This window comes from Mesorhizobium sp. WSM3224 (genome assembly GCF_000427725.1).
Lineage (GTDB): Bacteria > Pseudomonadota > Alphaproteobacteria > Rhizobiales > Rhizobiaceae > Mesorhizobium.
This window is the reverse complement of the sequence record NZ_KE386578.1, coordinates 22,672-75,815: the sequence shown is the minus strand read 5'-3', so window position 1 is coordinate 75,815 and position 53,144 is coordinate 22,672. Positions and strand designations below refer to the sequence as shown.

General features: G+C 60.0%; 62 protein-coding genes and 6 pseudogenes (1 of these 68 running past the window's edge). 28 read left to right on the top strand and 40 right to left on the bottom strand.

Annotated elements, in window-relative coordinates:
* Both YU3_RS38465 and YU3_RS0135455 read left to right on the top strand, forming a co-directional pair.
* On the top strand, positions 1–304 hold the final stretch of the coding sequence (locus YU3_RS38465) for a PAN domain-containing protein (protein ID WP_245273752.1). Its footprint begins 692 nt before the window's first position; 304 of the gene's 996 nt are visible here — the last part of the coding sequence; the start codon falls outside the window, past its left edge; it ends in the stop codon at positions 302–304.
* Between the two features lie 272 nt (positions 305–576).
* Entirely contained in the window at positions 577–1,446 is an 870-nt protein-coding gene (locus YU3_RS0135455; RefSeq protein WP_027170559.1) for a PAN domain-containing protein, read from the top strand.
* Positions 1,447–1,966: 520 nt separating this feature from the next.
* Here YU3_RS0135455 and YU3_RS0135445 read toward each other — a convergent pair.
* Positions 1,967–2,704, bottom strand: a complete 738-nt coding sequence (locus YU3_RS0135445; RefSeq protein WP_027170557.1) for a hypothetical protein — start codon at positions 2,702–2,704, stop codon at positions 1,967–1,969.
* Between the two features lie 1,039 nt (positions 2,705–3,743).
* Here YU3_RS0135445 and YU3_RS38455 point away from each other — a divergent pair.
* The 4 genes from YU3_RS38455 to YU3_RS0135410 all read left to right on the top strand — a co-directional run bounded on the left by YU3_RS38455 (position 3,744) and on the right by YU3_RS0135410 (position 8,250).
* Positions 3,744–5,705, top strand: coding sequence for a DUF262 domain-containing protein (locus YU3_RS38455; RefSeq protein ID WP_245273751.1), 1,962 nt, complete (start codon positions 3,744–3,746; stop codon positions 5,703–5,705).
* Between the two features lie 136 nt (positions 5,706–5,841).
* Positions 5,842–6,738, top strand: a complete 897-nt coding sequence (locus YU3_RS38965) for a restriction endonuclease (protein ID WP_198021780.1) — start codon at positions 5,842–5,844, stop codon at positions 6,736–6,738.
* A 284-nt stretch (positions 6,739–7,022) separates the two neighbouring features.
* A complete protein-coding gene (locus YU3_RS0135415) occupies positions 7,023–7,535 on the top strand; it encodes a hypothetical protein (RefSeq protein WP_027170555.1) in 513 nt (170 codons plus the stop codon).
* Between the two features lie 22 nt (positions 7,536–7,557).
* Positions 7,558–8,250 carry a hypothetical protein gene (locus tag YU3_RS0135410; RefSeq protein ID WP_027170554.1) on the top strand — a complete coding sequence of 231 codons (693 nt, stop codon included), beginning with the start codon at positions 7,558–7,560 and terminating at the stop codon, positions 8,248–8,250.
* Positions 8,251–8,530: 280 nt separating this feature from the next.
* Here the strand turns inward: YU3_RS0135410 and YU3_RS0135405 are convergent, their stop codons facing one another.
* The 4 genes from YU3_RS0135405 to YU3_RS0135390 form a co-directional block, all read right to left on the bottom strand.
* Entirely contained in the window at positions 8,531–9,538 is a 1,008-nt protein-coding gene (locus tag YU3_RS0135405) for an IS110 family transposase (protein WP_027170553.1), read from the bottom strand.
* 213 nt (positions 9,539–9,751) lie between these two features.
* Positions 9,752–11,020, bottom strand: a complete 1,269-nt coding sequence (locus tag YU3_RS0135400; RefSeq protein WP_156913717.1) for a hypothetical protein — start codon at positions 11,018–11,020, stop codon at positions 9,752–9,754.
* Positions 11,021–11,040: 20 nt separating this feature from the next.
* On the bottom strand, positions 11,041–11,949 hold the full coding sequence (locus tag YU3_RS0135395) for an ImmA/IrrE family metallo-endopeptidase (protein WP_027170551.1): 909 nt from the start codon (positions 11,947–11,949) through the stop codon (positions 11,041–11,043).
* On the bottom strand, positions 11,946–12,272 hold the full coding sequence (locus tag YU3_RS0135390; protein WP_036260455.1) for a helix-turn-helix transcriptional regulator: 327 nt from the start codon (positions 12,270–12,272) through the stop codon (positions 11,946–11,948). Before YU3_RS0135390 ends, YU3_RS0135395 begins: the two co-directional genes overlap by 4 nt.
* A gap of 154 nt (positions 12,273–12,426) precedes the next feature.
* On the opposite strand from YU3_RS0135390, the gene YU3_RS0135385 reads away from it, so the two are divergent.
* Genes YU3_RS0135385 through YU3_RS38445 form a run of 3 tightly spaced genes read left to right on the top strand, consistent with a single transcriptional unit; the run spans position 12,427 to position 14,087 of the window.
* On the top strand, positions 12,427–12,648 hold the full coding sequence (locus tag YU3_RS0135385; RefSeq protein ID WP_027170549.1) for a DUF2188 domain-containing protein: 222 nt from the start codon (positions 12,427–12,429) through the stop codon (positions 12,646–12,648).
* A gap of 16 nt (positions 12,649–12,664) precedes the next feature.
* On the top strand, positions 12,665–12,937 hold the full coding sequence (locus YU3_RS0135380) for a multiubiquitin domain-containing protein (RefSeq protein WP_027170548.1): 273 nt from the start codon (positions 12,665–12,667) through the stop codon (positions 12,935–12,937).
* A complete protein-coding gene (locus tag YU3_RS38445; protein WP_051334228.1) occupies positions 12,912–14,087 on the top strand; it encodes a ThiF family adenylyltransferase in 1,176 nt (391 codons plus the stop codon). The genes YU3_RS0135380 and YU3_RS38445 overlap by 26 nt, the downstream gene beginning before the upstream one ends.
* 534 nt (positions 14,088–14,621) lie before the next feature.
* Here the strand turns inward: YU3_RS38445 and YU3_RS38440 are convergent.
* From YU3_RS38440 to YU3_RS0135350, 3 genes are all read right to left on the bottom strand, one after another.
* Entirely contained in the window at positions 14,622–14,819 is a 198-nt protein-coding gene (locus YU3_RS38440) for a hypothetical protein (RefSeq protein WP_036260453.1), read from the bottom strand.
* Positions 14,820–15,143: 324 nt separating this feature from the next.
* A complete protein-coding gene (locus YU3_RS0135355; RefSeq protein ID WP_027170546.1) occupies positions 15,144–15,878 on the bottom strand; it encodes an SMC-Scp complex subunit ScpB in 735 nt (244 codons plus the stop codon).
* A 5-nt stretch (positions 15,879–15,883) separates the two neighbouring features.
* Positions 15,884–16,903 carry a DUF1403 family protein gene (locus YU3_RS0135350; protein ID WP_027170545.1) on the bottom strand — a complete coding sequence of 340 codons (1,020 nt, stop codon included), beginning with the start codon at positions 16,901–16,903 and terminating at the stop codon, positions 15,884–15,886.
* Positions 16,904–17,071: 168 nt separating this feature from the next.
* Here YU3_RS0135350 and YU3_RS0135345 point away from each other — a divergent pair, with 168 nt between their 5' ends.
* The 3 genes from YU3_RS0135345 to YU3_RS0135335 are packed head-to-tail and all read left to right on the top strand — an operon-like array spanning position 17,072 to position 18,821.
* Positions 17,072–17,329, top strand: coding sequence for a type II toxin-antitoxin system VapB family antitoxin (locus tag YU3_RS0135345; RefSeq protein ID WP_027170544.1), 258 nt, complete (start codon positions 17,072–17,074; stop codon positions 17,327–17,329).
* Entirely contained in the window at positions 17,329–17,715 is a 387-nt protein-coding gene (locus YU3_RS0135340) for a type II toxin-antitoxin system VapC family toxin (protein WP_027170543.1), read from the top strand. The genes YU3_RS0135345 and YU3_RS0135340 overlap by 1 nt, the downstream gene beginning before the upstream one ends.
* Complete coding sequence (locus YU3_RS0135335; protein WP_027170542.1) at positions 17,712–18,821, top strand: site-specific integrase; 1,110 nt, start codon at positions 17,712–17,714, stop codon at positions 18,819–18,821. The genes YU3_RS0135340 and YU3_RS0135335 overlap by 4 nt, the downstream gene beginning before the upstream one ends.
* 43 nt (positions 18,822–18,864) lie before the next feature.
* Here the strand turns inward: YU3_RS0135335 and YU3_RS0135330 are convergent, their stop codons facing one another.
* Positions 18,865–19,383 (bottom strand): RES family NAD+ phosphorylase, encoded by a 519-nt coding sequence (locus YU3_RS0135330; protein ID WP_027170541.1) that lies wholly within the window; start codon positions 19,381–19,383, stop codon positions 18,865–18,867.
* Positions 19,380–19,781 (bottom strand): antitoxin Xre/MbcA/ParS toxin-binding domain-containing protein, encoded by a 402-nt coding sequence (locus YU3_RS0135325; RefSeq protein ID WP_348631209.1) that lies wholly within the window; start codon positions 19,779–19,781, stop codon positions 19,380–19,382. Before YU3_RS0135325 ends, YU3_RS0135330 begins: the two co-directional genes overlap by 4 nt.
* A 113-nt stretch (positions 19,782–19,894) precedes the next feature.
* Here YU3_RS0135325 and YU3_RS40295 point away from each other — a divergent pair.
* Positions 19,895–20,533: pseudogene (locus YU3_RS40295) on the top strand (tyrosine-type recombinase/integrase); the annotation flags it as partial.
* A gap of 44 nt (positions 20,534–20,577) precedes the next feature.
* On the opposite strand, the gene YU3_RS0135315 reads toward YU3_RS40295, so the two are convergent.
* The 3 genes from YU3_RS0135315 to YU3_RS38430 form a co-directional block, all read right to left on the bottom strand.
* Positions 20,578–20,988 (bottom strand): type II toxin-antitoxin system VapC family toxin, encoded by a 411-nt coding sequence (locus YU3_RS0135315; RefSeq protein WP_027170538.1) that lies wholly within the window; start codon positions 20,986–20,988, stop codon positions 20,578–20,580.
* On the bottom strand, positions 20,985–21,218 hold the full coding sequence (locus tag YU3_RS0135310; protein WP_027170537.1) for an AbrB/MazE/SpoVT family DNA-binding domain-containing protein: 234 nt from the start codon (positions 21,216–21,218) through the stop codon (positions 20,985–20,987). Before YU3_RS0135310 ends, YU3_RS0135315 begins: the two co-directional genes overlap by 4 nt.
* Positions 21,219–21,427: 209 nt before the next feature.
* Positions 21,428–21,670, bottom strand: a complete 243-nt coding sequence (locus YU3_RS38430; RefSeq protein WP_051334227.1) for a transcriptional regulator — start codon at positions 21,668–21,670, stop codon at positions 21,428–21,430.
* A gap of 1,919 nt (positions 21,671–23,589) precedes the next feature.
* Between YU3_RS38430 and repA the strand changes: the two genes are divergently transcribed.
* The 4 genes from repA (at position 23,590) to YU3_RS42045 (ending at position 27,474) form a co-directional block, all read left to right on the top strand.
* Positions 23,590–24,792, top strand: a complete 1,203-nt coding sequence (repA, locus tag YU3_RS0135285; protein ID WP_027170534.1) for a plasmid partitioning protein RepA — start codon at positions 23,590–23,592, stop codon at positions 24,790–24,792.
* Positions 24,793–24,794: 2 nt separating this feature from the next.
* Positions 24,795–25,805 carry a plasmid partitioning protein RepB gene (gene repB / locus YU3_RS0135280; protein WP_027170533.1) on the top strand — a complete coding sequence of 337 codons (1,011 nt, stop codon included), beginning with the start codon at positions 24,795–24,797 and terminating at the stop codon, positions 25,803–25,805.
* Positions 25,806–25,968: 163 nt separating this feature from the next.
* Positions 25,969–27,174, top strand: a complete 1,206-nt coding sequence (gene repC / locus YU3_RS0135275) for a plasmid replication protein RepC (protein WP_027170532.1) — start codon at positions 25,969–25,971, stop codon at positions 27,172–27,174.
* A gap of 51 nt (positions 27,175–27,225) precedes the next feature.
* On the top strand, positions 27,226–27,474 hold the full coding sequence (locus tag YU3_RS42045; protein WP_027170531.1) for a hypothetical protein: 249 nt from the start codon (positions 27,226–27,228) through the stop codon (positions 27,472–27,474).
* Positions 27,475–27,646: 172 nt separating this feature from the next.
* Here YU3_RS42045 and YU3_RS0135265 read toward each other — a convergent pair whose 3' ends face one another.
* Positions 27,647–27,844 carry a DUF6494 family protein gene (locus YU3_RS0135265; RefSeq protein ID WP_027170530.1) on the bottom strand — a complete coding sequence of 66 codons (198 nt, stop codon included), beginning with the start codon at positions 27,842–27,844 and terminating at the stop codon, positions 27,647–27,649.
* Positions 27,845–28,145: 301 nt separating this feature from the next.
* On the opposite strand from YU3_RS0135265, the gene YU3_RS0135260 reads away from it, so the two are divergent.
* The 3 genes from YU3_RS0135260 (at position 28,146) to YU3_RS0135250 (ending at position 29,303) form a co-directional block, all read left to right on the top strand.
* Positions 28,146–28,439, top strand: coding sequence for a type II toxin-antitoxin system Phd/YefM family antitoxin (locus tag YU3_RS0135260; RefSeq protein ID WP_027170529.1), 294 nt, complete (start codon positions 28,146–28,148; stop codon positions 28,437–28,439).
* The gene (locus YU3_RS38420) at positions 28,426–28,935 is read left to right on the top strand and encodes a plasmid maintenance toxin (PemK-like) (RefSeq protein ID WP_245273750.1); all 510 of its coding nucleotides are present in this window, start codon (positions 28,426–28,428) and stop codon (positions 28,933–28,935) included. Before YU3_RS0135260 ends, YU3_RS38420 begins: the two co-directional genes overlap by 14 nt.
* Before the next feature lie 155 nt (positions 28,936–29,090).
* Positions 29,091–29,303 carry a cold-shock protein gene (locus YU3_RS0135250; RefSeq protein WP_006339568.1) on the top strand — a complete coding sequence of 71 codons (213 nt, stop codon included), beginning with the start codon at positions 29,091–29,093 and terminating at the stop codon, positions 29,301–29,303.
* A 132-nt stretch (positions 29,304–29,435) separates the two neighbouring features.
* Here the strand turns inward: YU3_RS0135250 and YU3_RS0135245 are convergent.
* Both YU3_RS0135245 and YU3_RS38415 read right to left on the bottom strand, forming a co-directional pair.
* Positions 29,436–29,901: pseudogene (locus tag YU3_RS0135245) on the bottom strand (MucR family transcriptional regulator).
* 270 nt (positions 29,902–30,171) lie between these two features.
* Positions 30,172–30,786 carry a DUF309 domain-containing protein gene (locus YU3_RS38415; RefSeq protein ID WP_245273749.1) on the bottom strand — a complete coding sequence of 205 codons (615 nt, stop codon included), beginning with the start codon at positions 30,784–30,786 and terminating at the stop codon, positions 30,172–30,174.
* 1,189 nt (positions 30,787–31,975) lie between these two features.
* Here YU3_RS38415 and YU3_RS0135235 point away from each other — a divergent pair.
* Complete coding sequence (locus YU3_RS0135235; protein WP_027170527.1) at positions 31,976–32,440, top strand: DUF2231 domain-containing protein; 465 nt, start codon at positions 31,976–31,978, stop codon at positions 32,438–32,440.
* Positions 32,441–32,452: 12 nt separating this feature from the next.
* Here the strand turns inward: YU3_RS0135235 and YU3_RS41145 are convergent.
* Together YU3_RS41145 and YU3_RS0135230 are read right to left on the bottom strand one after the other, a co-directional pair.
* A pseudogene (locus YU3_RS41145) lies at positions 32,453–32,545 on the bottom strand (transposase); the annotation flags it as partial.
* Between the two features lie 479 nt (positions 32,546–33,024).
* Positions 33,025–33,675, bottom strand: coding sequence for an outer membrane protein (locus YU3_RS0135230; protein WP_027170526.1), 651 nt, complete (start codon positions 33,673–33,675; stop codon positions 33,025–33,027).
* A 245-nt stretch (positions 33,676–33,920) separates the two neighbouring features.
* Between YU3_RS0135230 and YU3_RS42040 the strand changes: the two are divergent.
* Positions 33,921–34,097 (top strand): annotated as a pseudogene (locus tag YU3_RS42040) (ATP-dependent DNA ligase); the annotation flags it as partial.
* A gap of 124 nt (positions 34,098–34,221) precedes the next feature.
* Here YU3_RS42040 and YU3_RS38410 read toward each other — a convergent pair.
* From YU3_RS38410 to YU3_RS0135195, 6 genes are all read right to left on the bottom strand, one after another.
* On the bottom strand, positions 34,222–34,548 hold the full coding sequence (locus YU3_RS38410) for a hypothetical protein (protein WP_245273748.1): 327 nt from the start codon (positions 34,546–34,548) through the stop codon (positions 34,222–34,224).
* Positions 34,545–34,838 (bottom strand): hypothetical protein, encoded by a 294-nt coding sequence (locus tag YU3_RS0135215; RefSeq protein WP_027170524.1) that lies wholly within the window; start codon positions 34,836–34,838, stop codon positions 34,545–34,547. Before YU3_RS0135215 ends, YU3_RS38410 begins: the two co-directional genes overlap by 4 nt.
* 188 nt (positions 34,839–35,026) lie before the next feature.
* Positions 35,027–35,200 carry a hypothetical protein gene (locus YU3_RS41505; protein ID WP_198021779.1) on the bottom strand — a complete coding sequence of 58 codons (174 nt, stop codon included), beginning with the start codon at positions 35,198–35,200 and terminating at the stop codon, positions 35,027–35,029.
* 11 nt (positions 35,201–35,211) lie between these two features.
* Complete coding sequence (locus YU3_RS0135205; protein ID WP_027170523.1) at positions 35,212–35,913, bottom strand: SOS response-associated peptidase; 702 nt, start codon at positions 35,911–35,913, stop codon at positions 35,212–35,214.
* Between the two features lie 2 nt (positions 35,914–35,915).
* Complete coding sequence (locus tag YU3_RS0135200; protein WP_027170522.1) at positions 35,916–36,296, bottom strand: hypothetical protein; 381 nt, start codon at positions 36,294–36,296, stop codon at positions 35,916–35,918.
* A complete protein-coding gene (locus tag YU3_RS0135195) occupies positions 36,296–36,583 on the bottom strand; it encodes a hypothetical protein (protein ID WP_027170521.1) in 288 nt (95 codons plus the stop codon). Before YU3_RS0135195 ends, YU3_RS0135200 begins: the two co-directional genes overlap by 1 nt.
* 166 nt (positions 36,584–36,749) lie before the next feature.
* On the opposite strand from YU3_RS0135195, the gene YU3_RS0135190 reads away from it, so the two are divergent.
* Positions 36,750–36,995 carry a hypothetical protein gene (locus YU3_RS0135190; protein ID WP_156913716.1) on the top strand — a complete coding sequence of 82 codons (246 nt, stop codon included), beginning with the start codon at positions 36,750–36,752 and terminating at the stop codon, positions 36,993–36,995.
* A gap of 317 nt (positions 36,996–37,312) precedes the next feature.
* On the opposite strand, the gene YU3_RS0135185 is transcribed toward YU3_RS0135190, so the two are convergent.
* Positions 37,313–37,771, bottom strand: a complete 459-nt coding sequence (locus YU3_RS0135185) for a MucR family transcriptional regulator (protein ID WP_027170519.1) — start codon at positions 37,769–37,771, stop codon at positions 37,313–37,315.
* A gap of 85 nt (positions 37,772–37,856) precedes the next feature.
* Positions 37,857–38,203, bottom strand: a pseudogene (locus YU3_RS38405) (recombinase family protein); the annotation flags it as partial.
* A 720-nt stretch (positions 38,204–38,923) separates the two neighbouring features.
* On the opposite strand from YU3_RS38405, the pseudogene YU3_RS42035 reads away from it, so the two are divergent.
* Both YU3_RS42035 and YU3_RS0135170 read left to right on the top strand, forming a co-directional pair.
* Positions 38,924–39,265, top strand: a pseudogene (locus YU3_RS42035) (helix-turn-helix domain-containing protein); the annotation flags it as partial.
* A gap of 212 nt (positions 39,266–39,477) precedes the next feature.
* The gene (locus tag YU3_RS0135170; RefSeq protein WP_027170518.1) at positions 39,478–39,831 is read left to right on the top strand and encodes a DUF768 domain-containing protein; all 354 of its coding nucleotides are present in this window, start codon (positions 39,478–39,480) and stop codon (positions 39,829–39,831) included.
* Between the two features lie 117 nt (positions 39,832–39,948).
* Here the strand turns inward: YU3_RS0135170 and YU3_RS0135165 are convergent, their stop codons facing one another.
* Positions 39,949–40,158: a hypothetical protein gene (locus YU3_RS0135165; RefSeq protein ID WP_245273747.1), complete on the bottom strand. Its 210-nt coding sequence runs from the start codon at positions 40,156–40,158 to the stop codon at positions 39,949–39,951.
* A gap of 1,488 nt (positions 40,159–41,646) precedes the next feature.
* Positions 41,647–43,107 carry a winged helix-turn-helix domain-containing protein gene (locus tag YU3_RS0135155; protein ID WP_245273746.1) on the bottom strand — a complete coding sequence of 487 codons (1,461 nt, stop codon included), beginning with the start codon at positions 43,105–43,107 and terminating at the stop codon, positions 41,647–41,649.
* A gap of 168 nt (positions 43,108–43,275) precedes the next feature.
* Between YU3_RS0135155 and YU3_RS0135150 the strand changes: the two genes are divergently transcribed.
* Positions 43,276–43,494, top strand: a complete 219-nt coding sequence (locus YU3_RS0135150; RefSeq protein WP_027170514.1) for a hypothetical protein — start codon at positions 43,276–43,278, stop codon at positions 43,492–43,494.
* Between the two features lie 321 nt (positions 43,495–43,815).
* Here YU3_RS0135150 and YU3_RS0135145 read toward each other — a convergent pair whose 3' ends face one another.
* The 4 genes from YU3_RS0135145 to YU3_RS0135130 all read right to left on the bottom strand — a co-directional run bounded on the left by YU3_RS0135145 (position 43,816) and on the right by YU3_RS0135130 (position 45,806).
* Positions 43,816–44,325 carry an Hsp20/alpha crystallin family protein gene (locus YU3_RS0135145; protein ID WP_027170513.1) on the bottom strand — a complete coding sequence of 170 codons (510 nt, stop codon included), beginning with the start codon at positions 44,323–44,325 and terminating at the stop codon, positions 43,816–43,818.
* Positions 44,326–44,421: 96 nt separating this feature from the next.
* Positions 44,422–44,898: an Hsp20 family protein gene (locus YU3_RS0135140; protein WP_027170512.1), complete on the bottom strand. Its 477-nt coding sequence runs from the start codon at positions 44,896–44,898 to the stop codon at positions 44,422–44,424.
* 293 nt (positions 44,899–45,191) lie between these two features.
* Positions 45,192–45,476, bottom strand: a complete 285-nt coding sequence (locus YU3_RS0135135) for a DUF982 domain-containing protein (protein WP_027170511.1) — start codon at positions 45,474–45,476, stop codon at positions 45,192–45,194.
* A 21-nt stretch (positions 45,477–45,497) separates the two neighbouring features.
* Entirely contained in the window at positions 45,498–45,806 is a 309-nt protein-coding gene (locus YU3_RS0135130; protein ID WP_027170510.1) for a DUF982 domain-containing protein, read from the bottom strand.
* A 351-nt stretch (positions 45,807–46,157) separates the two neighbouring features.
* On the opposite strand from YU3_RS0135130, the gene YU3_RS41135 reads away from it, so the two are divergent.
* Complete coding sequence (locus YU3_RS41135; protein WP_156913715.1) at positions 46,158–46,661, top strand: hypothetical protein; 504 nt, start codon at positions 46,158–46,160, stop codon at positions 46,659–46,661.
* Here YU3_RS41135 and YU3_RS41500 read toward each other — a convergent pair.
* The 5 genes from YU3_RS41500 to YU3_RS0135095 all read right to left on the bottom strand — a co-directional run bounded on the left by YU3_RS41500 (position 46,616) and on the right by YU3_RS0135095 (position 50,208).
* Positions 46,616–47,044: a hypothetical protein gene (locus YU3_RS41500; protein WP_198021778.1), complete on the bottom strand. Its 429-nt coding sequence runs from the start codon at positions 47,042–47,044 to the stop codon at positions 46,616–46,618. The two genes, YU3_RS41135 and YU3_RS41500, sit on opposite strands and share 46 nt — an antisense overlap.
* A gap of 272 nt (positions 47,045–47,316) precedes the next feature.
* Entirely contained in the window at positions 47,317–48,666 is a 1,350-nt protein-coding gene (locus YU3_RS0135115) for an erythromycin esterase family protein (protein ID WP_027170508.1), read from the bottom strand.
* Between the two features lie 20 nt (positions 48,667–48,686).
* On the bottom strand, positions 48,687–49,124 hold the full coding sequence (locus YU3_RS0135110) for a DUF2267 domain-containing protein (protein WP_027170507.1): 438 nt from the start codon (positions 49,122–49,124) through the stop codon (positions 48,687–48,689).
* A gap of 404 nt (positions 49,125–49,528) precedes the next feature.
* Entirely contained in the window at positions 49,529–49,765 is a 237-nt protein-coding gene (locus YU3_RS0135100; protein WP_027170506.1) for a hypothetical protein, read from the bottom strand.
* On the bottom strand, positions 49,762–50,208 hold the full coding sequence (locus YU3_RS0135095; RefSeq protein WP_027170505.1) for a MucR family transcriptional regulator: 447 nt from the start codon (positions 50,206–50,208) through the stop codon (positions 49,762–49,764). The genes YU3_RS0135100 and YU3_RS0135095 overlap by 4 nt, the downstream gene beginning before the upstream one ends.
* Before the next feature lie 390 nt (positions 50,209–50,598).
* Here YU3_RS0135095 and YU3_RS0135090 point away from each other — a divergent pair, with 390 nt between their 5' ends.
* A complete protein-coding gene (locus YU3_RS0135090; RefSeq protein ID WP_036260477.1) occupies positions 50,599–51,867 on the top strand; it encodes a diguanylate cyclase in 1,269 nt (422 codons plus the stop codon).
* Positions 51,868–51,915: 48 nt separating this feature from the next.
* On the opposite strand, the gene YU3_RS0135085 is transcribed toward YU3_RS0135090, so the two are convergent.
* The 3 genes from YU3_RS0135085 to YU3_RS0135075 form a co-directional block, all read right to left on the bottom strand.
* Complete coding sequence (locus tag YU3_RS0135085; protein WP_027170503.1) at positions 51,916–52,308, bottom strand: response regulator; 393 nt, start codon at positions 52,306–52,308, stop codon at positions 51,916–51,918.
* A 68-nt stretch (positions 52,309–52,376) separates the two neighbouring features.
* Entirely contained in the window at positions 52,377–52,619 is a 243-nt protein-coding gene (locus YU3_RS0135080) for a DUF982 domain-containing protein (RefSeq protein ID WP_027170502.1), read from the bottom strand.
* Positions 52,619–52,846 (bottom strand): hypothetical protein, encoded by a 228-nt coding sequence (locus YU3_RS0135075; protein ID WP_027170501.1) that lies wholly within the window; start codon positions 52,844–52,846, stop codon positions 52,619–52,621. Before YU3_RS0135075 ends, YU3_RS0135080 begins: the two co-directional genes overlap by 1 nt.
* Positions 52,847–53,144: the final 298 nt, after the last annotated feature.

Below are 53,144 nucleotides of genomic sequence, written 5' to 3'. Positions count from 1 at the left end.
TGCGGCGTCCAACGCAGCTGCAGCACTGCGCCAACTCAATGCCGCGATTGTGGTCAGCGCGGCCGCGCCGCGGGAGTTGCGCGATCCGGCCCTAGTCTGCTGGATCACCGATCCAAGCGGAACTCCGCTCAACATCAGGAACAGACCCTTTGGAGATCTGACGGGAGAAGTCCTGCAGAATTCCCGGGCGGTCAACGTGACCCAGTTCTCTTGGGATTCGAAAGGGCATCCCTGGGCGGCCGTTCCAGGGGGCTGGTCTAGCGCGAAGTACATGACATGCCAGGCGCCCGACCCATACCAATGAAGGCCGTCGCAAACGGAGGGATCGTGAGCCGGAACGCATTCGAAGGTTTCCCGCCTGTCTTGTCTTGGCAGTCGCCCGCTCTTTTCTCCTTGGCGTCCTTTCCTTACCCCGGACGGTGGCGGGGTGGCTCGCCCTGGCCTGGACGACATAGCTATTTCCTCAGAGAGACAGAACCCGCCGGGATGAAGATGGGTATCAAGGCTTGCCTTCCAAGCGGGAGCGGCTGTTTTTCTGGCGCTTGGTCTGAGAACGCGCCGTTGAGGACAAGCTAGATGCCGTCGACTAACAACCGACACGCCAATCTACTTTCAGCAATCGGGTTCGCGGCCCTTATGCTTTGGACGGCAAATCTGCCGGCAGGCGCGCAATCGAGCGACACCCTATTCGACTATCCCGAGACTGTCCTGAACGGCCCGATCAGCGCCACCGTCAACATCCCGCTCCAGGAGTCCTGCAGACGGCTCTGTTCAACGCGTTCTGGCTGCATTGGCTTCGACTACGCGTCGGCAGGGGGTATCTGCAGGATGTTCTCAGCCGTGGTTGGGGCGGCAAACTCCAATGATCACACAGCCGGTACCCGCAGTCTGATCCAGAACTATCGTCAACCGGCCAACCCGCCCGCGCCGCCTCCCGCTCCCGCTCCCGCGCAAGAAGAGACCATCGTTCAGCCGCCCGCGGCCAGCTTCTCGCGGTTCGTTAACAGGGACCTCACCGGCGGCTCCATCGCGTCCACGGCAGCTGGCAGCATCGACCAGTGTGAGGCGATGTGCCAGAGCACCGGTCGTTCATGCCAAGCCTACACTTACGATGCATGGAACAGGAGATGCTTCCTCAAGAGCGAGACTGGCCAGCTGCTATTAAACGCACGCGCCATAAGCGGGGTCTTGACCGGTGTCGAGACGCCAGTCTTGTCAGGCGCGCCCGTGCATATGGAGTATTTCAACAACAAGGCCTTTTCCGGAGAAGGCTTCCGGGTACTGGCATCGCCGAGCCGGGAGGCCTGCGCCAATGAATGCTGGGGCGCGGGCCAATGCGTGGCCTTCGGCTTCACCGGTTCGCAAAGGCGCTGCGTTCTCTTCGACCAGCCAGGAGAGTATTTCAGCAGCCGAGGCACTGACAGTGGCGCGAAACGCCAGAACTAGACATAACCGTTAAGGATCGAGACTGGCTGTCGAGCCAGCTAGGAAAACAAGCCGCACGCGAGCTTGGCGGATTTCTTGGCCTGTCTCGAATGCATCCGCGATGACCTTTCAATGATCGAAGAATTTTTCGACCTCATTGCGTGCGCGTCGGACCCCAGCCGACTGGCGCCGCCATCCACGACGACTGGAGTCAGGTCGTGCGCGATCTCCAACAATTCCTCTGCGCTCCAGGATGCCAACTGCCCATTCTTCAAGCACTCGGAAGCAGATGCACCATTCCGGTGCCGCTCCAGTAGGTATGTAGATTTTCATGCCCATGGCGGCCGGTCCCCCCAATCGACACCTTCGGCGAGTTCGGTGACATGGCAAACTGTTACGACAGTGCGGGTTCCATGGGACGGTCCTCCTCGCTGTCAGGGGGACGCTAGACCACGGCGAAGGAAGCCACAACGTCCACGTCCGTGTGTCACCGCGGCGTTCGAGGAAGGCGCAGGCGAATGGCGTACGGAAAAATCGCCGCCTAGCAGCCGTCTAGCGCCCGGATAGATGATATCAGGTTCCTCCCGTCCCTTTTGACGGTTTGGACGACAGATCGCCCGTCGCACGAACGCGCGCCTCTCTTGAACGTATAGTGTGCAACAAAGCTGCTTTCGCCACGGGGCTCGATGCCGAGAAGGCGCAGGGGTTCGTCGAGTGAACCGTAGAAGGCCGTTGTGGCGCTGGCAGAAAGAGGGCCAGAACGACGCTTTTCCGGAACGACGTACTTGGAAGCCTCATCCCCGCTGCCTTGGCCGAGCGCATAGTAGAAAGCCCTGATCGTGGTGGCGGGGGTGCCGAATTCCCTTGCCGTATCGTGGTCTCTGTAGATCCTGACAACGGTGGCCAGGAGCGGCGCGTGATGGTGGCCGGTGACCCCCGCATATGGCTCACTGAGGTCCGCCTCGACCCGCTTTCCTACGAGCGCCCGCATCAACCCCCCAGTCCCCACAATCGGCAATAGCTGAACGGTCGAGAACGACCGGTCCGCGCTGGCGAGTTCGTCGCCCGTCAGGCAGATGGGTGAGTCCAGCTGCAGGATATAAGCGGGCTCAGGCGCGTCTCCCGTGGCAACGTCCTCGAAGTTTGGAGGCCCGGCGAATATCCGGTAGGTTAGCATGCCGCTTAGACGCTCAGGCTGCTTCTGGGAAAGATCGAAACACGCCTTCGCTTCGCTGTGAGCCGACAACAGCAGGAATATGAGGAAAGCTACCCGGATCATCCTTTAACCTCGGCACTATCGTTTCCGATGACTTGGCTGAAACCGGCCTTAGAAGAATGCAATAGCTGGCCTGGCGCCTGACGGCAACTTTGGCGAGACGCATTTCCCGCGGGCCGAAGCGGCTAGGGTCAAGAAAACTTGCCGTGAGCGGCTATTGCGCTGCCTCCTGTGCGACCCCTGCCCTGCCGAACCAATATATTGGCTCTAGCCGGCAAACCGAAGGGCCAGACTTCAGCCTTACCAGCGCAGCGTGGCACCCGGTAGCAGATCGAGCACTTTGGCTAGCTCTGACTTCATGACGTAGAACGGCATCCGCGCGGCCCCGTAATGCTGCGCCAGATGATAGCGGTGCATGCCGCCTCTGATGTAAATCCGCCCCTGTAGCCCATCGATTGGACATCGCCGCCTTTCGGTCGGCATACCGATCTATTCCGCCGATCCTGAAGTCCATGATTACGTGGTTCAATCCAAGGGCGCTTTTGATGAGACAATCCGCGGGATCATGAATCTGAAGGCTGTCGGGGCTGAGGTTGAGATACGAGTCGTCGTTCACAAACAGACTACGAGGGTCTCGCCGACCTGTCGGATTTCATCTTCAGAAATCTAACCTTCGTCGATCACGTGACGTTTTATGGGGCTTGAGATCACCGGCTTCACTAGGGCGAACATGGATAAGCTCTGGATGGACCCGTACGACTACCGGAGCGAGCTGGGCGAGGCAGTGCAATATTGGCTGCGGCTAGGATCAATGTTTCAGTCTACAACCATCAGCTCTGCCTGCTCGACGAATCAATTCGCAAGTATGCAAAACGATTGATCAGCGATTGGAAGAATGAATACGTAGGTGAGTGCAAAAACTGCTCCCTGCGCAACAAATGCGGAGGCTTTTTCTCGTCCAGCAATCTCGCGCGAAGCTCTCACGTTGCGGCATTCGAATGAGTTGAATGCGGGGCCGGAGCCGCCCGAAGCGGCTCATCGAGAGCCGCGGTGCAGGCGCGAGGTGGACGATGGGAAAGTTTTGGGAATCGGATAACGCGGTTTGAAAAGCGAGTTCCTTCGGGATACGTTCCGCTCAAACGCGGGGGGCGAATACATGGATGCGAATGCTGTTTCTCTACTGGCCATCTTCGAACGCAAGATGCGGCTCGAGATCCCTTTGTTTCAGCGGCAGTACGTCTGGAGCCAGGAGCAGCAGTGGGAACCGCTTTGGGAGGACATTTCCCGCAAATTCACGGAAAGCATCGAAGGCCGGCAGGACGCTCCGGTCCATTTCCTCGGCGCCATGGTCCTCGATCAGAAGCAGACGCCCGTTACCCACGTTGAGAAGCGCCAAGTGATTGACGGTCAGCAACGGTTGACGACGTTCCAACTCTTCCTGGCCGCCTTCCGAGATTTCTGTCGCGAGAACGAGTGCATCGAACTCGCGATGGAGTGTGAGGGCTTCACCGAAAACAAAGGAATGCTGGCGGATCCTGCGGTGGACAGGTTCAAGGTCTGGCCAACACTGGTGGACCGTGAGCAGTTCGCGAACGTGCTGTTGTCGGGTTCGCGGGCGGAGTTGGAGCGCCGACACCCTATCGTCTGGCGCAAGTATGCTCGAAAGCCCGAACCTCGACCTCGCATGGTCCAAGCCTACCTGTTCTTCCACGATCAGCTGCGCGAGTTTTTCATCGGCTCCGCCGAGGAGCCACCTATCGGCACGGACTTCCCGCTGTCAACTCGCCTTCTTGAGTGTTTCCAGGCGCTCAAAAACCTCCTTCGGGTTGTAACAATCGATCTGCAGCAAGGTGACGACGCGCAAGTCATCTTTGAAACACTGAACGCCCGCGGTGAGCCCCTTCTCCCGGCAGATCTGCTTCGAAACTACATCTTCCTGCGCGCCGCTCGCGCAGGCCACGATCAAGAGAACTTATATCATACATACTGGCAGCCTTTCGACGACGAGTTCTGGCGGGTTGAGGTCAAGCAGGGTCGTCTGATCCGTCCGCGAAGCGACCTCTTCATGCAGCATTTCCTTGCGAGTCAGCTCGAGGAGGACATTCCGGTCAAACACCTTTTCGTAGAGTACCGGAATTGGATCGAACGCCGCCGTCCCTTCCAGAATGTAGAAGAGGAACTACAGACCCTCGCGCGCCATGGCAGGAACTTCCGCCGCATTCTCGAACCGACGCCAGGCGATACCGTCTATCATCTCGCCGTATTCCTCGAAGCCTTCGATATCCGCACGGCCTACCCGCTTCTGTTGTTGATGATGGATAGCGACATTTCGCCGATGGAGTGGGGTGCGATTACGGAAGTTCTGGAGTCGTATCTCCTTCGACGCTCGGTTTGCGGATACAACACTAAGAACTACAATCGAGTTTTCCTGCAGCTGACGAAGAACCTGCGCCGGAACGGCGTTACCTCGGCAAGCCTCATCCAACAGCTGGCGCAACAGACGGGTGAATCTGCCGTTTGGCCTAGCGACGCCGCCTTCCGGGATGCTTGGATGCGTCATCCGGCTTACGACTTGGGCAATGCAAAGCTGGTCCACATCCTAGGACGGATCAATCTCTCTTTCGCGAACGGGTGGAATGAACCGCTGGTCTTTCAGCAGCAGCCCTCGATCGAGCACCTCATGCCGCAGAAATGGATAGACAACTGGCCGCTAGGGGATGGCTCTCAGGGAATGGAGTTCTTGGAAGCGCTACAAGCTCCCGATGGGGATACAAGGGCTGCCGCGACGGAACGGCGGAACCGTATGGTTCAGACCTTCGGAAATCTGACGATACTGATGCAGGGCCTCAACTCTTCCCAATCGAATCTCGGCTGGCTGGAGAAGCGTCCCGTTATGATGGCTAACTCGCTCCTGCCGATCAATCAGGGCTTGAACGCTGTTCAGGAATGGGACGAGGACGCCATCGAAACGAGAGGAGCGGACCTTTATGTGAGAGCGGCCCGGATATGGTCCGATCCCGCAACCTTTGCCGCTCGTCTGAGAGGCGCACAGGCTGCCGAGTGATCGGGAGATCGCCGAGATGGCCTATCAAAGGGGCGTCCGCTTGGCGTCGTAGTGGTGCGCCAGATGGGAGCAATGCATGCCGCCGACGATGACTATCTCTCCCTAGTGCTCGGCAATGACGGGCGGAGACACGCAGTTGCTTAACATCCTCGTTGCGCCCGCGATTATCGCGGGGATGATCTGGTGGTTTTTCGGAGGCGATTTCTGGTTTTGGTTCTGGACCGGGGTTCTGGCGCTGGTCGCCTGGGCAGTCCTCTACTTCGTATTCAAGATCGCGGAAGGCCGCGCGCAGTCCCACTCTGACGCGTTGCTGAGGCAGAAGATCGCAGATGACGCTGCTGCCGAGAAACAGCGACAGCACGACGACATCAAGCGGTGGCACGAGATCGCCCGCGGACACAAGGACGCGCTGACGCTGCGCTATCGGCAGCTTGTGACCAAGGACGTGTACGGGGCGGAACTCCTCGACGCCTGGAGGAAGGAACTGCCGAGGTTCCGCAAATCGGTGGGCATCGCCGGCCGCGAGGATACGGTCGCCAGCTTCGACAGCCAGATTACCCTTATCGTGCAGGCATGGGTCAAAGCCGCCACCTCGTCCCCAGCCTCGGCTTTCACCTCCGGCGATCCGGTCGAATACGAGCGCTGGTGCGCGGAAATCCTGCGGCAGAACGGATGGGACGCGTCCACGACGAAGGCATCCGGCGACCAGGGTGTGGATGTCATCGCCAAGAAGGGTGGGCGGACGGCCGCGATACAGTGCAAACTCTACACGAGCGGCCCCGTCGGCAACAAAGCCGTCCAGGAGGTCCACGCCGCGGCGGGATACGTCGACGCGGCGCATGCGGTCGTCGTGTCCAGCGGAGACTACACCCCTTCAGCCCGCCAGCTCGCCGCCAAGCTCGGAGTGCTGCTCCTGCACCATTCGCAGTTACCCAAGCTGGAAGCGCTGCTTCCGGGCAAGGAGAAGGCGGAGAGCCGCATCCTCCTGCCCAAGCATGGATCCGGCCTGATCATCCCGCCGTCGGAAAAATGAAAGAGACCCCAGAACGCATCAGGAGCCTCGCCGCCTGAGCGCGAACGCGATCGCCAAAGTCACCGTGACCTCCAGCCAGTCCATTCTGCGCGGGCGGCTGCGGCCCGCGTCCTCTATACGCATTTCCGATGCTCCCAAGAGCCGCAAAGATGCGGCGGCTGAAACCCGGAATAACTGGCGAGAATGTGGCGGGTTCGGCCCGTCTTGTTGGCATCACAAGGAACCCGGTTGACGGCATGCGCACAATAACCAATAGGCAACGCGGCAACACGGGTGCCGGGTGAATGAAAGAGACTGCACTTCTGGTCGCGATCTTCGCGGCAACCATCACGTCGGAGGCACAAAGCGCCAGCCGGATGTACGTCAACACAAACAAGTTCGAGGGAAGATACGTTTGCCATCCCATCGCCGCCGGAGGGATCGCTTGGAGCATCAAATCGAAGAAGTGGATCGGGACAGGATTCCAGCTCGACGGTAGTGAATCCCTGGTGCTGACGCTAAAGGCCCAAGGTGTGAAAACGCAAAAGAACGGAATGGGCGAGGACGAGGACGCGATGTCCTACAAAGTGGACGTCCTTGGCATGCCCGCCGGCATTCCGATCTCGTGCCTTGACGAGGATAATTACATCGGCGCAGTGGATGGCTTCCTCGGTTGTGACCTCATTCTCTACCAGCTGCGCATGAATATGGACGAGCTCCGCTATATGACGATCAGAGACGCTGGCTTCATCAACGGCCAGGATGCGACGGATGCTACGCCGTCGATCAACATCGGCACCTGCCGCAAGGTGGACTGACCTTAAAGAGCGAGCGTGGGGAATGAGAGGACTTACTGTCTATAAGGATCACGTTATCCATCACAACGGCCTCGAAGGAAACCAGCCGCCGATCGAAGGTCTCTCACTGACCACCTTTGCCAGCATTGCGCTTCGCTGGAACAAGTCCAAGGATTACTTGCTCCGCACCCACGCGATGACATTGCGAAAGACAACGGACTACGACGGGTTCCCGTTCGAGGATTTCTACGAAATCCGTTACGGGGTGAAGGATCACTATCATGCATCGGACGATCCTTCGATCAGGGTCACCTTCAATGACACCCGTGAGGCCGAGTACGACTACGTGGCGATGGCAAGCCGGGACACGACCACAGCTTACAAACGCGGACGGAGCGGAACGCCGCAGGAAACGAGGTTCAAAATTCACAGTGCCTCCATCGGCCGACAGGAGGGAGACGCAGACGTTTGGGCCAAAGGTGAAGCGGTTCGGCTGACCGCAATTCTGGACGGCTTGGACCAGGCAATGCACACTCTGCGCTCCTGGGCCGAAAGCGGCGTCAACATGAGGGTGCTTTGCCCCACGTGGGCCTGCCGATGGGATGCTAAGCAAGCAATCATATCGAGCGATCGACTCCTCGCCTACGCCGACAAGGGACTGTCTCTCGATGATTTCAAATTGAAGCTGAGGTGCAGAGTCTGTGGAGCGGCTTGCTCCGATATTCGGGCCGCATAGTCCGTCCTCCAGCAGCTAACCGAGACTAGGCTGAGATCTGTAATTTGCAGAGCTTGGCGGTGTATCCCTTGAGGGTTTCAAGGATCTGTCCGCACTGGCCGAGCCGGAGCTGGTCGTGCTGTATCGGGTCTCACAAGGACGGACGTTGCATTGACTCGAAGCGGGCTGTCAGGCCCATCTGACTACCTTCGCATATCGTCCGTCCCTGCGTTCCCTCGCGGGACACCGCCCTCGGATCAGCGCTGGCGCTTCACCGCTGGCAAACTGTTTCTACCTCATCTCAAGCCTCGAACAAAGTGCCGTCGCGCAGCATGGCATGCATGATGACAGCGAGACGCCGCGCGAGTGCCACTCGGGCTTTCTTCAGACCGCGGCGCTTCGAGATTTTCAGCGCCCAAGTCTTGAGCGCGAAGCTCTCCCGGCTCCGGGTCAGGATTGAGTTGGCTGCTTCATAGAGAAGCTTGCGGACCATGCTGTCACCTTGCTTGGTGATCCGGCCGGTCCAGTCGAGTTCGCCGGACTGATGACGCCTGGGCACCAGGCCAAAGTAGGCACCCGCGTTTCGCGATTGTTGGAACCGGCCGGCCTCGTCGATGGCCGCGGAGAAGGCGGCTGAAGTCTGGATGCCAACACCAGGTATACTCATGAGGATCTGGCAGGCCTGCGACTGAGTGGCGAACATACGCAGCTTGAGATCCAGTTCCTTGATCTGCTCGACCAGATGCACGCGCACCGTCAGCAACGAAGTGATCGCTTCGCCAAGACCAGGGATGTGGGATGCTTCCATGATGCGTTCGATGAAGGCCTTTCCCTGCCCGACGCCCGGCCTATAGCCGAAGGTGGCGCACAACCCACGGATCATGTTGTCGAGCCGGACACGGGTCTCCACCAGATGACCGCGAGCGGTGATCATGCTGCGTACACCGTGCGCGCCCGGCGATTTGACATGAACCTCCTTGTAGAAGCCCGTTCTTGCCAGTTGCGCGAGCCCTGCAGCATCATGGGGATCGGTTTTGTTCGCCTTCATCGCCTTGAGGCTCTGGTGCGCCTGGCGGGCATCGATACACACCACGTTGACGCCCAACTCCCGCAGGCCAAGGCAGATCGCAGGTGACATACGTCCGGTTTCGATCACCGCCCGCTCGATCGAGCCGTGTCGGCGCAATGCGTCGGCGATCGCATCCGGCGTGCTCTCAGCCTTCTCGGAACTCAGCTTGCGTCCATTTTCATCAATAATGCAGACCTGCGTGCTTTCCATCGACAGGTCCAGTCCGGCATAATGCTTCATGGCTGTTTCCTTCCTTCAGGATTCGACAACCAGAAGTGTGCGCCTCACCCGAGGCCCGAGGGAAGCAGCCACAAATTACACGATGACTCATATATAGAGTGCCTCGCTTTCGACCTGGGTGGTGCGTGACACCGCTATCTAGGGGCGAGGAGGTCGCAGGTTCAAGTCCTGCCGTCACGCCCATCGGTGTTCACCAGCACCTGGCCCCTTTGCCTATGCGACTGGAAAGGTCGCGAGATTGCCAGCGTGAGATCGCATCTCCAAACGTCGATCCTGGTATTTTCCGCGGTAGTTGAACAGCGCCAGAAGCTGCATTTCAAGAAGCCATTGTGAGGCGTCCCAAGCGTGGAAAATGTCCATGTCGTAATTGAAGGGCGACGAATGTGTGACGCCGTTGCGGAATTCGGTCAGCAACGAGAATCCGTCGCGAGCCGGCTGCCCCTTCTTAGCTTTCAAACATTTGCGAAGCAGGTCGGATTGATCGGCCGGATCCCCTTCGATTTTGAGCAGGCGGGTACAGGCTCTGATTTGTTCGGCAAGACTGACATTGCGCAACATCGAGACGCTCCACCCGCCCCGTGTCCCCAGAACATAGGCTGCGAGGGTTTCCAGGCCGGCTGCCGACATGATGACCGCCGTCTCCACCGAATCGTAGCGGGAGAGGTTCGCTATCCTATAATAGGCCAACGCCCGCCCGACGCCGCGCTTGGCCTCCGGGGTCTGAAGGACCGTCATGTAGCTGGCAAACAGCGCCGGCAAGCCGTCGGACAACGCCCAATGAAACCAGTTTCGCGGCGCCTCCAGCCTGTCGGCCCGGGTGAATCCCAAAGATCGGAACCCGTTGTGAGCAGCATTGCGGACCTCACCGTATCCAACCTTCGTCCCTTTTATGAATCCAAGGAAGGAGCATATTTGGCCGAGAAATTCATACAGCTTGGCGGCCTTCAGGGGTTTGCCATCCAAGGATCGAAGCAGCGCCCGATGTGAAATCGTGGGTATCAGCGGAAGCCGGACACCCCCGCCGCCCAAGGCCAGGAAGTGATCGAATGGCTGTACGGTCACCGCCAGATTGCCGAACTCCAGTGTGATCCCGACCTTCTTTGGATGGATTGCCGGACCGCACGAAATGACGGCTTCCGCCAATCCCTTGGATTTCCCGGCGAGATCCAAAGGCGAGAATCGCGACGTCGCCGAGAATTCTTCGTGCCCTACAAAGTGATATTTGTGGGAAAGCATCAGGAACTCGGCCGTCGTCCCACCCTCGAAGGTGACCTTGAGATCCTGATCAATCCTAACAACCCCCGGCCTGAGAGGTCCTGTCCATCTCAGCTGGAGGTCAAGGTGGTCATCCAGCCGCAGCGAAACATCCCTGAACTCACAAGGTTTGCCTTCAAGATGGATAGCAACAACCGTGTCGGCGAGCTCAATGGGGCCATGCGCCTTACCCTCAAAGAAAGAAACGACCGAATGCTCTGCGCTCAAACCAGCCCCCTGCCCCGTCCTCACCGGTCAGAAAACAGGCGGCGTTTGAGCCGTTCTGCCGACGTCATTTCGGCTTCCTCGTCAACATCATCCTCATCGGCGGCGACTGCGTCCCGCGACAACATGATGAGCGCGTAACCTTGCCGTTGCAGAAGGACCTGCTCATAGAGCGGCGCGGGTTGGCGACCCCTTTCGACAGGGAGCCAAACGCCGGCGTCAGTCTCGTCGATTTCACTGGGCACGCCCATCTCATGCTTCCGGCGATGCAGCAGCGAGTGTGCAGGAACCATGGCTCCGGTCGGGATCGCAAGTCGGGGAAACTTGAGCGTGTCGCGATAGTCGCGCAACACCTTGCCATTCTGTGTCACCACGATGGCGACAGGTTCCTCGCGAAATCTGACGTACGCGCGGCCGGCCGCCTCCTTGCTCACGTCGTACTTCTTGGCGATCGACGACACTTGGCGGATGTCAGGGTCTTTGCCGACCGCGACATCCATCCGGAACTTCGAGGGCGGCATCAGGAGCTGCGATGCAAAGCGATTGGCCTCGACCTCCATTTTCAGGCGCCGGTCCGACTCCCCGCCCTTCAGCTCGCGCATATCCTGCAACTTACACAGGAAGCGGCCTTCCGCCGAGGGTACGTGCGACGGGATGAGAAAATGCCCAAGCTCGTGGGCGATGGTGAAGCGCCGCCGCTCCGGTGGGCTCGCCTCGTTGAAAAGAATCGATCCGTTGAACTTGTCGGGCGTGGTGATGAGCCCGCCTTCATAGCCTTGCGTCGTGAGCGGCACGATTTCGTGGATGTCCAGTCTCAGGCACAATTCCTCGATCGGCACCGGAATCGGCAGCTGCGGCTCGAGCTTCAGGATCTCGAGAACGAGGCGCTCGGGGCTACCCGCGTCGGCAAGATCCATCCGCGTGATGTTCATGATTTTCGGCTCGCTTTCAGCCGCTCGGCAATGAGCGCTATGGTCTCGCGGTCCTCAGGTTTCAGTTCGCTGAGGTTGCGATAAAGGGCGATTAGTTCAGGCTCTTCCTCTGGAGCCGTCGGATCTTCACCCACCAATTCAGCCACGCCAATCTTGTAATAGTCGGCAAGTCCTTTCAGCAGTACCAGCGACGGGTTCTTGCTCGCGCCGCGCTCGAGGTCCCAGATATGCGCCTTGGAAGCCCCCACCGCATCAGCGACCTCCTGCAAGGATTTTGCGTTCCTCACGCGCAGCTGCTTCAGTTTGACGGCCAATTCTACCATTCGGTCCTTCTCCACGAGTCATAGCGGCGCGAACGCTTGCGCGGCGCGCCGTCTGATAAGGCATTACAACATCATACCGTGGGCATTGACGCAAGCCTTGCCGTAAGATATAGTTGTACGAGATTGTAGCAAACAGGCTTTAACGGAGACTTTCATGGGCAAAAATCAGCATGTGGTACCTCGTGATGGACAATGGGCGGTGCTCGGCGCCGGCAACAGCCGGGCAACTTCCCTTCACCCCTCCCAAGCCGACGCCATCTCTTCGGCCCGGGACATCGCGATCAATCAACACAGCGAAGTCGTGATCCACCGCCCCAATGGCCAGATCCGCGACTCCAACTCGTACGGCAACGACCCCTACCCTCCCAAGGGCTAACAAAAGGAAGCACGCAATGACTGACACCGCCGACAAGAAGGACGATCACGACAAGACCATCACCGTCGTGGTGAACGGCACCGCGCACCAGGTACCGAAGAACCACGACCTGACCTACGCGGAAGTAGTGACGTATTTCGACCCGACCTACCCGCAGCATCCGCAGACGGTCTACTCTGTGACCTACACCCGCGGCGAAAAGCCCAAGGAAGGCACCTTGGCGCCCGGCGGCTCGGTCAAGGCGAAGGACGAGATGGAGTTCCATGTTATTCCAACTAGCGAGTCATAATGCCGACATCCAAAAGCTGATCGACCGGGGCTACGCGCTCCGGCTCGACAGCGATTACCTTGTCGTCAGGGACATCCCGTACCTCGACGCCGAGGGAAATCTATGCTGGGGCGCGATTGTCAGCGTCATGAAGGACGTTGACGGCACGCGGGTTCGGCCCGAGGACCATCAGGTCTTCTTTGCCGGCGGCGTGCCGTATGGCCTGGACGGCAAACCGATACCTATGCTCGGCGGCGGTGCGGCCACCGTGACGCTGGCCAAGAACGACGTTGTGGTGCAGCGGTCGTTTTCCAACAAGCCACCGGGCGGGCTGCCCGACTTCTTCGTCAAGATCGAGCACTACCTGTCGATCCTCTCGGGGCCCGCCATTCACAAATACCCTGACGCCAACCCCTTCACGTTCAACGTCGACGAGGATGCCGGCCCCGAAAGTGTTTTCCTTTTCCGCGACACCCTGACCAGCCGCGCGCTGATCGGGGACCTTGCCGCCAAGTTCGCCAATGAAGTGGTCGCCGTCATCGGACTGGGCGGCACCGGCGCTTATGTGCTGGACTTCCTCGTGAAGACCAATGTGCTTGAAATCAGGGGCTTCGATCCAAAGCCTTTTCACGTTCACAATGCGTTCCGCTCGCCAGGGCGGCTGCTGCAGGATGAGCTCGACAAGCCGAAGGCCGAAGTCTACTGGCAGCGCTACGAGAACTTCCGCAAGGGGCTGCATTTCGAGGCCAAGGCCATCGACGGCGACTGCGAGGCGGACTTCGCAGGCGTAACCTTCGCGTTCGTCTGCGTCGACAAGGGCACCGCACGGGCGGAAATCTTCGACCTCCTCATGCGTCTGGGCATTCCCTTCATCGATGTCGGAATGGGACTGGTCCGCCAAAACGGCGCGCTCGCCGGCATGGTCCGCACGACCACGTTCCTGCCTGAAAACGCCGCCGAAGTCCGCGGCAAGGGGCTGGTGCCCCTCACCGACCCGCCGGGCGACGAGTATCGGCTCAACATCCAGATCGCCGAACTCAACGCGCTCAACGCCAGCATCGCCATGTTGCGCTACAAGCAGCACTGCGGGTTTTACGCGCACGGGGTGCCCGCCTATCATTTGCTGATGAACACCGTCGTGCCACACCTGTTTGCGGAGCCCGTCGAGTGACGGAACTCCGCCTCGAGAAGGTCCGCTACGTTCCCGCGGAGCCGGAGGCCGGTGTTTTGTACGTCTCTGACGAGTACAAGATCGCCGTGCACCTGTGCGCCTGCGGTTGCAGCAGCAAGGTCCCGATTTCCCTCGGGCCAGCCGGGTGGACTGTCAGCGAGCGCAATGGAAAGCCTACCGTCTGGCCGTCAATCGGTAACGGACAGCTGCCCTGCCGGTCTCACTACATCATCACCGACGGAAAGATCCATTGGGCGCCTTCCATGAGCGCTACCCAGGCCGTGACCGCCTTGCAACACGACCACCGTCGCCGCGAAGCCCACCATCGCAGGCCGAGGTGGTGGATTCGGGTATGGAAGACGGTTCTCGGATGGATTGGCCTCTGCTAGCCGTTTCCACAGCGTCAAGGATGGGCACAGGTTACCGTAGTATCACACTCAGCTGCGAGACGCTCATCGTATAGATGAAGTCAGCTTGAGGCTGACCGAGCCCGGCCCCGACCCATCTGGGCTCACAGCCATCGAAACCTTGCTGTCACTTCTTGAGCAGCTGGCTCAGTGAGCTCACGTTTTCGCGCTTCAGCAGGGTCGAAAGCTTGGCGTCACCACGGATGCCGGGGGCGAAGTCCTCGCCGTAGGTCTTGCGAAGGGTTTCGACCTTGGTATTCCCGTGCTTCTCGCTAATCCGTCCGTCCTGGTCACGATGGCGACCGTCCAATTCAGGTTCACGCATTGTAAAGCTCCATCTTGTCCCGAAGGAATCGGCTACCACCACTAATGGTAGCAAAACCTGAGCATTGGCACAACGCCGCGATCCGTAGGCGGGCCATGAACATGGCGACTATTCAAGCATCGCACCGGCAGGGCCGTCGCCCGGTGTGCGCTCCCAATAAGCCGCGCGGCATGTGGTGCGCCACAAGCCGGCCCAATCCCCGTCCGTTTTGCAACGTAAAGATTCACGCAGCCAGGGTTAGCCATGGCAAAAATGCCTTCTTCATTGGGACGAAGCCGACCGTTTGCAACAGAACCGCCCAGATCCCATCAAGCATCCCCTCTCTCAGGTACCAAACTCCTCGCTACTAGCGCTTGGATCTTCCTCTTCGCCGTCAACCTCTTCGCTGGCAAACCCGACTGGAATATCCCCCGCCAGCAGCTTATCCTTCGACAGCAATCCGGCGTCCTCGAGCGCTTCGAAGTCCGGCAGTTCGCACAGCGTGTCGAGCCCGAATTGCAACAGGAATTCTTTGGTCGTAACGTAGGTGTAGGGAGCGCCCGGCGTCGGACTGCGCGGGCCGGAGGCGATCAGCTTCTCGCCGCGCAAGTGGCCGATCAGGTCGCGGCTGATCTCCTTGCCAAAGATCGCCGACAGTTCAGCGCGGGTGATCGGCTGGAAGTAGGCGATGCACATCAGCAGCAGCACCTCCGACGGCGCCAGGCCGACAGCCTTCTCACTTCCGCCGACGGCCGCGTGAATAGCGTCGGCATAGGCGGGACGTGTCAGATGCTTCCACCCGCCGGCGACGGAGACGAGGTCGTAGGGGCGCCCGCGCAGCTCCTCGCGAACATCGTCGATGAGGAGATCAATGCTGCAGGTCTTGCCGACGATCCTGGCGAGCATCTCGCGACCAACAGGCTCGCTCGCCGCGAAGATGGTGGCCTCGACTCGGTTCATCCATTCGCGCCAGCGTGCTTCCGGCGGCAGATGATCGAGCTCACGGTCGAACAAATGGTCATGTGAACGACCGTCGGCTGGTCGCCTCTTGCCCCTCAGTGTGTGCCCAGTCTCCGTCATGATTTTCACAGCCCGTAGATGCGGAAGGTCGAGCGGCCGGACAGTTCGCGAACGGCGCCGAGCTCGACCAGCCGGTCGAACAGCCTTCGTAGACCCCTGTCGCTCATTCCAGCGATCCTTTCTGAGGCCACGATCGCGTCGTCGCACAACAGCCTTTCGACGACGGCGTCCGCCGCCTTGGCCCTGAGCTTTGGCGCCGCCGCAAGCAGCCGCTCGGCGCGCCGCTCAAGCTCGGCCGAACGATCGATGGCGCGCAACACGGCGTGCGCCTGAGCGGCAAGCAGGAGCGAAGCGCTGTCGGCTTCCTCGTCGAGGCTCGCCGCCATTCTGGCAGAGGTCGAGCGGCGAGAGCGGCCGAGACTTGATCCTGAGGCCATCTCTGCGCCCAGCAACGGAATCGCTTCAACCCAGCCCAGCCGCTGCGCCAATAGCGCGTCGGCGAGCCAGCATCCGAAGCTGCGTCCCAAGCCATGCCGTACGGCCGCGCTGAATGCGCCGCTGACCACGCCGGCCAACCCGGCTGTATCGGAAAGCTGCCGAAGCTCGTCGGCAAGATCGCCGGCCAATTCGTCATCCCGTCGGTGGCCAAACTCCTCCAGCACCGCGGCAAGGCCCTTTTCTGTCAGAAGATCCTCGACAGGCCGGGTTGCCAGCCGGCGCCAGGCCAACAGCATCCGGCCGGCAGGGCCGACGTCATCGCCCGGCCGTGTAAGCAGCGCCGCATCGCGCAATGCCGCCTCATCCTCCACGCGCCCCGCTCGCTTGGCCGTCATAGCGCCAGCCAAAAGCGCCTGGCGCTGCCGCCAGGCGCCAGACCATCGCTCCTGCCGGCGGATCACTGCATCGAGTATGCCGATCGCCGCCCCGGCCGTGATCGCGATGTCCTCAATGCCTTGCACAGCGAGGCTTTGCGCATCGGGGATCGCCTTGCGCAGCCAGGCCGGCACCGTTGCCATCGGCGCGGTCGAAGGGGCACCGGCAAGCGTGGCGTAGTGGCGCGGAGAGGGTTTGGGACGCAGAATCATTGAAAGCACGATGAATCATGGCGGCGCTTTTGGCAATCACTTCTGGACATAACCGCCGCGCCTGTCGGCGAACAACAACGAACGATAATGTTGCATTATCGTTCGTATTTGACAACGACCGGGAATCTGGGTAGAAATCGCCATAAAGGTAGATTTCTGGAGCCTCCCGTGTCCCTGAACATCAAGAATCCGGCCACCGTCGCGCTCGCCGACGAGCTCGCGCGCCGCCAAGGCATCAGCAAGACCGCCGCCATTCATCAAGCGCTCTCCGAGCGCTTGCATCGCTTAGGCTTCGGCGACACCGCTCAGGAACGATTGCTCGCGGAATTGCACGCCATCCGGGGAAGGGTGGCGCGATTGCCGGAACTGGATCATCGCAGTGACGAGGAGATCATCGGCTACGACGAGCACGGAATTCCGAACTGATGGTGATCGATACCTCGGCCATCGTGGCCATCCTCCGCAGTGAGCCCGAAGCTTCACGGCTTGAAAGAGCGCTGGTCGCCGATCCAGTCCGCCTGGTGCCGGCAACCTGCGTGCTCGAGGCGCGCATGGTGCTGGTCAGCAGGCGCGGCGAACACACATTGGCTGAGATCGATCTTTGGCTCCGCAAGATCGAAGCCGACATCATTTCTGTCGACCCCGAATTGGTCGATCTGGCGACTCAGGCCTGGCTGAGCTGGGGCAAGGGCCGCCATCCGGCGGCGCTGAACTTTGCCGATTGCCTTTCCTACGCCTTGGGAAAGCGTGCGGACGAGGCGCTGCTGTTCATCGGGAAGGATTTTTCGCAGACGGACATCGAGGCGGCATGAGGATGGTTGACGACGGTCCCGGATCACCGGCTCCCGGCGGCGACGACTTGCCCGACATTGTCGACGTCGTCATGGAGATGGGGCACTCCTTGACGGAAGTCCCCTCCCCTTCTCCCCTGCCGGCCCATCTTGAAAATCTTGCCGGCCGCGCGCGCGACTACGTCGAGGCCGCGAGTTCAGCCAACACCCGGCGCGCCTACGCTTCCGATTGGAGGCATTTTTCGAGTTGGTGCCGCAGGCAAGGGCTTGAAATGCTCGCGCCCGATCCGCAGGTGGTCGGCCTCTACATAGCCGCCTGCGCTTCCGGCGCCGTGACCGGGAACAAAAACGCAAATGCCGTGTCGACCATCGAGCGCCGGCTTTCCTCGCTGGCCTGGAACTATGCGCAGCGCGGTCAACCGCTCGACAGGAAGGACCGTCATATCGCTACCGTCATGGCTGGCATCCGCAACAAGCACGCTGCCCCGCTCCGCCAAAAGGAAGCGGTGCTGCTCGAGGATATCATTGCCATGTTGGAAACGCTGGACCGCGGCACGCTGCGCGGCTTGCGCGACCGCGCCATGCTGCTCCTCGGCTTTGCCGGCGGCCTGCGCCGCTCCGAGATCGTGGCTTTGGATGTCGGCCGCGATCAGACCGAGGACGGCCGCGGCTGGATCGAGATCCTCGACAAGGGCATGCTCGTTTCCCTTCGCGGCAAGACTGGCTGGCGGGAGGTCGAAGTCGGGCGCGGCTCGTCCGATGCCACCTGCCCGGTTGTCGCGGTGCAGACCTGGCTCAAGCTCGCCCGTATCGCACACGGTCCACTCTTTAGGCGCGTCACCGGCCAGGGCAAGGCAGTCGGCGCTGATCGGCTCAACGACCAGGAGGTCGCCCGCCTGGTCAAGCGCACTGCGCTGGCGGCCGGCGTACGTGGCGACCTGTCAGAAGGCGAACGAGCAAAGCTCTTTGCCGGCCATTCGCTGCGCGCCGGCCTCGCCTCCTCGGCCGAAGTCGATGAGCGCTATGTGCAAAAGCAGCTCGGCCATACCTCGGCTGAAATGACTCGCCGCTATCAGCGCAGACGCGATCGCTTCCGTGTCAATCTCACCAAGGCGAGCGGACTATAGGCCGGGCACGCCCCTCCCCTGTCCTTCGGATGCCGAGAGTGCGTTATCGCCAGGATAGCTGGTCCTTCGGCAGCCGGCCGCTCGGGTCGAATACAGCTACCTTGTGCGGCAGATCCGGACCCCAGTCCCAAAGGACCAGGTTGCGATCCTCCGTCTCAGCGCTCGGCGCGAAACTTGGGACCACAATACCGGCAATATTTCGAGGCCGCAGCCGGTCGTAGATGGACCAGGACGCTGGGCGCTCTCCGTCGCTGAGCGCCGTCGCCCAGGCGCAGGCCATCTCCTCGAGCGTCACAGAAAACTCTGCCCTCCCCTCTTCCGTTGTCAGATCCGAGATGTCTTCGCAGTCGATCTCATAGGAACACAGCACGCACGGATCGATCCGGTGCGCGAACCCCTGGTTGGCTTCCTTGACCGCTGTCATGATGGTCAGCGCCAAATAGAGCGCCGGCACGCCTTTGGGATTAAATCGCGCCCCTCTGATCGCCGCCCCTTCGCCGGAAGTCGGCTTGAATGCCCAACGTGGATCGTGTGCGCGATAGCAGGTTCCAACGAACCTCAAGCGAAACCACCAACGGCCATGTGATCGAGATAATCACGGACCGCAGCTGCCTTGCCATCCTTCACCAGCGCTTCAGCAGTGCGTCCGCCAAATGCTGGAAGCGGCTGAGCTCGATACCAAGCCATCGCCTGCTCCTTGCCGCCCGCCCAATCCGTCACGCGACTGATGATCTCGAGCATTTCCCGCAGACGCCCCTGTGTCTTAACCGTAGCGCTGCGCTCCGACCGATAAAGGGTCTCTCGCGCGAGACCGGCGGTCTGGGCCAACTGGCCCTTGGACATGCCAAACCCGGCCGCGACCTGCTCGATCGCAATCTTCCCGTTCCGGTCCATATAGGACAAGATGAGAGGTCCATTCTGCTCGGGGATCTTCAGTGCATGAGCCACAGAATTCATCATACCATATTGAGAGTCATGTTTCTTGTGCAAAAGATATGGCATCTATGGGCAGCTTTCAAGCTCGGCACCGAACCAATTCGAGGTGCTGCCTAGCACGCGCGGATTGAACCCACCGTGCGCGCGACGATGTCGAGGCAGCAAGTTCAGCAAACACCCGTCGCGCCTATGCCGCCGACTGGAAGGATTTTTGCGCCTGCTGCCGGCCTCAGTCGTTTGATCCGCTGCCGCCAGATCCACAAATCGGCGCCCCAGGCATCGGGATCTCGGCCTGGTGTTGCGTGTGATCAAACTGACGACGGTCGCGGCTGGATTGAATTCCAGACATGGCCATGCCGGTTACGTTGCGGGGGCAAGACCGGCTGGCGGGAGGTCGAAGTCGGGCGCGGCTCGTCCGATGCCACCTGCCCGGTTGTCGCGGTGCAGACCTGGCTCAAGCTCGCCCGTATCGCACACGGACCGCTGTTCCGGCGCGTCACCAGCCAGGGCAAGGCGGTCGGCGCCGAGCGGCTCAATGACCAGGAGGTCGCGCGTCTGGTCAAGCGGACCGCGCGGGCGGCCGGCTTGCGCGGCGATCTGTCAGAAGGCGAACGAGCAAAGCTCTTTGCCGGCCATTCGCTTCGCGCTGGCCTCGCCTCCTCGGCCGAGTCGATGAGCGCTGTGTGCAGAAGCAACTCGGCCATACCAGCGCAGAGATGACGAGCAAGTACCAGCCCCGCCGCGACCGTTTCGGTGTCAACCTCACAAAAGCCTCTTGTGCTTCAGGCGCTGGCAGAAGGCCCCTCCCCTGCGTTGCGGCTCACATATTAGGCTTAGGCGCAACCAGTTTCAGTGACGGAAAGTACGTCCGATACCGCCTCACGTCGCGCGTCAGCAGCGGCAGCTGGGCGACAGCTGCATGGGCACCAATGAAGAAGTCGGGCAGCACACCGGTCCTCGATCCACCGGCCCGCCGATATTGTGTAAAAACCTTGCCCGCCAGAAACAAGGCGGCACGCGGCATGGAAGTCATTTCAAGCCCCGCCCCGTCGACAAATGCCTCCAGGTGCTCGATGCGTTCATACCGAACAGCAAGCTCAGCGTAAACCGCGTCATTAATCAGCAGGGGCCCATCAAGGCTCGCTGCTTCAAGCTGAGAAAGTGACCAGTCCGCCCACTTGGGATCGTCGGTGACAAGATCGAGGAGGACGTTGGTGTCGACAAGCGTCACGATTCACCGCGCGTCAGCGCCATGATTGCGTCCGTATCTAGCCCCTTTCCGGCATGGCCGCGCAATTTGGCAAAGCGGCTTGCGGGCTGCTTCTTGTCGGCGCGCGCAAGCACCACGCTGCCATCGGCGGCGCGACGGAAATCAACCTTGCTCCCAGGAACAATGCCGAGAAGATCGCGAACCGGCTTCGGAATGGTCACCTGTCCCTTGGCTGTGACGGTGGTGGTCATGCTCGCTCCTTGGTAATACTGAATTCCAAACAGGTATTACACGGAAGGTCAATTTTCAACCCCGTAGGTCGAGTTGATCGACCCATGCGTGGGGCGTCGCCATCCGGTCGGATGTGGCGCCAACGCGCACATGTCAGCGTCGTCACGATCGTTCAGCGTCACCGGGGGCGTCCGGGGTTGTAGGAAAGGCGCCTCCCCTGCCGTGCTTCTCAGACGGCAGGGCTCGCAGCACGGCCGCACCTTTTCCCTGCTCCCGTTTCTTTGTAGCCGGATGGGCTGGTCCCGAGCACGTTTGCCAACTCATCCTGCGTCAGATCGAGCTTCTTGCGTACGGCTTTTGCGTCCACGATGCCAACCGCACCGTGCACCTGGATGCAGGCAACGTCCTTGCCTTGCGCATGAGCCAAAGCTTCCGACATCGCCTGGATCAGATCGGCGCCGAACTTCGTCATTTCGCCTATGTCCTGCTCCAGTTAGCTGCCTGATCGGCCTTGGCGAATGCCGCGACCGCCTTGGCTGCATCGGGCATAGTGGGGAATCATGCTGCTGCGAGACATAACGAATTCGTCTCGCTGCAGGAGAATGCCGGCTGACAACGGATGGACTTGGTTGTCGGGCAGGTCTTTCGGCTCGCCATGTGCCCGCCGAGCCCGCGTCTGTTTACGCCTTGTTAAGGTTAACGGCTGCATGGCTTCGCTCCAGGAACTGTGCAGGCTTCACTCGCGTTACGGCCCGCTGGATCGCGGGACTCTGGGGCTGCTGGACGGCACGCGGCGACATGGAATAGTCGCCGAGGCTTGTCAGGACGTTGCGGCTGCGCAAACTGTCGGGCCTTACGGAGTTGTCCACGTGCAACTGTGCGGCGCTTGCGAGGGGTTTGCCAGAAACTTGTCCGACGGCGGCTCAGCGGATGCGCCCCGGAAGCGTGGCCGGTGCACGATCTGGCAAATGGCCCGTTGCCGGGTCGCTATAGACGCCAATGCATGGGCCCGAGAGACATCCAGCAAGCGCCGAGAGCGAGTTGCACGTGTACAACTGCCGCGAAGCCTCAGGCGCGGTTGGAGGACAGCTTGACACAAAGTCCATTTCCCAGGTCGACCTCAAAGCCCTCGAGCTTGTCTCGCACGCAGCCAGCTGGGAGATCCAGGAATTGTTGCTGCCCGAGTGATACCGCGGCTTTCTTACCGATCCAGCTGGCTGATCTTGTGCTTGATGGAGTTGCACATGGACAACTGCTCAAGCGCGGCCTTGAGGTCGATCGCTTGGTGTAAGCTGTCATCAGGACTGGTGCGCAATTGGCTCCAGGGGCTTCGATTTGGCAAAGCAGCTGCTCGGGCTCAATCTCGCGCGAGATCCGCCGTCCGTCCCGACCAGGGTGCCGAGCCGCTTATAGCAATTCCGCCGCGACATCGGTGGCGGTCTAAGCAGACGCCCTGCGGAACTGCCGGTAATCGCCAAAAGCGATCGCGGCAAGGCGCACTGATCGGGAACCGGGCCGGAATTACCGCGGGGCGACTACGATGGGCAGCTCGCCGGCGACTCGCAGGTAAGAGCGCCTATTGAGTTGTACACGGACAACTGCCGACAGCAGTGCAGCTGTCGCATTGCGTCAAGAACAGTAAGCCGCATTCCATTCTGCTCAACGGCCGAGCTGCCCTTGCAGCCTTCCGCGGTTCACCGGCGCCGACAACGTCCCCCGCGGCTAATCGGCGGGCGCAGCTGTCACGGCCGCGCAAGTCGAGGTGCTGGAGTTGGCACCATCCAGATGTTGCACACATACAACTCTCGCTTTGAGTAGGGCAGGGCTTCTCGCGGGCCAGTCCCCCGGGTGTGATGGCACCACACAATGCTCAAAGTAACATCGTGCTTTGGGTCAAACCCATCGAACGCCGTCGCGCGAGTTCCCGCCCCGCGCCCCCCCGTGGATTAGTGCCGCCCAGGCGACGAGCCGACCCTGCCGCGGCGTGCGAATTGTCGGCAACCTTAACAGCCCCAGGCCGCGAGCAGAAAAAATTGTCGCTCACGCCAATGGGGTTCCAGCTCTGACTCCACAGGTTGCACATGTACAACCGAACAGACGCACCGCGCCCAACTTTCGCGCGGTCGTCGCCCGCTGCAGTGCGCGGCTACGCGCCGGCGCGAGGGTTGCCCGACGGATGCGTGAGAAAGCTCGCGCAGATGTCTTGCCGACACAGTATAGTCGCGAGTTGATTCTTTGGACTTTCCAAGTTCCGCAGACTCGTTCACCGATCAGCCGCATTAACCTTTCGTTAACCAAAAAGCGTTTGTCGGCTGTCCAGAATCAGTTCATCTTAATCAGCGCATTTACGTTTCTCATTCGCTAAAATGCGCAGATCAGGAGACGGTCGTGTTGGACAAGGTCAGCCATGACAGGCCGGCGGGTGAAAGCCTTCGCGAACTAATCGCCGCGGACGCCACCGAACTATCGAGGCAGCTGCAGGCGCACCAGGCGAGGACCTTCCCGCCGACCGCACAAAAGGGCATGCGCTTGTTCACGCCCGGCGAGGCTGCCGATTTCATTGGCATCCATGAAGGCTACCTGCGCCAGATCGTCTCCGAAGGCCACGGGCCGCAGCCGCAGGCGAACGGGAGACGGATGTATTCCGTGGAGGACATCGACCGGCTTCGCCAGGTGCTCGACGAGGCAAACTCAAAGGCGCCGGGAAAATACATACGTCACCGAAGGGGAGGGGAGAAACTCCAGATTCTCTCGGTGATGAATTTCAAGGGAGGCAGCGCCAAGACCACCACCGCGGCTCACCTTGCCCAATTCCTGTCCTTGCGCGGTTATAGGGTTCTTGCCATCGATCTTGATCCTCAGGCCAGCCTGTCGGCCATGTTTGGCCATCAGCCCGAACTGGACGTCGGGGCCAACGAGACCATTTACGGCGCGATCCGCTACGATTCGGAATGCAGAAGCATCCTGGATATCGTTCGCTCGACCTATACGCCCAACCTGCATCTGATCCCCGGCAACCTCGAGCTCATGGAATTTGAACACGAGACGCCGAAGGTGCTGGCCAACCGCCAGCCGGGCACCATGTTCTTTGCCAGGCTCGGCGAATGTCTGGCCGAAATCGAGGACGCATACGATGTCGTGGTCATCGATTGCCCGCCGCAACTGGGCTTCCTGACGCTGTCTGCCTTGTGCGCGGCCACGGCTGTCATCATCACCGTGCATCCGCAAATGCTCGATGTGATGTCGATGTCCCAGTTCCTGCTCATGACCTCAGACCTGCTAACCGTCGTCGAGAACGCCGGCGGCAACACAGACTATGACTGGATGCGCTATCTCGTCACCCGGTTCGAGCCGAACGACGGCCCGCAGAGCCAGATGGCCGGCTTCATGCGCTCGATCTTCGGCAACCGGGTTTTAGAAAATTCAATGCTCAAGTCGACCGCAATCTCCGATGCGGGACTGACCAAGCAGACGCTTTATGAGGTGGAACGCGGACAATTCACGCGCGGGACTTACGACCGGGCGCTTGAGAGCCTGACGCTTGTCAACGGCGAAATCGAGGAGCTGATCCGCAAAACCTGGGGGCGGAAATAGTCATGGCCCGCAAGAACCTTTTCGAACTTTCCGAGGCCGCCGGCGAGCAGGCCCCGCCTGACGCCTCCAGGACCTCGCTCGTACGCCCCCTCATGGGCCTTGATCGGCCATTGAAGCCGCGCGGGCCGGTGGGCGCCATCTCGCAATCGCTGGAGAACATAAACTCGCGTGCCCAGCGTGCCGACGAAATCGAGCGCAAATTGTCGGAAGGGCAGGCGGTTGTCGAACTCGACCCAAGCCTTATCGATCAGTCTATCGTGGTCGATCGCCTGGGCATCACCGACGAAAGACGAACGGCGCTCGTCGATCAGATACGCGAGCACGGACAGCAGGTGCCCATCCTGGTGCGGCCGCATCCAGACGACGGCGCACGCTACCAGGTCGCGTACGGTCATCGTCGATTGGCCGCGGTCCGGCAACTCGGCCGGATGGTGCGCGCGGTCGTCAAGGAATTGACCGACGAGCAGCTCGTCGTCAGCCAAGGGCAGGAAAACAACAGTCGCAGCGATCTTTCCTACATCGAACGGTGCTATTTCGCGGCAAAGTTGGAAGCCAGGGGTTTCTCGCGGGACACCATCATGGCCTCGCTGGGGGTCGACAAGGCAGCGCTGTCAAAGATGATTGCGCTGGTGGCGCGCCTGCCGGCGGAGATCATCGAGGCGATCGGCACCGCCGAATCGTTCGGTCGCCAAAGATGGGCCGAGCTCGCAGATCTGCTCGATGAGCGGGCCAGGCGCGCCAAGGCTCTGAAGGCGATCCAGGATCCCGAACTCGCCGCGCTCTCCAGCGATGAGCGCTTCCAGTCGGTTTACGACATAGTCAAGATTCCGGCAAAAAAGCCAGACCGAACGCTATGGACCGCACCCAACGGTTCTCGCCTGGTGACTATCAGCGATAGCAAATCTAAGACCACCTTCGCCTTCGATAAGCGCATCGAACCGAAATTCGCCAACTTCGTTCGGGATCGCTTGCAAGCGCTCTATGACGAGTTCAGCCAAAAGATAACAGACTAAGGAGCACTAACCCGCAAAAGAAAAAGGCCCCCAAGCGACTTTCGTCGTGGAAGCCCTTCTCCGTAGTAGCTGACTGAGAATCGCATCTTCACGAATCACTGTCAAGAGTCATGGCGTCGTTTTGGCGAGCAGATTTCTTTTGCCTAATCGAAGGTAAAGGAAAATGGAGACGGATATTGCAACGACGCCTTTTGGGCGGCGCCCGATGTCGCTTGCCATGCTGGCAGCGCAAAACGAGTCACGCGAGATCCCCAAGGGCAGGGTCGTCGACAAGTGGCAGATCTACCGCAACCTCTGCGAGGGCAAGAGCATCGTCGGCATCGGCGATCGTGCTCTGGCCGTCCTGAATGCGTTGCTATCTTTCTATCCTGACAGTGAGTTGAGTGAGGAAAACGACCTCATCGTCTTTCCATCAAACGCACAGCTGTCGCTCAGGGCGCACGGAATGCCCGATGCCACCCTCAGGCGGCACCTGGCGGCTCTTGTTGATGGCGGGCTGATCATCCGTCGGGATAGCCCGAACGGCAAACGTTACGCCCGCAAGGGCAGAGGAGGGGAGGTTGAGGAAGCCTTTGGCTTTTCCCTGGCGCCGCTGCTGGCCCGTGCTTACGAGTTCGAGGCGGCCGCCGAACGTGTTCGCGCCGACAACAGGGCGCTCAGGCTTATGCGCGAGCGGATCACCTTGCACCGCCGTGACATCCATAAGCTGATCGAGGCAGCCTTCGACGAATGCGTCCCGGGCGACTGGGGAGGTGTGTGGAAGCGTTTCCGGATCGTTGTGGAGGCAATTCCGCGCCGAGCTGGAATTGTCGAGCTCGAACAGGTCGTAGCCGATCTGGCCGCATTACATGACGAAGTGAACAAGCTGCTGGAAATTCATATGAATTTCACGAATCCAAGCGGCAATGAGTCCCAAACTGAGCGGCAGCAATCTGATTCAAACACCGACTCTACTTTTGAATTTGAACCTGCTTTAGAGAAAAGCGGGGCGAAGGCCGAGCCAAGCCGGGCAGCCGACGAGAAGCCGAAAGGCTATCCGATCGGACTTGTGCTGAAGGCCTGCCCCGAGATTGCCGACTATGCGGCCGACGGGATCGCAAACTGGCGCGACTTGATGATCACCGCGGCCCAGGTGCGAGGCTACCTTGGCGTGTCGCCCTCGGCCTATGAGGAGGCTTGCCATGTGATGGGCCAGGAGGTCGCCGCGATCGTGATTGCCTGCATCCTGCAAAGGGCGCAGCATATCAACTCGGCCGGCGGTTATCTGCGGGTGCTGACCGAAAAGGCGAGGGCAGGGCAGTTCTCCGTCGGGCCTATGCTGATGGCGGCGCTTAAAGCCAACGGCGCCACCGTGAGGATGACCGGATGAAGTTGCGAGCACATCGCTGGCCACCCGCCAGGCAAGCCATTCGAGACGATCATGGGCGATCTGCTCAATGTACTGACCGTAAAGCTGCGGATACATGGTCCTCAGCCAAAATCGATGCTGCGGACAAAGCGCCATTGCCGCAAACACCTTGTCGCGCCATGCGTTCCGGATCTCCGGCTCGAAAAGATCGAGCTGAACCCGCACGTGTCAGCGAGCCAGGTGCTGCGGGAGCTTGGCCGGCAGGAGGAGGCGACCGGAGAAGGCCCGGCGTGGCCGCTGGCCAATGTCGATGTCGAATGAGCGGCGCAGTCCGGAACAGGCCGAGGGCCTCGTTTTCGCTTGTATTCGAACTGCACCAGTCGGGCCGATAGCCAAGAGCGTGGTGAGCGGTACTGCGTGGATCCGACCAAAACCCCATTCCAACTGCTAATCCGTTTCGACGCTTTCGGTCGCGTCGGACGTTTCGCCTGGCTTATGGAAGTTCGATCTCGCCGTCCACCACGTGGTTGAGGCCGGTGCCTTCCGCCGTCAGCGTGATGCGGACGTTCAACTTCTTCTTCTCGCCATCGATTTGCCCTTCGCGCACCGTCTCCTCGATCTTGCGCTGGGAGGTGACGCCGACTTCCTTTAGGAACTTGCGGATCGACATGTTGAAGGCGTCTTCGCTCATGGCGGAACTCCTCTGTGTCCGGAAGAGATTGTAAGGGAAGGCAGGGGATCAAGGAAGCAGGACGGTGACGCTCGGTCCCATAGAAACAGATCCCGAGCCGAAGGAGGCGTCGGGTCCTTGGACTTGATCGGCCTTTGGAAGATGGAAGAGTGGGCACTTACTGCCAAGGCGCTACCGTGAATCGGTGTCGTAATAGTGCACAAGGGCCGTCTTTGTGCGGGCAGTAGTTTTTTCGCGGGCCTGTCGATACTTGTGGAAAGCCCGGAAATCCCGTATATTCCGGAAGAAAGGAGCTCTGCCCATGACCACTACCGTCACCGCCGCCGCCGTCTCGAAAAACTTCGGCGCCTACCAGGATGCCGCGGTTCGCGACCCGGTCATCATCACCAAGAACGGCCGGCCGCGCACCGTGCTGCTGGCTTACGAGGATTTCGTCCGGCTCTCCAAGCGGGACCGACGGGTCGAGCTGACGACAGAGCTCGGTGCTGACGAAATCGCCGCGGTCGAAGCCGCCGAAATGGAGCCGGGTCTTGACCATCTCAACGACGAACTTCTTCCGGCAAAAGGTCTGACGGCAAAAAATGCTGCCGGCTGAAATCAAGGTCGGCCACGTTTTTCGTTATTCATATCTCTGGCATTGGCAACATCGCGAAGGCCGCGAGGAAGGCGACAAGGACCGGCCCGGCCTAGTGTTAGCGCTGGTCGCCATGCAGGAGGACGGCTCGCCGGTTGTCCGAGTCCTGCCGATCACGCACACACCGCCCTCTGATCCCGCCAATGCCATCGAAATCCCGGCTGCGGTCAAGTTGCGCTTGCGGCTCGACGGCGAGCGGTCGTGGATCATTTTGACGGAAAGCAACCGGTTCGCCTGGCCGGGCCCCGATATCCGGCCGCTGGACACGGAGAGCGGCTATTACGGGCCGTTGCCGCCAGCGCTGTTTGCCGCGGTCAAGCGCCGGTTTGTCGCCATTGCGACAAGCCATGCGCACAGGAGCACGCCACGCTCCGCGCTGATCGGCGCCGATCAGCGCTCGATCGGTGAAGAAGCCTTGGACTTGCGCCGACAGTTGGGGCGCCGCGGTAGGCGGTAGAGAGCATACTCGTCATCTGCGACCCACACCACCGGCCGATCGAATGGGGTCTTGCAATCTTCGCTTCTGCTGCGTTTAACTCCCAGTCTCGAAATGAGCCGGACTGGCTTAGCGGCCAAGTCCACGTCGCAGTTGTCACAGAGGAATGTACAGATATGGCGACCGGAACCGTGAAGTGGTTCAACAGCACCAAGGGATTTGGATTTATCCAGCCCGACAATGGCGGGCAGGATGTTTTCGTCCACATTTCCGCTGTTGAACGCGCGGGCCTCTCGACGCTGAATGACGGCCAGAAGATCAACTATGAGATCGAACAGGACCGCCGCACCGGCAAGTCCTCTGCCGGCAGCCTCAGCAAAGCTGGCTGAGTTTTCGCCTGCGTCCCGGCAAGATCGAATGAACGCGAGGTAAGGCGGGGATTAGTCCCCGCCTTTTCCTATCCTGCGAAGATCATGCCGATAAGCAGCTGCGCGCTCCAGAGCGACCCTTGCGCGATAAAGTCAGGCTGCGACCTTCTTGCGGGTCCGCTTCGCCGCCGCCGGCGTTTCCGCCTCTTTCGGTTTGCGGCCGAGACCCATGGTCTCGGCCAACGCCGAGCGCGCCGCGGCGTAGTTCGGCGCGACCATCGGATAATCCGCCGCCAGGCCCAATTTGGCGCGATATTCGTCCGGGGTCAGCCCATAGTGGGTTGAAAGATGGCGCTTTAGCGATTTGAATTTCTTCCCGTCTTCAAGGCAGATGATGTAGTCCGCCATTACCGACTTCCTGATCGGGACCGCAGGCTTGAGAGCCTCCGGCTCTGCTACGGAGACGCCTCCGGCGGTGCTTTTCAAAGCCGAGTGTACTTGGCCGATCAGGGCGGGGAGATCGCCCACCGGGACTGGATTATTCGAGACATAGGCTGAGACGACATCGGCGGTAAGCTCGATGAGGCCTGTCGAGATTGTGATCGGCTTCTTCTGTCATGAAACTCTCCGGGTGGCTTGAAAGACAGGGGCGAAGTCCTGCTACATATTGATGGCGGTCGCTGAAAGCATAAATGCCTCGGCAGCCAAAGTATCGCCGTAAGCTAATTCTAATCGCGTCGACGTTGGGATTCATCGGCTGCCAGGCGCCGGGGCCGATGTCTAGCCGTGCCGAGCTTTTGTAGTCGGAAAACAACATGACAAAATTCCCGCGAACCGCCAAAACTCGGCCAGGTGAATGGAACCTGGCATTCGTTCGTCAGTGACGAGTCTATTCCTGGCGTCTTCTACGGACTCTTTCTTGCAAGCTGATCGGTCTTCCGCCGGAACTTGGTCCGAGAATGAACTCAAACACGGGTTGCGGCTGACCGAGCGCTGTCGCCTGCAAGGCCGCCGGGATCCTTGCCGCGGCTTCGGCGTGTTCGGCGAGCGCTGCGGGTGACATGCCAAGCGCACGCTCGAAGCTATGATCGGCCGTGTTCATCAGCCGATGAAGAAGCGCCCCGGCGCGTCCGGCATGACGCATCGCCGCCGCCTGCTTGCCCTCGCGGATCTTCACGCCGGCCGCCGATAACAGGATCAATCCCTTGAAGAGCGTCCGAAGCGGAGCGTTTCGGTCTGCAACTTGCCACAGACCTTCCCAAGCCTCATGGGCTTCCCAGTAATAGCCGTGGTTGAAGAGGTCGAGACCCCAGAGGAATGTGTCTGAATCGAGCGAGATCTCAGCCGTCGACAGCATGGCTTCGCTATTGTAGCTGTGCCCCGCGGGATCGCGCACCGGATGCGGTTGCCTGCCCGGCAAATACGCATAGGATGGAAAGCTCTTTTCCGGCAGCCAGCGCCGGCGCAACGTCGAACCAATGGCCATCAAAGCCGTATAGCACACCCCGTGACATCCTGATCGGATGATCACTCCGGAGCGCCCGCCGACAAAAAGAGGTTTTGGGCAACGCCCGGGCTCACAAGCTTAAGTGGCACCAAGATGATCTGGCCTCGTGGTCTACTGGCATATCGTTGAGATGTCGTCTTTGAAGACCTATATGCCATTGTGCGTCGGGCGTTCTCCTCCCAATGCGTCCAGCGTTCGCCTCTGGAGGTTTTGACTTTTTGCTTGGCCGGGTTCTGCAAGCCTAGCCTTTTTCTTGCGCGCTAAGAGCGATGAAATGGCTCATCAGCGGCTATGAATATGGCGTGACCCGCCCAACTTGCGAATTGGCAGGGATCGCCCGCACGTGCCGCACTGCGAGCCGCTCTGTGATCCAGGCGGACACATCATTTGCTAGGAAGATCCGCTCAGGCGAGCGAATTGGATGACACAAAAAGACTCGCCGGCGCGCGCTTCATGCAGCAATAGCGTCTTTCGACTTTCTATGCACTGAAAAGATTGAGCTTTTCCTGGACTTGTTACACAGTTTGTTACGCCCTTTACAAAGGTGATCTATGACGGGAATGCTTGGTCGCCAAATCTATAGGCCGATGGAATCAGCCCGCTGCTAACACCTTTACCTAAGTTGATCCGGGATTGGATCGGAGGGTTAGCGAACGTCGGAACGGCAGCTTTGCGCCCAATCTCGATCATTCCGAGCAGCTTGGCCGCCTGGGAAAGCGGACATTGCCGTACGATAGAGGTTTAGTTTCGATGGGAACAGGGCGCGCACGTTCCGCGCGTCACCTCGATGGGCGGTTTGTCTTTCGAGCTTGGCAGCGGCCCGCTTCGTGCGCGGCGACAACAGCGGGCGCCCCGAAGAATAGATCACCGTCTTTCACAGGAATCGAGGCTCCGGACACAATCATTCCAACAGGATGACCGTGAATCGCAGAATAGCCCTCGACCTCGGTGGTTCCGGTTGATGGTGTCGGTTGTCCGGAATTTCCAGCAAGCATTGATACTTGGCGCGCATGATCGCATGAGGCGGCCGCCGACAGCATCGCCTGGGCAAGGTATGGAACATTGTGCCATAGCCCAACGTTCTCTTTAGCTCGGGCTGTTACCCCGAGCTGGCATTGAGAAGTTTATGATCCTCTGAATGCCAGTCCAGAGTCGACGCAAGTGCGTCACCTGCTTTGGAGGCACGATGACCCACAACCCTCACAGCACTGCTAGCGTCGGCGGCCACCCAATTCATCCCATGTTGATCCCGTTCCCAATCGCCTTTTTCGTTGCCACATTCGTTTGCGACCTAATATTCTGGCGAACGGGCAATCCGGGATGGGTCACCGGTTCACTCTGGCTCCTCGGGGCGGGCCTAATAATGGGCGCCTTGGCCGCTCTTGCCGGCCTTACGGATGTTTTAGGCGATGTTCAAATTCGCAATCTCACCACGGCATGGCTTCATGCAGGGGGGAATGTACTCGTCGTCGTGATCGAACTTTACAACTGGTACTCCAGATATGCCCATGGGGAGGCTGCGGTGGTGCCCACCGGGCTGATCCTGTCGCTGATAGTGGTTCTGATCCTGCTGTTTACAGGGTGGAAGGGCTGGGAAATGGTCTATCGGCATCGCGTGGGTGTCGCTGACGGTTCGGATGAGCTGCGCTAAAATTCCGCCCCCGGCTTCCGGGATCACCTCGCCGATCGCCGCGACCAGGCCGGCATGATCGTCGGACACGACCAATTCGACGCCCTTGAGGCCGCGTGCCTTCACATGACACTGCGGCGAAAATGCGCTCTCTGTGTGGGAAAATATGTGGGACGGATTGATCGCAACGCCTGTTTGGTCGTTATCAGCAAAGAGTCACGCACGCTACGCCGTCGTTATCCCGATCCAGCTTGCCGCCCCACGAGCCCGGTCGCGCCGGAGCGGCCAGTCAGTCGGCTTTCAGCAATTTGAATCTGAAGTAATGGATGTGCGGGATGCAGACCGAACGAGCAAGTATAACCATGTTGACACCCGGATCTGATGGGGTCTCCGGCCCGGTAAAGGGCGTGCATTTGAGGACCCCCTTTTCCCACGGCCTACTCTGCCCCGACCCTTGAAAAGGTCAAGAGCCATCAGCTCCCGAACCCATCTGCAGGGACGGCGCACAATCTTTCGCGCGACGATCCCTAAGTGCTGAGCCCGGCAGCTCAACAAAAAAGCCCCGGACAAATTCGCCGGGGCTTCTTGGAGGTCCGCCGAAAAACCTAGAATTTGTAGTTCAGACCGACACGAACGGTGTGGAAGGGGACTTTGACGTCGACACCAACACCACCACCACCTGCGGGTGTGAACGTCGCCTTACCCAGGTCCGTGTAAAGATACTCAGACTTGAGCGACCAATTCGAGGTGATGGCGTATTCAGCGCCCGCACCAACGGTCCAGCCGACCTTGGTCTTGGACAAGTCGAGCCCAGGGGCAGTAATCTTTTCGTGACCGTAGGCCAAGCCGCCAGTGCCATAGACCAAGAAGCGGTCGACGGGCGTGTAACCAATGCGAGCACGCAGCGTGCCGAACCAGTCAACCTTCGTTTCGAGAGAGGGGCCGCCGAGCGTTATGTCGGCCTTGATGTCGGAACCCTGGAAGTCGGCTTCCACGCCGTAGACGAATTGGCCAACCTGCCAGTTGTAACCGGCCTGAACGCCGCCCAGGAAGCCACTCGCTCTGAGGTCGAAACCACCAGGGCCGCCGCCGGTAGGATCAAGCTTAAACGTGCCGAAACCGCCGCCGGCGTTCACGCCGATATATGCGCCGGTCCAGTCATAGGAAGCAGCAACCGGCGCCTCCTGCAAAACGTCGGCCGCGTAGGCGGTGCCGGTCGCGAGAACGAGAACGGTTGCAAGAAGAATTTGTTTCACGGGAATACCCTTTGTTGCCACGCTTATGCCGGATGAATGCCCCAACGTCACCACCCGAGCGACACAGCGATGTCGCGGAACGCCTTCCGTTGTCAATGCTGCCAATCCGAAGGCGGGTCTATTTCCTCGGGTGATGCATAGAAGCCACAGCTGTAGCGTGTGCCGCACAATCTTGCGCGCGAATGGGCACGGCTGCATGACGATACGGCCGTCGCCCCTACACGGTCGAGATGGTCGACCTCTTCGTCACCTTCAAAGCGGACAAGCGCTTGGCCCTATGGGACCGAGTGCAGTGCAAGGTCGGCGCGCCGCCGCCGAAGGGCTTGGCCCAAGAGAAGGCGGAGTGGCTTAAGCCCGGTCTGGTTGGCCGAGTCAAGTTCCTGAAAGGCGAGGAAAAACTGCGCCATGCATCGCTGAAGGACTCCGCGACGAACATTAAGTGCTGGCTCGCTAGGCGAACCAGGACAAGCGGCCCGGAGGCCTTGGTCAGTTTGAGCGATCAAAGGCCACCGGGCCTAACCGGCGGGATAGCTAAGGGGACTCGTGCTAAGGGCACCGGCTGTCGATAAATATACGCTCCTGCTGAAATAGCCGGGCGCATTCAAAAGGCGAAGTCTCCCACCTCTTTAGAGTGCCTTTCCCGAGCGAATCATCGCCCTCGCTATTGCCAAACTCGGCCTCGACCTTGGCGTTTTCCTTCTGCGTCACGTTGTCGGCCGCGATCAGACAGCGTAGGGAGCGCATGACTTCGCTGCGCTGCCAGCCGGCCTCCAGCATGCAATTGACGATGGCCTGAAATCCCGCCTCCATCGCTTCCTGGCAGTCGATCTCCCGATCGGCGTAATCGAGCTTCTGTTTTGGCTGGTTGATCATGCGTTGCCTTCCACGGTGCTCTCTTCATCCAACTGGCGCGGCACCGGCAGATAGGCGTTGGCCATCAGCCACTCGCCAACGATCGTTTCCACCAGATCCGGCTTGGCCTTGCCCATCTCGGCGGCCAAGTCGGTCAGTATCTCGTCGGTGCGCGTATCGAGACTGAGCCCGCCGACGTTTCGGAGCACTAACGAGGCCCGTCGTAGCAGCACCTGCAAATCGGCGCGTGAAGCGTCCGCGATGTGGTCGGCGGTGCTTTCCAGTTCATGCACGAATGGATGACGGGACATCGGCCATGCTCCTAAAGGAATTTCTCACCTTCGCCGCGGTGCGCGAAGCAGAACCAGTGCGACGGCTGCCTTGGTCCGGGCGAAACCCCAACCGGCATCCTTGCCGCATCTAGCGTGCTCGCAAATGTGCCCGAGCGGCCCGTGATATCGCGGCCGTTCGGGCGCTCCTGAGCGGGCCGGTTCGTCGCTCACTGGTGTTGCCGCCGTTTCAGCGCGTCGATCTGGTCCTGCAGACGACCATTCAGCACGATCATTTCCTTCAGCGCCTTCATGGCGTTGCCATGGTGCAGCGCGACGAATTTGTCGGCGACCTTCTGCAGTGCGGCCTCCTGGCGGCTGTCCAAGGTGATGATCTGGTCCATAACGGTTCTCCCTAGAACAAAGAACCCTCCGCCGGTGGCGCGGCGGGAATCTTGATCTGCGTCGCCGGCTTGTCGACGATCACCAGCGCGTCGTCCGGCGCCGGCCGCTGCAGCGTTTTCGCCTCCGACCATGGCGCTGTGAGCCACATTTCAGTTTCCTCCGGCGTGGTCAGGATCACCGGCATCGCCTTCTCATGGATCGGCGCGATAAGGGCGTTGGGCTCTGTTGTCAGAAATCCGTAGACCTCATGGTCAGCTGGATCATCCTTCGCCTTGCGCATCCCGTGCCACCGTGTCCAGAGACCGGCAAAAAAGAACAACGGGCGGTCCTCGTTCAACGCAAACCAATAGTTCTTCTTGATGCCTGTCTCGGGGTCTTTCACATCGACCGGGCTGGGCTCCGCGAAGCTCGTCACTGGCACCACGCAACGGTGTTCGACTCCAAGATACGGCTGCCAATGGAAGTAGTTCGTCTTGCGAACGTTCGTGGTGCCATAGTCCGCCTTGCCCTTCACCCGCTCGGGCGGTGACGGCATTCCCCATAGCAGCCGGGCAAGCTCGCGTTGGCCGTCGAGGCCATTGCGCACCACGGGGCCGGGGGTGTTGGGATAGATATCTAGAGAGGGTTCAAGATTGCCGGAAATGTCGCGCATGGCGCGCGTCCACTGGCGGATAGCTTCTTGACTGGTCGTGATGTTGTAGAGGTTGCACATATCTAGCTCCGCAGGGCTTTGGGTACGCTCAGCGGCCCCAATTCCAGAATTCGCTCGTAGGCGCCCTGGCGCCGCCAGACGCCGAGCGCGCGACCGTCCTCGCGGTCCCTCGCCGGGTCGAACACTATGCCGCCGAAGTGGGCGCGGAAAGCCTCCGCCGCGGCGGGATCGCGAAAGCAATGCAGTCGCCATTCCTCATAGCGGCCGTCTGGCCAGATCGCTTGCACCTTGCGTATCCAATGATCGAAGCCATGATCATCGCAGAACTGGCGGATCAGCGTGTAGTTGCGTGCCGTGCAGAGGTCGTCGGGCAGAGCGATTTGATGAGGCCATTCACGATCGACGATAGTCGGCGCCGGCCGGCCTCTGCTCCGCCTGACCATCAGTGCTGCTTTTGCCGACCGCGCACCCTCCACGCTTCTTGTAAGTGAATGTCAGTCTGATCGCGCATCGCATCAGAAAGTGAAATCGCCAAATCCAGATCGTCCGGGTAGATCGCCATAATCCAGGCCGCTGTCAGTTCCGTAATAGCTTGCTTCTGACTGACGTCGGACAAACCGCGCAGTGGCTTGACCATCTTTGCAACAGCGCGGCGGATGTCGGGCATCTCGCGCTTCACTGTGGCGAATATCTCGGGCTGTTCGGCTTCAGTTGCACGCATCGGTTTCATGGGAATGTCTCCGTTTTGCCTGTAGTGAACAAAATAGGAACATCAGAGTCAAGAGCCCCTTGACGTCACAGGAATATGTTCCTCATTTCAGGAGATGCCCGAGCAATCTGAGAAGTGGCCGAGAGGTGCCCCCTGGACTTTGACGCATGCCCATGATGCGGGGCAGGTGGCCGGCATCCGTTGCGCGCGCTGCAATGTCACGCGCTACTACAAGCCGCTCGAGTTGCGGGAGGTGATCGGCAACGTCACGATTGACGAGGTCCGGCAGAAAGTCCGCTGCCAGAGGTGTGGTGGCCGCGAGTGGATGGGTGCGCAGCTATTCCACGCTACTGGTGAACAGGCCCACACGATCCGCTTCCGACGCCTTGTCGAAATCCGGTGGGAGAAGCGGGTGATCTGGCGCGATGAATAACCAACGCCATGTTCACCATAAAATGCCGATGTAAGGGCGCGCGCCGGGAGGAAGTTGACCGCCTCCAAAAAATGAGATCAGGGTCCCGGACCCAATATCGGGTAAAGGGGGTTCCTATGAAGAGTCTTTTGGCGCTTGCAATTTTGCTTGGATCTCTTTCGGTCTCAGCATCCTCGTTTGCTGGCAACTGCCAACACGACTACGACACGGCCTCTGACGGCTCGCGTTGCGGAGACCGCTCTGCAGACAGCCGTGACGGCGGCAACTAAGCCCTAGCGTTGGCACGGGCGCTGAGATCATCAGCGCCCGTCATTTAGTCAGCCGCGGGCCGCTGATCGCTTTGCCGGAGCTTTTTTCGCTGGCTTCGCCGGTGCCTTCCGCCCGAGCCCGCTCGCCTTCGCCAACTCCGATCGCTGCGCAGCGTAGTTGGGAGCCACCATCGGATAGTCGCGCGCCAGGCCCCACTTCTCACGATATTCCTCTGGTGTGAGATTGTAGTGGGTCATCAGGTGCCGCTTCAGGGACTTGAACTTTTTTCCATCCTCGAGGCTGATGATGTAGTCGGGGAACACCGACCGCTTCGGGTTCACCGCTGGAGTCTGCGCCTGCCTCTCAGGCTCAGTTGGCTGCCTGATCTTTGATAGTGATGAATTTACACTGGCAATCAGGTCCGAGAGCGACGCAACCGGCACAGGGTTGTTGCTGACGTAGGCCGATACGATGTCCGCGGTTAGCCCGATCAAAAGGGTTTGGCCGTCCTCAATCTCTTCCGACATGAAATAACTCCCGATGGATAATGCCTGAACCTACCCTTTACCGGCTTTGCTGAGAAAGGGATATCGTGATCTTTTGTTGGCGTTGTTATAGCCTGGCTTGAATGATTCGGTAGACTTGCATCCTTGAGCAGCCGACTGCCTTCGCTATTCCGGCTGGACCAAGCCCATCAGCATGTAGGGCCATCACACGGCTACGATCAAGGCGCTGCTTTCCGCCCTTGTAGACGCCGTCACGTTTAGCTTGCTCGATCCGTCCCGCTGGCGTTCTTTGATGAATCGTCGTTCCATTTGCGCGACCATTCCGAGTACTGTCAGCACGATGTGCCCCATTTCGCCTCGCGTTGAGACATAAGGATCAAGCACCGTGACGAAAGCGTCCTTCTGCTCGCATTCGTAGATCAGGTTGAGCACGTCACGGGTATCACGCCCGAGCGAGGCTCTTAAAAGCCACTTGCGCGACAAGATACGACCGGCACGGTCGAATTTGGCCGAAACCCGATGCTGTCGTTGCGCCACAAACTGCCGCCGACAACCTGCCCTGGCCGTCCCTCGGCATCCATCGATGACCGATAAGATCCGATCAGAAATGTGGGTAAAATGAGGGGTCTTTCTAAGGCTACCAACAAATTATCAGCTATTTCAATAAGCTAGTAGTCAAAGTGGCGCAGAGAGCGGCGGCCCTGAGTTATCGCAAGGTGGCGCGTGAAGGCGGGGATCCCTTTGCGACTAGGCGCGAGGCCCGCAAGGTTGTCCCAACTTTTCAGGCCGCGGCTGAGACCGTCCATTCCGAGCATGAGGTAAGTTGGAAGAACCCCAAGCACGCGAAGCAGTGGATCAACACCCTCACTCAGTATGCGTCCGATTATCGGCGATTATCGGGTAGATGCGATCGGAACCCCCGACGTGCTCAGAGTGCTCTCGCCCATCTGGTTGACCAAGCCTGAAACAGCAAGGCGAGTTCGCCAGCGGATCGCGACCGTCCTGGATTGGGCAAAGGCAGCCGGTTACCGCTTGGGAGACAATCCTGTCGAAGGGGTGAGCAGGGGACCGCTGGGCGCCTCAGCCAACGCCCGAAAGCTCGCCAGCGTGGCGACGCGCCCTGAAATTGGCCCTACGGGCTCGCCAGCGCGTTTTGGGCCGCCGCCGGTAGCGCTACGCGCTTTCCTGCTGCTTTATGTCCATTACCTTCACATCCAGACCAGATCGACGGCCTTGAGCAACGTCCGGGGCAAGCTTGAGGACCGGCTCGCCAGATGGCTGCTGATGTGCGACGACCGGACTGTCGGGAGCGACATCACGGTGACGCATTTCCTGGCCGTCATGCTCGGCGTCAGGCGCCCCGGCGTCACCATCGCCCTGCAAATTCTGGAAGGACGCGGCCTCATCTGGTCCCGGCGCGGCGAGGTTGCCATTCGCGACCGGGATGATCTGGTCGGTATTGCCGACGGCTACTATGGGCAGGCGGAAGCCGAATACGCGCTTCTGCTCGGCTGACCAACAGCCCACCATTTACCGCCAACGCGATAACGGCGGCCACAAGGAACAGGGTGCGACACCCCCCTCGCTCCCACGGGCAAAGCCTATCGATGCTCAAACCGGCGCCGCTGTCCTATAACAGTGTCGCATAAGGTAGCGGTAGCGTCTGTCGGTAATCAAGCGGAACCTAATATGCCTCGCATGCGTAGAGCTTGATGAGCACTCGCGGCATGAAGTTCCTTCACCAGTGGATGGCTGAGCATCTGCCGAACGTGATCACCGATGATCCGGCGGCCATCAGCGATCTCGTCAATGAGATGATGGAAGCGGCCAGTCGCGCAGGCATCAGCGCGGACGAAATCAACGAGGAAGTCGACAGCGTCTTCGACCTGATATCTGAAGCGATGCAACATAGAGGAAGTGGCTTGGTTGAGGCCGACCAAGCGGGCCTCAAAGTGTTAGCGGGTCGCTTGGCGAGAGAGGCGGGCATAACCGAGACAGAAGCTCGAGACCTTATCGAGCGCGTAGGGACCGATTGGGCCTCGCTGCTGCGTGAGGCCCATTTCCTGCGTGAACAGCACTAGGGGCGGCAAACACTGGCAGAATTCCATGGCGGAAAGACGGCTGTCAGCCCTGGAGGCAAGGCAGCCTAGGTTTCAGCAGCGCCAGCAGACAAACAGCCGAAAATGATTAGCCCTCATCTACGCCGAGCACTGAAGGTCTTCCGGGTCCATCGGCGTCACAAACGACAGAGCGATCAGGTCATCAACATCAATGCTGCCATGACCATTGTCCAAAACATCGGCGACCCTTTGAAAGGCCTGCATGTCGTCGATGCTTATGTTAGCCGCCTGCATTCTCTCTTGCAGATGCGTCACCTTGGTTTCCAAGGTTCTGGACGTTTCGATCATGATTGCCTCCATTAACAGCCAACGTTGTGTGCCAAACGCAAAGCATGAGCACCGCAGACATGACTGGGCCAATAAAGATGCTGATTGTCATGCCCACGAGCATGGCGATGCCCAATCTCTCGTCACGCCCGGCAACCGGCACAAAATCATCATTGGTGGAAATGAGCTCGATGGCGACGGAGGCGCCGCGATGCCGGTCCACATTGTCATTTGCCGAAGTAGCGGCGGTCCCGAGGTGTTGCCCTGTTCGGCGACACGTCCATGACTCAGGACAGGAATCGCATGCGCTCAAACGCACGGTCGAACTCCTGACGGGGCGGACTGTCGATGACTTTGGAAAAGGGCCAGCTTGGTCGAGTAGCCGAGCCGAACTTGGGTCCCGCAGGCCTCGCACCTGAAGGTGCTTACCGACTTGAACCACGAACCGGTTTTGACGATGGGGCGACGGCAGTTAGGGCAGTCATACTGAATGCTCACGTCCCGCAACTCGTCCGATATCGACATTGTTGTCTCCAGCTCGCGCCTTGGAGGAATGCCCGCCAGAGTGAGCGAGATGCGGACATCCAATCAGCTGACGAGGGATCTTTGTCCGCCAGTTCGCCTTAATGCTGCGGCGGCCGGTTTGTTTCCTGGCCGGGACCAAAGACGCGCGCGCTAAGACCACAGTCCCTGGAGAACTAGGCGGCCTCTCTCGTGTCGCGGTCGTTGACAGGAATGTGCTGGAACGACAGGTGAGGCCGTCGAGCCCAGTTCCTCTCAGCCTCGAGCAGTTCAGTCTCCCCAGTCAAGCCGTTCATGAACAGTCTTAGGACGTGCGCAGCTATACGCTCTCCGTCGTGGGAAGCAGGGAGTACGCCGCGCTCTTTGCAAACGGCTTGACAAACTTGGGCAAGCATCACGATATCGCTCGGCCCTAAAAATCGACCCGGGTACAACATACCGCTCTCTGTTGAAAAGCTGCTGATGGCCATCGATTACGCTAGGTCACCGACGGCCACAATTAACTATGATAGTCTTGCACCCGGCTCTGCAAAAAAATCGAGCGCGCTCCAAAGCCGCTTCGAACGGGCTGCCGTAATCCAACGTAGCCACAAGCGTTTGCGATGCCAGCATGCCCAGACGCACGAGCGGCTACGGTCGAAGGAGAGCGCCGCCAATTGCGCCCACACCGTTCGCACTCTCTCGCCCTTAGGCTGGGCGTACCCGGCTCGCCATAGAAGACCATAGCCCCGCGGACATCGTATCCAAGCACCGAGGCGTTGGCCACGAACTGGATGGCCATTTCCCAAGCTGGTCACATCGATCTTGGCCTCAGCTTTGTTGGTGAGATCGACGCTCCAGCCGCGGATCGGCCGCGACCAGCACCGTCACATTGGAGAGGTCCCGGCTATGGCGATCTCCCTAGCGGTGCGCAAATTCCCCGCCGAGGAGATCAAGACGCTGGACGCGAGGCCGTGAACTCATGGAGCGCTCCGGCCTGGGAGCAGCTTATTCTTGATCGTCAATGCGCTCCAGGATCGCGCGGTAGCGAACGCATACGGTAGCGTCCTGGTAGAAGTCCACTTCCGTATCGATGATCTGGTCGAGGCTTAGCCCGCGATAGTGTGCCTTGACCTTTGCTAGGACGTCTTGCGCTTGCTTGATTTCGCCGAGTTCGGAATGGCAGACGACAAGGCGAATGAGCGACCAAGGTGTCACTGTCACGACTTTCGCATAACAGTCAGCCGCCTCGCGATATCGCCCGGCCGTCGTCAGCAAGACGCCACGAAAGTCGTCATACCATCCCACGGCGTACGGGTCGCGACGCTGGGCTTCGGTGATTTCATCAAGCCCTTGCTCCGGCCTGTCCGTGTGATTGAGGAAAATAGCGCGGATGCTGAGAATGAACGGATCGTTCGGATTGAGCGCAACCGCCCGGTCAAGGCTGATTTCAGCTTGCCTGAATTGGCGTAAGTACAAGTGAGCGAAGCCGGTGGCGAGATGCCCATAGGCTTCGTCAGGATCAAGGCCCAATGCGGTTCTTGCGATCTCCAGTCCGGAATGCAAATGACCGGGATTGTTGTAGTCCCAATAGTACTTGATAGACTCCACAAAGCTGAGCATGGCGTAGGCGGCAGCAAACCGCGGATCGAGCTTTACCGCTTGGCGCAGAAACGGTTCCGCTTCGAGCACCGTGTCATAAACGGCTGCAAGTTGCAGCGCCCGCAAGTAAAACTCATAGGCCGACATGTTGTCGGTAGGCCGGGACCTGGCGCGCGACGCAATCGCGGTTCTGGTCTGTCGGGCCAGACGGGCCGCAATCATCTGGGTGATTTCGTCCTGTATGGCGAAAATGTCGTCGAGTTCCCGGTCGTAGCGTTCGCCCCAGATATGAGCCATCGAGGATGCATCGGTTAGCTGCACGGTGATCCGCACGCGGTTATCGATCTTCCGCACACTACCGTCGACGACGTACTGCACGCCAAGTTTCTTTGCCACCTCGGCCACGTCTTTGCCCTTGCCTCTGAACTGGAAAGAGGAGTTCCGTGCAATGACCAGAAACTCCTTGAACTTGCCAAGCTCAGCGATGATGTCTTCAGTAATTCCGTCGCTAAAATAGTCCTGCTCCGGGTCACCGCTCATGTTGTCGAAGGGAAGTATGGCGATGGACGGTCTGGACGACGCCGTCGCATCTGCCGTAGCCGCGAAGGGCTTGGGACCGGCATATTTATAGCCGCGACCATGCACCGTTGCGATCATTTCGGCAGACAGCAGCTTTCGCAGCGCTGAAATGTGGACCTGCAGCGTGTTCTCCTCCACCACCACGCCGGGCCAGACGGCATCGAAAAGCTCGGTCTTGCCGATCACCTCATTCGGCCTGTCGAGCAACATGGCGAGGATGTCAAAGGAACGAGCCGACAGCTCCACCGGACCTTGCGGCCCCAGCAACTGCCGTTCGGCGCGTTTCAAACGATAGTTCCCAAACTCCAAGTCCATCGGCCAAGAACCCGTCCCTCGCAGCCAAGGTAATCCAAGATGACCCTGAAGGCGAACTTCAGGCCTGTTCAGGACTTTTCAGGTTCGAGCCAAGGACCTGAGTGGGAAGCGGTGTCATTCTCACCGTCACAGGAGGACATCATGACTGACATCCCCACCACAGCCCCGACTGCCCGCCGACGCCTCATCCTGGCGCGGCTAGGCTTTCCGAGGCTTGCAATCGGCGCATCGCTCAACGCCATATCCGGTTTGTGGGGCGATGCGCTCAGGTCGGTCTATCTGGCCCCCTACGCCAGTATTCATCGCCAGCCGCAGGCCGCCCCGGACGATGACCTCGAAGGCCGAGATCCCAGTTGGTGAGCCACCAAGGCAAGCCGGGCACCCCGGGTTTGATCTTGGAGTCGGCGCACCCAGAGCGGCCGCCGCCGTTGTGCTTCGAGCTTTTTCGATTGTCGCTGCCGTTCTTGCTGTGCAAGGCGAGCGGAGCTATCGCGAAGATTGGCAACGAGCGCCGGTTTGCCGTCCCAGGTCACCTCGACGACGCGCATCTCCACCTCGGCCGGCCCGCTGCTTCGGGGCCGAGTTCCGGCTGCCATTTAAGGGCAACGCCCACGACCCGTGGCCCATTTTTGGCGAAAGACGATGTCGGCGGCGGCTTGGGTCGCCGTCGACACCACTGCCTCAGTGCTTGATTTCGATACGCTTGGCCTGCGACTGCGCTTTCGCGGTCTTCGGCAGTGTTACCGTCAGCACACCGTTCTTGAAGCGCGCGTCGATCTTGTCCTGCTCGATCTCGTAACCGAGGGGGATACGGCGCTCGAAGCGGCCGTAGTAGCGCTCTGAGAACTGCCTGTCCTTGTCCTCCGACTCGGAACGCTTCTCGCCCTTCAGCGTCAGCACGCCTTCGTCGAGCAGGACCTCGATGTCCTTCTCCTCCAGGCCGGGTACCTCGGCGGTCACCTTGACCGCCTTCTCGCCATCGGAAATCTCGACGCTCGGCCAGCCGCCGCCGAAGGAAGAAGCTCTGCCAAAGGCCGGCAGGCTAGAATCGAAGCCGCGGAACACGTCGTCGAACAGTCGGTTCACCTCACGATGCAGTGACAGGAACGGGTCACGATCACTGTCCCGAAAGACGCTGGGAAGCTGGTCGCCGTTGCCACGGTTCCAGGGAATAAGATCACGGACACTCATAGTTCGTCTCCTTATGTTCGTTCATGGATTACAATACTTTCCGGTGCGCCGGACACATCGTCCGGCGCCTTGATCCTGACGGGTCAGCAGATAGGCTCAGGCTGCCTGCTTGTCGGCCTCGATCTGCTTCGCCTCGGCTTTCGGCTTTGCCTTAACGCTGCCGATCTCTATCCGGCGCGGCTTCATCTCTTCGGGAATCTCGCGCTTGAGATCGATCGTCAGCAGACCGTTGACGAGGCTGGCATTCACGACCTTGACATGGTCGGCCAGTTCGAAGCGCCTACGGAAGGCCCTCTCGGCAATGCCGTGATGCAGGTATTCGGCACTGTCCTCGCCTGCCTTCTGGCCGGACACCATGAGCATGTTCTGCTCCTGGGTGATGTCCAACTCGTCCTGCGAGAAGCCGGCTACCGCCATGGTGATGCGGTAGTCGTCCTCGCCTTTTTTGGCGATATCGTAGGGAGGCCAGTTGTCGACGGTCTCCACGCGGCTGGCGGCTTCGAGCGCGTTCAACATTCGGTCGAAGCCAATGCCCGACCGGAACAGGGGGGTGAAGTCGAAAGTGTTTCTCATAGCCACATCCTCCTTTGAGCAACATGGGTACAAGGTGGTCGTCGGACGCTTTTTTGCATCCGCCCGACGTGCCGGTCCCCAATGGGCCTCGGCATTTTACGATTTAGTTAGGCGATTTAGCCGTTCAAGGTTTGAAAATGCAGTCTGCTTAGTCCGCCCGTAAATGTCCTGGCTGGAATGCCAGGCGGATAGGTATCGATCTTCAAGATTGTGCTGCGCCACGGAATTGCGGCGCGCTTCGGATGCGATGCGGGGCGGCGGCCGATGGCTATCGCCCCGCAGTCGACTGCTGATCAGGCGTGCAACGCATTCTCTATGGTTTCGACTGGCGGCGTCGTTCCGTCTTCCACCAGAATGTCCTTCTTTCTGGCGAACTGCACGAGAATGCCGCGCGCGGTCTCTGCGTCGATGTCGCCGACGAGCGCAGCTTTGCAGGCGCGGATCGCCGCCTTTTGCTCCGGACTATTGCCACACCAGTCCGTGACGAACTGGTATGCATCGGCAACGGAGTTCAACTGCCGCGGAAAACCAAGCCCGACCCAAACGCGAACGGGCTTTTCGAAAGGTTGGGAAAGCATCGTTTCCTCCCTCCGAAATGGTCAGGCGGCGGCAACGCCGCCGGGCTGGCCCGTCTTCCCGCCGGCCATCCAAGGCATCGCAGTGGCGACATCCTCCAAGATTTTCACCGAACGGGCAAAGCCGGCGAACGCGTCGCGAGCGACTTTCAACGGCACACTGCCGTCGAAGGCCCGGCAGCATGCCCGCTTTGCGGTCTCGTAGATCACGCCGCGCCGGTGCGACGGCCATTCATCGAGAAAGTCGAAGGCATCCTCGAGGCAGGCTATTTCCTGGATGAGACCTTCCGCGGCTCTCACGAAAACGGGGCTCTCGAATGTTCTCTCGCTCATAGAAACCTCCAATTGTTGAACGATTTCAGAGTTTGGCGATGGTCGCCCCACCGAGCGGCGGCGACCTGCGAAAAATATGTGAAGGCCGATTTCCAGCGTCAAGACCGGATGGTGGCAGTCCCAAAATTGCTGGAAATCTCAACCTCGATAATGACGGCAAGCGGGTCGGATTAAAGGAACGGATGCCATCGCCATTCGTTTTCCTTGGCCTCGCCCTTCAGGGCGGAAGGCGCTCAGGCGACAAGGCCCCGCCCGGCCCAGCCGGGCGGGTTCCCCGACACACAGAGAGGAAGCCTTGAAAGGCCTTTTCGTTCCGCAAGCGGCACGCTGACCGCCAAGGAATGCTCGGGTGTGCCGAGGCAGATCACCTGGTCCGCGTCGTCGCTGATGATGTCCAGTGTATCGCGAGGAGCGACCGGAACCGCAGCACGATGTGCGAAGCCGGACCGTCGCTACGGTGACGATGCCATTGTCAACCAGGACGACCGTTCGGCCACTGACGTGAACGGGCCGTCGGTTTCCGAGATAGAGCCTTCTCCGGCGCTCGATCTCGGCAAGCTGGCGGTGCTTTTCGGCGTCGATGTAGCCGGAGTCGGGTCGGACTATCGCCGTGACCTCTTCGTTGGGCACGAGTTGCGGATTCGCCTCGTCGACGACCGCGCCGATGCCGCATTCCGAGTGACCCAGTGCGCCGATCTTGGGCACCAGCAGAAAGTCGAGCGGCGCATGGAGCGCATTCGCGACCTAAGGCGACTGGAACGTCACCGCGCGGAAGCGCAAGGACGAGCGGGTCGGACCCGGCAAGTCCGTCAGGCGCCTCCGCCAGCTTGCGTCCCGCTGCTCTCCGATCTTTGAGTCTTGATCCGGTCCGGGCCGTTGCACAGGAACCAGTTCGTGGCGTGCTTCACCACTTCGCCGAGCGTGCCCGGTTCTTCGGAGAGATGTCCTGCGCGCCTTCGATGACCTCGAACTGCTTTACGATACGCAGCGCCAAGCGCGCACTGGTTCAATTCGATTACCGCACTGTCCAAGCTGCCGACCGGAAGCAGGGTCGGCGCGCACAGCAGGCAAACCGTCCATCGCCAGATCGGGCCGACCGCCGCGGACACGATGGCAGCGACTTGCGCATCCCGATGCGAGGCCGCCGTCAGCGCTGCGGTGGCGCCCGTGCTGGCGCCAAAATAAATCGGAACGAGATTTTCGGTGCTCTCATCCGAGGCAGCCCAATGTGTCGCCATCGTCAGCCGCGACGCAAGCAGGCCGATGTCGAAGACGGTTGCGCCTATCCTGTTCTTGCGACGGCGTCAGGAGATCAAGGAGAAGAGTTGCCAGCCCGACGCTGCGAAGAGCCGTTGCCGCATGGTTGTTCCGCGGGCTGAGCCGATCGCTGCCACTGCCATGGGCGAAGATGACGATGCCGCGTCCGGCCTCGAGCACGCCGAACAAGCTGGCGAGGCCATCGGTCCGATTGTGGCTTCTTCGATATCGTATGCGACCGGGGCGACCATCGCTACACTCCGAACGGATAGGTTTCCGGCATGCCCTGCCGTGCAGCGGTCGGCAATGGCGTCACCGCGCCGGTCTCTTCAAACCAGACAAAGGCGTCGAACTGCTCGGGCAGCACCGCCTCGAAGTAGTGGCTGTAGAGCTCGGTTTCGGGGCGGTAGATCACGCCGATCGCACGCTCCAGCCGTGGGCGAGAGAGCGCCTGGCGCAGGTCCTGTCTGTGCGGATCGGCAAGATACGTCAGCAAGCGGGCGATGCCCGTTTGCCGGAAGACCCGCTCATAGGAATCGCTGCGCGCCGGGACGACTTTCTTGACCCACATCTCACCGTCCCAGTCGTCGGCCGCAGCGACGGTACCGCGATCCGTACCGAAGCCTATTGAGACGGCCTCGTCGTCGTAAGCCGTCTTGCAGAGTTCGCCGATGTTGAATTCGCCCTGCCAGCCCATCGCGGTCGCCGCGGCGTTGCCGACATGGGAGTTGTGCGCCCACACCACCGCCTTTGCGCCAGGCCCGCGCGCTCTCAGGAGATGCCGAAGCGTGTCGAACATGTGCCGGTCGCGCAGGTTCCAGGATTCGGTCGAGCCGCGATACATGATGCGATAGTAGTGCTCGGCCGCCTGCACGATGCGCGCATTCTGGGCTGCGTCGAAGAATGCCTCGCCGTCCTTTGCTGCATACTCCAGTCTCCGGCCGAGCATTTCGCGCAGTTGTGCGACGACCTCCTCCTCGCAACTGTCGTGTTCGCTCATCGTGAGCGCGCGTCCGTACGAGCTCGGCTCTCTCTGCCAGGGTGTCAGGCAGCCGTATCTTTGCCGCGCCCGCTTTGCCGCGGGCGGATCGACTTTTCCCAGATAGTCGAGCACCGCCGCAATCGAACCGCGCAGGGAATAGACGTCGAGGCCACGGAACTCGATCCGGTTCGCCACGGACAGGCCTTCATTGTGGCGGCGCAGCCATTCGACGAAGGCGGCGACTTCCTCGTTGCGCCACATCCAGGTCGGGAAGCGGGCAAAGGCCTGCTCATCATAGGTGCCCGGCTGCATAAGGCGGACATGGCGGTCGATGCGGCCTGCGTCCGGCCAGTCGGCCTCGACGGCCACGATGTTGAAGCCGTGCCGTTCGATCAGTCGCTGTGTGATCGCCGCGCGAACTTGGTAGAATTCGGCGGTGCCGTGGGTGGCTTCTCCAAGGAGCACTATGCGCGCGCCTGCAAAGCGGTCGAACGCGTCCGCGAATATGTCGGGCCGCTCCGGAGGCGGAAGGTGCACACACGCGCTCCTGACGAGAGCAGCGGCCTCGGCCGCGCCTTCTGCCCGGACCTGTTCCGCATCCGTGTAAGACAGATCGGACATGACATCCTCCTTATCGGGTCCTACGCGCCGACGCTGTCCGGCCACAGCGCCTGGATGTCTTTCGGCAGGGCATCGCGCACCTTCGCCGACTGGCCGAGATCGACATGATGAGCGAGGGTCTTGAACACGGATCTCGCCGCATCTGCGGCGTCGACGGGCCTTCCACTCTTCAATTCGTCCGCCACGCGCTGGAGAAACTCTTCGACCGAGCGATCATGGACCGGCAATTTGGACGGCTTGTACTGGTCGTAGTAGGCGCCCCGGATCAGGAGCGGCAGTTCGGCTGCCAGATTGGCCCCAAGTTCCAGCGGCAACCTGTCACGCAGGGCGCGCAGGACAACGCCGAGCGTATGCCAGGCCACCTGTCGGTCGGGACCGAGGTCGCCCATGATCTGGTTCAGCCAGATATTGGTTGTCCGTAACGTCTTGTCGAAAACCTCGAGGCCGGTTGCGCTCATCGTCGCCTCCCTGACGAATATCGCCCGCCCGCCCGTTCACGCATAGAACACGCGACCGCGGGGATTGTTTCGTCAGTCCGGCGAATTGCCTGGGCTTAGCAGGTCGTTCAGCCGTATAGCGGCTCATGCAGCGAAGACTCCGGTCGCCGGTTCCGCATGGCGAAGCTCCTTGTCACCACAGCGGAAGGCGCGAACCAAGGTCGATGTTCGTCTCGTCATCTGCCGCGCTAAGCCTGCCGCGATGCGGAGTTTCGTGTCACGAGCGACAGAGGCTGCGGGAAAAATGAACGGATGTCGGCTGAACTCTTCCATGCCCACGGGCAGGAGTTGGTTACCATCAAATTCCGGCGCCTGAGGGAAATCCGATGGAAAAACGCGTGATTTGGTGGGACGAACGTTGAGCCCTAGCTACGTCGCTGCTGCTGCCAGCTGCGAGCAAAACCGATCAATACCGCTCCTGTGGTTCCGAGAAGGCAAACGAAGATCCAATTAAACAGCTGCGACAGCATCCCGGGTGCGAAGATGGCGCCGGGCATAAACGGATTGAGGTCCGGATACTCATACGTGACCCACTGAAGCAAGGCGACGACTAGAAAAGCGCCGCCGACCACTTGAAGGCATGCAGCGCAGAGCGCTTTCATTTTGCTCCGCGTTTGGCCGGTGCCTTCTTGGTCGGCTTCGTAGCCTTGCGACCCAGCCCGCTCGACTTGGCGAGTGCAGACCGCTGAGCAGCATAGTTCGGGGCGACCATGGGATAATCGCGCGCCAAGCCCCACTTTTCGCGGTACTCTTCCGGCGTCATGCCGTACTGGGCGCGAAGATGACGCTTCAGCGATTTGAACGTCTTTCCGTCCTCGAGAGAGACGATGTAGTCCGGGAACACCGACCGCTTTGGATTTACTGCGGGCTCTTGCTGCGGCTGATCGGCCGTAGCCGTTTTGCCAAGACCGGACAGTGAAGAATGGATAGACCCGATCAAGTCCGAAAGGCCGGCCGCTGGAACGGGATTGTTGCTCACGTAGGCGGAAACCACGTCTGCCGTTAGGCTGATTAGCTGATTGTTCCATTCTGTCGGTTCGGTCAATTTTGACACTCCTTTGCACTATCGCTTTGGTATTGGGAAACGCAGATGGCGCAAGAAGCCTCCTAGGCTATTACCCGCGAGGCTAAATTTTTGTTGTCGCAACCGGCTAAGGTGGGATGAGTATCAAACGGCTCCGCGCCTTGCAGACCCGTGCGGCGACCGCTTCGTTTCGTAACCGCCGGAACTCACCGATGGCCTCGCGCCGCTGGACTGCATCCAATCTGCGGCTAACACATTCGTTGATCTTCGGCGCGGCGAATATAGGGTTAGCCCCTGCTAGAAACAAAATCTTCAGCATAACCCGGCATCCTTCCTCGTTGGCAATGATTGGATGGCTCGGAGATGTTCGGAAGAAAGCAGCTCAAGCAACGACTGATTGTGGCAGATCGGATGCACCTTGATGTGGAAGATGCCCCCGCCGTCGCTGCCGAGGTGGACCGGCTTTTGGCGATGCGCACGCGCGATATCCGCCTCAAAGGCGGGGTCAAACTTCTGTTCCGAGCCCGTATCTGGTCGCAAACAGCGAAGATCATCCGCGCGTGGATGGTCTGGGTGGCTTTGCTGGATGTTCTGACCCTAGCGCTCAATATGCTGATGCTTCCAACCGCTATCGCGGAGTCTATGCTGTTGCCCGCAGCTATCATTCCGCCGGTAGCCGTGGTCGTCGTCTTTCTCTGGCGAAAGCCGCAGGCGCCTTGGATTCAGGGGGCATCGCTAATCGCAGGCATGTTCCTCATCTTGTTGTCGGTTGCGCTCGTCGGCGTAAGCGCGGGCGGCGAATTCTACGAACGGCATTTGAACATCATGCTTTTCGTGGCCATTACTGCCGTAATCATCTTCGGCATCCCGCTGGCTTGGACCGTCACCATTGCCGCCATGGCGCTCGGTCTTTATCTGACCTTCCAACTGCGGAACCCCAGCATCGAATTTGGGAGCGCTGTTGCAGCGACGCTGTTCTTCGCCAGCGGTATCTTCGCTACGGTCGTGGCGCGCCGCATCATGACAATTCTTGCTCAGAAGACTTTCTTGTTCGAGCTTCGCGACCGGCGCAGGGTCGCCGAATTAGCCAAAGCTAATGACCGACTGGAACTTCTGGCGAAGACCGATCCGCTCACAGGCATCGCCAACCGGCGCTGGATGACCGAAACGCTCGACCATTTGTGGGGGAGCGACAAACGGTGCCTGGACGGCGCAGCGATGCTGATGTGCGACATTGATTATTTCAAGAAGCTGAATGATCACCTCGGCCATGCCGAGGGTGACCGCTGTCTGGTCAAGGTCGCGACCATCATCCAGGAAAGCGTCAGGCGGGATTGCGATCAAGTGGCCCGGTACGGTGGCGAAGAATTCCTGGTGCTCCTGCCTGCGGTGGATGAGGAAGAGGCCATCTCAGTGGCCGAGAGAATTCGCAAAAGCGTTGAGGACGCCGGTCTGCCCAACCCTGGATCCCGCCTATCACGCCACGTTACCGTGAGCATCGGAGTCGCGGTTCAAGCGTCTGAAGAGGCCACTTCGCCCGAGCAGTTGCAGCGCCAAGCCGACGAAGCCCTCTATCTCGCAAAGGCAACGGGCCGAAACCGGGTGCTGCTGTACGGGCCGGAACCAACCGGGCTCAAACACGGGACGCTGATGACACCGAGAAGGCCAGCGACGCGCTAGCTGGAAACGGAGTCCGTTGACTGGAAGGCCGCCATAGGGCGGCTCCCCTCAACCAGAGTGCTGTTCCACGCCTTGTTGATTGAGGAGAGTTGCCAGCCCGGTAATGATCTGTGGCATGACGAAGGGCTTGGCTATCATGAGACTATTTGGTACCCCAAGCGACGGCCAATCGTCGGCGCCGTCGCCGCTCATGTAGATGACCGGCAAGGTGGGATTGGTACCTCGCAGGTGCCGGGCTACGTCCCACCCGGTTGGACCGTCTCCAAGCCTTATGTCCGCCACCAGAGCCGCAATGCCCTCTGGGTCACGATCAAAGACCGCAATGGCATCGATCCCTTTATAGATGGCGATCACCTCAAACCTAGCCTCGCGGAGGGAGCTTTCGATGTCTAAGAGGATGATACTCTCATCTTCGACTATCAGGACGGAGCCCGACGGCATTGGAGCCTGCTTCGTAAGTGATTTCCCCGACCGCCAACGGTCGCAGGCTCCGAACGTTCCCAAACTTGCTAACCGGGCAGCAGCATTTCCTCCTCCTTAGCGGCGTCCTCAAACAGCACACGGAACTCGTCACTCGGCATCTTGCCATCCAGCGCCGACAGGCAAGCCTCCGCCGCCAGTCGCCATCTGGGGCCACGACTGGGCCATTTCAGGAGTTCTTCGACGGCAGTATCGACACGGCTGATCCCAAGGCGGAACCCCGGGCGGTCGGTCTTCACATAAACCGGAGGGTTGAACCAAGAGTGGGGCATCACGCCTCTCGAACATCGAAGGCGATGAACAGCCCCTGTCTGACGGCTACATCAACGATCATTTCGACCAGCTGGCAGTCAGTCTCACGAAGATGAGGACCGCGTTCGCGCACCATTGCGATGGTCGCCTTCACGGAAATTATCTCGCCGGCTTGGGAGCCCTTGAGGGCTTCATGAACCAGCTCATTGGCTGGTTGCTCAGGCCACAGGGGCGACTGAATATCCATCCCTTCCTCCCAAAGAGACAGAACTTCAAATCGCATTCTTTGGCGCACTTTCCCGGAAAAACAAGAGTCGGAATCGTACAAAGCAACAGGTCAGTACCGGCCTCGATGGCGTTCACCTCCGAGAAGCCGAAGACCAACGTGGCACAAGCGCGCGACATTGGAATCCAGCCAGAGCACGCTCTTTGCCAGATGCTGGATTGCGCTCAACGGCAAGGCCTACTCAGCCACTAGGGATTCGATTTATCTCCGCAAGGAGATGTTCGCCGCCTGTGGTCCATTGAGCCGCCAGCCGGGCCGA

What these genes read in the sequence shown, in the direction of transcription:
- YU3_RS0135455 (WP_027170559.1), top strand. Translation starts at nt 577, where the DNA reads ATGCCGTCGACTAACAACCGACACGCCAATCTACTTTCAGCAATCGGG.
- YU3_RS0135445 (WP_027170557.1), bottom strand. Translation starts at nt 2,704, where the DNA reads ATGATCCGGGTAGCTTTCCTCATATTCCTGCTGTTGTCGGCTCACAGC.
- YU3_RS0135415 (WP_027170555.1), top strand. Translation starts at nt 7,023, where the DNA reads ATGAAAGAGACTGCACTTCTGGTCGCGATCTTCGCGGCAACCATCACG.
- YU3_RS0135410 (WP_027170554.1), top strand. Translation starts at nt 7,558, where the DNA reads ATGAGAGGACTTACTGTCTATAAGGATCACGTTATCCATCACAACGGC.
- YU3_RS0135405 (WP_027170553.1), bottom strand. Translation starts at nt 9,538, where the DNA reads ATGAAGCATTATGCCGGACTGGACCTGTCGATGGAAAGCACGCAGGTC.
- YU3_RS0135395 (WP_027170551.1), bottom strand. Translation starts at nt 11,949, where the DNA reads ATGAACATCACGCGGATGGATCTTGCCGACGCGGGTAGCCCCGAGCGC.
- YU3_RS0135390 (WP_036260455.1), bottom strand. Translation starts at nt 12,272, where the DNA reads ATGGTAGAATTGGCCGTCAAACTGAAGCAGCTGCGCGTGAGGAACGCA.
- YU3_RS0135385 (WP_027170549.1), top strand. Translation starts at nt 12,427, where the DNA reads ATGGGCAAAAATCAGCATGTGGTACCTCGTGATGGACAATGGGCGGTG.
- YU3_RS0135380 (WP_027170548.1), top strand. Translation starts at nt 12,665, where the DNA reads ATGACTGACACCGCCGACAAGAAGGACGATCACGACAAGACCATCACC.
- YU3_RS38445 (WP_051334228.1), top strand. Translation starts at nt 12,912, where the DNA reads ATGTTATTCCAACTAGCGAGTCATAATGCCGACATCCAAAAGCTGATC.
- YU3_RS38440 (WP_036260453.1), bottom strand. Translation starts at nt 14,819, where the DNA reads ATGCGTGAACCTGAATTGGACGGTCGCCATCGTGACCAGGACGGACGG.
- YU3_RS0135355 (WP_027170546.1), bottom strand. Translation starts at nt 15,878, where the DNA reads ATGACGGAGACTGGGCACACACTGAGGGGCAAGAGGCGACCAGCCGAC.
- YU3_RS0135350 (WP_027170545.1), bottom strand. Translation starts at nt 16,903, where the DNA reads ATGATTCTGCGTCCCAAACCCTCTCCGCGCCACTACGCCACGCTTGCC.
- YU3_RS0135340 (WP_027170543.1), top strand. Translation starts at nt 17,329, where the DNA reads ATGGTGATCGATACCTCGGCCATCGTGGCCATCCTCCGCAGTGAGCCC.
- YU3_RS0135335 (WP_027170542.1), top strand. Translation starts at nt 17,712, where the DNA reads ATGAGGATGGTTGACGACGGTCCCGGATCACCGGCTCCCGGCGGCGAC.
- YU3_RS0135325 (WP_348631209.1), bottom strand. Translation starts at nt 19,781, where the DNA reads ATGATGAATTCTGTGGCTCATGCACTGAAGATCCCCGAGCAGAATGGA.
- YU3_RS0135310 (WP_027170537.1), bottom strand. Translation starts at nt 21,218, where the DNA reads ATGACCACCACCGTCACAGCCAAGGGACAGGTGACCATTCCGAAGCCG.
- YU3_RS38430 (WP_051334227.1), bottom strand. Translation starts at nt 21,670, where the DNA reads ATGACGAAGTTCGGCGCCGATCTGATCCAGGCGATGTCGGAAGCTTTG.
- repB (WP_027170533.1), top strand. Translation starts at nt 24,795, where the DNA reads ATGGCCCGCAAGAACCTTTTCGAACTTTCCGAGGCCGCCGGCGAGCAG.
- repC (WP_027170532.1), top strand. Translation starts at nt 25,969, where the DNA reads ATGGAGACGGATATTGCAACGACGCCTTTTGGGCGGCGCCCGATGTCG.
- YU3_RS42045 (WP_027170531.1), top strand. Translation starts at nt 27,226, where the DNA reads ATGGGCGATCTGCTCAATGTACTGACCGTAAAGCTGCGGATACATGGT.
- YU3_RS0135265 (WP_027170530.1), bottom strand. Translation starts at nt 27,844, where the DNA reads ATGAGCGAAGACGCCTTCAACATGTCGATCCGCAAGTTCCTAAAGGAA.
- YU3_RS0135260 (WP_027170529.1), top strand. Translation starts at nt 28,146, where the DNA reads ATGACCACTACCGTCACCGCCGCCGCCGTCTCGAAAAACTTCGGCGCC.
- YU3_RS38420 (WP_245273750.1), top strand. Translation starts at nt 28,426, where the DNA reads ATGCTGCCGGCTGAAATCAAGGTCGGCCACGTTTTTCGTTATTCATAT.
- YU3_RS0135250 (WP_006339568.1), top strand. Translation starts at nt 29,091, where the DNA reads ATGGCGACCGGAACCGTGAAGTGGTTCAACAGCACCAAGGGATTTGGA.
- YU3_RS0135235 (WP_027170527.1), top strand. Translation starts at nt 31,976, where the DNA reads ATGACCCACAACCCTCACAGCACTGCTAGCGTCGGCGGCCACCCAATT.
- YU3_RS38410 (WP_245273748.1), bottom strand. Translation starts at nt 34,548, where the DNA reads ATGATCAACCAGCCAAAACAGAAGCTCGATTACGCCGATCGGGAGATC.
- YU3_RS0135215 (WP_027170524.1), bottom strand. Translation starts at nt 34,838, where the DNA reads ATGTCCCGTCATCCATTCGTGCATGAACTGGAAAGCACCGCCGACCAC.
- YU3_RS41505 (WP_198021779.1), bottom strand. Translation starts at nt 35,200, where the DNA reads ATGGACCAGATCATCACCTTGGACAGCCGCCAGGAGGCCGCACTGCAG.
- YU3_RS0135205 (WP_027170523.1), bottom strand. Translation starts at nt 35,913, where the DNA reads ATGTGCAACCTCTACAACATCACGACCAGTCAAGAAGCTATCCGCCAG.
- YU3_RS0135200 (WP_027170522.1), bottom strand. Translation starts at nt 36,296, where the DNA reads ATGGTCAGGCGGAGCAGAGGCCGGCCGGCGCCGACTATCGTCGATCGT.
- YU3_RS0135195 (WP_027170521.1), bottom strand. Translation starts at nt 36,583, where the DNA reads ATGAAACCGATGCGTGCAACTGAAGCCGAACAGCCCGAGATATTCGCC.
- YU3_RS0135185 (WP_027170519.1), bottom strand. Translation starts at nt 37,771, where the DNA reads ATGTCGGAAGAGATTGAGGACGGCCAAACCCTTTTGATCGGGCTAACC.
- YU3_RS0135170 (WP_027170518.1), top strand. Translation starts at nt 39,478, where the DNA reads ATGAAGTTCCTTCACCAGTGGATGGCTGAGCATCTGCCGAACGTGATC.
- YU3_RS0135165 (WP_245273747.1), bottom strand. Translation starts at nt 40,158, where the DNA reads ATGATCGAAACGTCCAGAACCTTGGAAACCAAGGTGACGCATCTGCAA.
- YU3_RS0135150 (WP_027170514.1), top strand. Translation starts at nt 43,276, where the DNA reads ATGACTGACATCCCCACCACAGCCCCGACTGCCCGCCGACGCCTCATC.
- YU3_RS0135145 (WP_027170513.1), bottom strand. Translation starts at nt 44,325, where the DNA reads ATGAGTGTCCGTGATCTTATTCCCTGGAACCGTGGCAACGGCGACCAG.
- YU3_RS0135140 (WP_027170512.1), bottom strand. Translation starts at nt 44,898, where the DNA reads ATGAGAAACACTTTCGACTTCACCCCCCTGTTCCGGTCGGGCATTGGC.
- YU3_RS0135135 (WP_027170511.1), bottom strand. Translation starts at nt 45,476, where the DNA reads ATGCTTTCCCAACCTTTCGAAAAGCCCGTTCGCGTTTGGGTCGGGCTT.
- YU3_RS0135130 (WP_027170510.1), bottom strand. Translation starts at nt 45,806, where the DNA reads ATGAGCGAGAGAACATTCGAGAGCCCCGTTTTCGTGAGAGCCGCGGAA.
- YU3_RS41500 (WP_198021778.1), bottom strand. Translation starts at nt 47,044, where the DNA reads ATGGCGACACATTGGGCTGCCTCGGATGAGAGCACCGAAAATCTCGTT.
- YU3_RS0135115 (WP_027170508.1), bottom strand. Translation starts at nt 48,666, where the DNA reads ATGTCCGATCTGTCTTACACGGATGCGGAACAGGTCCGGGCAGAAGGC.
- YU3_RS0135110 (WP_027170507.1), bottom strand. Translation starts at nt 49,124, where the DNA reads ATGAGCGCAACCGGCCTCGAGGTTTTCGACAAGACGTTACGGACAACC.
- YU3_RS0135100 (WP_027170506.1), bottom strand. Translation starts at nt 49,765, where the DNA reads ATGAAAGCGCTCTGCGCTGCATGCCTTCAAGTGGTCGGCGGCGCTTTT.
- YU3_RS0135090 (WP_036260477.1), top strand. Translation starts at nt 50,599, where the DNA reads ATGCACCTTGATGTGGAAGATGCCCCCGCCGTCGCTGCCGAGGTGGAC.
- YU3_RS0135085 (WP_027170503.1), bottom strand. Translation starts at nt 52,308, where the DNA reads ATGCCGTCGGGCTCCGTCCTGATAGTCGAAGATGAGAGTATCATCCTC.
- YU3_RS0135080 (WP_027170502.1), bottom strand. Translation starts at nt 52,619, where the DNA reads ATGCCCCACTCTTGGTTCAACCCTCCGGTTTATGTGAAGACCGACCGC.
- YU3_RS0135075 (WP_027170501.1), bottom strand. Translation starts at nt 52,846, where the DNA reads ATGGATATTCAGTCGCCCCTGTGGCCTGAGCAACCAGCCAATGAGCTG.